We start from the raw sequence: 57,671 nt of genomic DNA, 5'->3' as shown, positions 1-57,671 counted from the left end.
GATGCCGGCTTCGACTGCCTGCTTTCGGCCGACCTCTACCTGGACGTGCTGCCGCCCGGCATCTCGAAGGGGCCGACGCTGCTGCGCCTGGCCGAGCACCTGCAGTGGCCGCGCGAATCGCTGCTGGTGGCCGGCGACACGCTCAACGACCTGTCGCTGTTCCAGACCGGCCTGACGGGCGTGGCCGTCGGCAACTCGGAGCCGGCCCTGCGTGCGCACCTGGACGAATGGCCCCTGGTCTGCCAGAGCCCGCTGCCCGGCGCCGCGGGCATTGCCGATGCGCTGCGCTTCCACGGCTTCGTGCCAGGCGACTGAGCAACACGACCCGCGCGCCCTCATCTTTTTCCCCGAACGAACCGCAGAACAACATCATGAAGAAATCGAACCTGGTGATCGTCTACCACCGCCAGCCCTATGAGGAGATCGAGGTCGACGGCAAGATCGTCTACCGCGAGCACAAGAGTCCCAACGGCATCGTGCCGACGCTCAAGAGCTTCTTCGGCGCCGTCGAGCGCGGCGCGTGGGTGGCCTGGAAGCAGGTCGACCCGAAGCACAAGGACAAGGACTTCGAGCAGGTCGTTCGCATGAACGACTCCTACGGCGAATACAACGTCTCGCGCCTGCCGCTGACCGCCGCGCAGGTGCGCAGCTTCTATCACGTGACCTCGAAAGAGGCGCTGTGGCCGATCCTGCATTCGTTCCCCGAACGCTACAACTACGACGCCGTCGACTGGCCGGTGTTCCGCGAGGTCAACCGCCTGTTCGCCGAAGCGGCCGTGGCCCAGGCCGAGCAGGGCGCCACCATCTGGGTGCACGACTACAACCTGTGGCTGGTGCCCGGCTACGTGCGAGAAATGCGGCCGGACGTGCGCATCGCCTTCTTCCACCACACGCCGTTCCCGTCGTCGAGCATCTTCAACATCCTGCCCTGGCGCGACGAGATCATCGAAAGCCTGCTGGCCTGCGACCACGTGGGATTTCACATCCCGCGCTACGCGTCGGGCTTCGTGGCGACGGCGCGCAACCTCAAGGGCGTGGAAATCGTCGAGGAGGTAGACGTGGAGCCCACGCTGTCGCCGGTGGGCCTGGCCTTGTCCGAAGCGTCGGTCGCCACGCGGATCCGGCACAACGGCCACGAGATCCGGGTCGATTCGATCCCGGTCGGCACGAACGTGCGCTACATCGGCGAAGTGGCCGCCAACGACGCGACGACCGAGCGCGAGGCCAGCATCCGCGAGGCGCTGGGCGGACGCAAGCTCATCATCTCGGTGGGGCGCAGCGACTACACCAAGGGCACGCGCGACATGCTGCTGGCCTTCGAGCGCCTGCTGGAAAGCCGCCCCGAGCTGGCCACCGAGGTGCAGCTGCTGGTGACGTCCGTCGCGGCCGCGAACGGCATGGCTGTTTACCGCAAGGTGCAGCACGAGATCGAGCAGATCGCCGGGCGCATCAACGGCCGCTTCGGCACGTTGGCGGCGCAGCCGCTGCTGCTGATGACCTCGGCCATCCCGTTCGAGGAACTGATCGCCTACTACCGCTGCGCCGATGTGTGCTGGATCACACCGCTGCGCGACGGCCTGAACCTGGTGGCCAAGGAGTACGTGGCCGCGCGCCGCGGCATGGACGGGGTGCTGGTGCTGTCGGAATTCACCGGCGCATCCGTCGAGCTGGCCGGCGCCCTGCTGGTCAACCCCTACTCGCGCCACCTGATGGACGAAGCCATCGAGCGCGCGCTGGACATGCCCAAGGAAGAGCAGCGCACACGCATGCAGCGCATGGGCGCCAGCGTGGAGAAGTACGACTCCACCCACTGGGCCACGCACACGCTGCAGAGCTTCCGGCAGATGTAGCAAAGGGCATCGGATCGGCCGCCGGGCCATGGAAAGCCACGAGTGCCGCAGGCTCGGGGCGACCCATATACTGATTCGATGTCCAGCCGTCCCCCAAGCATTTCGTCCGACGTCCGCATGCGCGGCTTTTCCCAGCGCGCGGAAGTCGGCGTCGGGTTGAACTGGATCGATGCGAACGCACAGGCGCTGCCCGGCGAAGATGTTTCGCTCGACGACGTCGTGTCCCGCGTGCTGTCGGTCGATGTGAGCGCCGCCATCGCCGTTCCTGAATTCAATCGCGCGGCCATGGACGGATTTGCGCTGCGCGGCGCGGAAACCACCGGCGCTGGCGAGTACAACCCGCTCGAATTCAAGGTGGTCGGCCAGTCGATGCCCGGCCGGCCTTTCGAAGGCGGCATCGCGCCGCAATCGGCGATCCGCATCATGACCGGCGCGCCGGTCCCCGAGGGCGTGGACTCGGTGGTGCCCGCCGAATACGCCACCGAGCAGAACGGCATGCTCGTCATCACCCGCGCAGTCGCGCCGGGTCAGCATGTCGGGCATGTGGGCGAAGACATCGCGCTCGGCTCGACCGTGCTGTCCGCCGGCCGCCGCCTGCGTCCGCAGGATGCCGGGGTCGCCGCCTCGCTGGGCCTTCCTCGGCTGGCGGTGGTGCGCCAACCCCGCGTACGCCTGCTCGTGACGGGCAACGAGGTGCGTGCGCCGGGCGAATCGAAGAAGCCCTTCGAGATCTTCGACGCCAACTCTTCCATGCTGCGCGGCCTGGTCCGCCGCGATGGCGGCATCGTCGAGTCGCATGTGCGCCTGGGCGACGACCCTTCGTCCATCCGCGAGGCCATGGCTAGGCCAGGCGCCGACGTGCTGCTCATCTCGGGCGGATCGAGCGTCGGCACGGAAGACCATGCGCCCAGGCTGCTGGCCGAACTGGGCGAGTTGGCCGTGCACGGCGTGGCCATGCGGCCATCGAGTCCGGCCGGCATGGGCCGCGTCGGCGAGACGCTGGTGTTTCTCCTTCCGGGCAACCCGGTGTCGTGCCTTTGCGCCTACGACTTCTTCGCCGGCCGTGCGATCCGCCGTCTCGGCGGCCTGCCGGCGCAATGGCCCTATCGCCAGACCCAAGCCGTGGTGGCGCGCAAGATCGTCTCGCAGATCGGGCGGGTCGACTATGTGCGCGTGCGGCTCGGTGCCGAAGGCGTGGAGCCGCTGGCGCTGTCCGGCGCGTCGATGCTCAGTTCGACCACGCGTGCCGACGGCTTCGTGGTCGTGCCCGCCGACAGCGAGGGGCACGGCCCCGGCAGCGACGTGACTGTTCATCTCTACGAGTACGTGTGAAAACCCAATCGCAATTCCTTCAGGTCCTGACCCGGGACGAGGCCGAGCGCCGCTTCCAGGAACACCTGCGCCTGGCGCCGCTGGGCGCCGAATCCGTGCCGCTGCATGCCGCGCTGGGCCGCGTGCTCGCGGCCGACGTGGCAGCGCCCATCGACGTGCCGGGCTTCGACCGCTCGAACGTCGACGGCTTCGCGCTGCAGGCGGCCGACACCTGGGGCGCGATGGAAGAAGAGGCGCGCACGCTGTCGCTCAACACCGAGACCCTGGCGCCCGGCATCGTGCCGGCTGAACAAGTGCGGCGCGGCGTGGCCACCACCATCGCCACCGGCGGCATGCTGCCGCGCGGCGCCGATGCGGTGGTGATGGTCGAGCACACCGACGTGGCGGGCGAGCAGCTGGAAGTGCGGCGCGCGATCACGGTGGGCGAGAACGTCAGCTATGCGGGCACCGACATCGCCCGCGGCGAAACGGTGCTTCGCGCCGGTGTGCCGCTGAGCTCGCGCGAGATCGGCGTGCTCGCTGCCCTGGGCCTGGCCGAGGTCAGCGTGCATCGCCGCCCGCGCGTGGCCATCTTCTCCACCGGCAACGAGATCGTGGCGCCCGGCAAGCCGCTGCCGACCGGCGCCGTGTACGACTCCAACGCGGCCATCATCAGCGCCGCCGTCGAGGAGCTGGGCGGCCAAGCCGTACGCCTGGGCGTCATCCCGGACGACGAGGTCGCGCTCTCGGAAGCGCTGGCCACCGGACTGCAATACGACGCGGTGGTGTTCTCGGGCGGAACGTCGAAGGGCGAAGGCGACCTGTCGTACCGCGTGGTGAATGCGCTGAACGACCCCGGCATCGTGGCGCACGGCGTGGCGCTCAAGCCGGGCAAGCCGATCTGCCTGGCAGTGACCGACGGCAAACCGGTGGTGATCCTGCCGGGCTTCCCGACATCGGCGGTCTTCACCTTCCATGAATTCCTGGCGCCGGTGATCCGCGCCTTCGCGGGCATGCCGCCCCAGCGGCGCGAACACGTGGCGGCCACGCTGCCGATGCGCATCAATTCCGAACGCGGTCGCACCGAATACCTGCTGGTGGGACTGGTGCCCACGGAGGATGGCCTGAGCGCCTATCCGATGGGCAAGGGCTCGGGATCGGTCACCACCTTCAGCGGCGCCGACGGCTTCATCACGATCGACCAGCACACCGAGATCCTCGATGCCGGCGACCCCGTGCAGGTGCAACTGCTGGGCAAGGGGCTCGATCCTGCGGACCTGATCTTCATCGGCAGCCATTGCGTCGGCCTCGACTGGCTGGCCGGCGAGCTGATCCGCGCGGGCATCCGCATCAAGTCGATGAGCGTGGGCAGCTCCGGTGGCCTCATGGCCGCCAAGCGGGGCGAATGCGACATCGCGGGCATCCATCTGATGGACCCGGCCACGGGCGTCTACAACACGCCGCTGCTGACGCCGGCGCTGACGCTGATCCCCGGCTATGGCCGCATGCAGGGCATCGTCCATCGCATCGGCGACCCGCGCTTCGAAGGCCGGGATGCGGCCGCTGCCATTGCCGCGGCGGCCGCCGATGCGGACTGCACCATGGTCAACCGCAACGCCGGCAGCGGCACGCGCATCCTGATCGACCGGTTGCTCGGCGGGGCCCAACCGCCGGGCTACGGCGTGCAGACCAAGTCGCACAACGCCGTGGCGGTCGCCGTGGCGCAAAAGCGCGCCGACTGGGGCATGGCGATCGACACCGTCGCGCAACAGTACGGGCTGGGGTTTATACCCGTCCAGGAAGAGCGCTACGACTTCGTGGTGCCCACCGCGCGGCTGACGCGCGAACCGGTGCAGGCTTTCATGCGCCTGCTCCAATCCGCTCCAGCAAAGGCTGCGCTGGGAAAACTGGGTTTTCGCATCGACGCCTGAGCGCGCGGCGAAGCGGGTGATCGCGCCGCGCGCGGCCATGCGCCGCCACAACCTATGCTGCGCCGGTCATATGGCGCATGGGAGGGGACGTCGACAGAATCGACGCGTCATACGAAACACCCCGCCCCAAGCCCATGATTTCCCGCAGAACACTCACTCTCCTCGCGCTGGCCGCCAGCCTGTCCGCACCGCTGACCTGGGCGCAGGACAAGTTCATCGTCCTGGCCTCGACCACCTCCACCGAGCAATCGGGCTTGTTCAAGCATCTTCTGCCGGCCTTCACCAAGACGTCGGGCATCGAGGTGCGCGTGGTCGCGGTGGGCACCGGCCAGGCGCTGGACATGGGACGGCGCGGCGATGCCGATGCGCTGTTCGTTCATGACCAGCCGGCCGAAGAGAAGTTCGTCGCCGAGGGCTTCGGCATCGAGCGCCGCCCGGTCATGTACAACGACTTCGTGCTCATCGGACCGAAGTCCGATCCGGCCAAGGTGCGCGGCAACGACATCGCGGCCGCGCTCAAGCACCTGAGCGGCACCAAGGCCGACTTCATCTCGCGCGGCGACAAGAGCGGCACGCACTCGGCCGAACTGCGGCAATGGAAGATCGCCGGCATCGACCTGGCCAGCGCCAAGCCCGCCGGCTACAAGGAGTGCGGCTGCGGCATGGGGCAGGCGCTGAACATCGCTTCGTCCACCAACGCCTACGTGCTGTCCGACCGTGGCACCTGGCTCAACTTCAAGAACCGGGGCGACCTGGCCATCCTGGTCGAAGGCGACAAGCGGCTGTTCAACCAGTACGGCGTGATCGTGGTGAACCCGGCCAAGTTTGCGCACGTGAAGAAGGACCTGGCCCAGAAGTTCGCCGACTGGGTCGTCTCGCGCGACGGCCAGGAGACCATCGCCTCCTACAAGATCGGCGGCGAGCAACTGTTCTTCCCGAACGCGAATCAGTGAGCGCCGGGCCCCTGGGGGCCTGGCAACGGCTGTCCCGCATCGCCGTGGGACACTCCGGGCATTTGCCGCCCCGCTGCCGTCCATGAGCTCACCCCGTCCCGGCATCCACCTGCGCTACACCTTCGAATCCGGCCAGCCCCACGGCCAACACGGCGCGCAGATCGAGAACCCGCTTTTCGACCTGCTGTCGCAGCTCCAGGCGCACGGCTCGATCAGCGCGGCGGCTCGCGCGCAAGGCATGTCGTATCGCCACGCCTGGGGCTCGCTCAAACATTGGGAAGAAGTGCTCGGCTCGCCGCTGGTGCTGTGGAGCCAGGGCAAGCACGCGCGGCTGACGCCCTTTGCGCAGCGCCTTCTGTGGGCCGAGCGCCAAGCCCGGGTCCGCATGACGCCGCACGTCGAAGCCTTGCGCGCCGAACTGGCCCGCGCCTTCGCGCTGGCCGCCGATGCCGCACTCGAGGTGCTGGAGATCTTCGCCAGCCACGACCTCGGCCTGCCCAAGCTGCAGACGCTGGCCGAGGAGCGCGACGGCCTGCACATCGGCCTGCGCTTTGCCGGTAGCCAGGAGGCGCTGCGCGCGCTCAACGCCGGCCGTTGCCGCGTCGCGGGCTTTCATGTGGCGCAGCAGGCCGACAGCGACAGCATGATGGCCCGGGTTCTGCGCCCGCTGCTGCAACCCGGCAAGCACAAGCTGATCGGCAGCCACTGGCGCCGGCAGGGCTGGATCTGGCGCAAGGGCGATGCCCGACCCGACAGCGTCGAGGCGCTGCGCACCGGCCGCTGGCGCTTCGTGTCGCGCCAACCCGAATCGGGCACTCGCCTGCTCACCGACCACCTGCTGGCGCAGGCCGGGCTGCGCGCCGACGAAGTGCCGGGCTACACCACCTGCATCGAAGACACGCACGTCGCCGTCGCCGCGGCCATCGCCGCCGGCACCGCGGACGTGGGCATCGGCATCGAGGCCGCCGCGGCCGAGGCCGGCCTGGCCTTCTCACCGTTGGTGGACGAGAACTACTACCTGCTTTGCCTGAAGGAAGATCTGGAGACGCCGTCCATTCGCACCTTGCGCGAGCGGCTTGCGTCGCCGGATTGGGCCGAAGCGCTGGCGCCCCTGCCCGGCTACGGCGTCAGGCAGCCGGGCGAGGTGCTGTCGCTGACCGAAGCGCTGCCCTGGTGGCACTATGCGCGGCCCAAGCGCGACCCGGCGAAGCCGGCGCGCAGCCGCGCCTGAACCTCAACGCTGCAGTTGCCGCAGCTCGTCGGTGGTGTTGGCGTTGGCGAAATCGGCGGGCTCATCGAACACCACTTCCACCATCCGGTGCCGCGCGGTCCAGCGATCGACCTTGCGCTCGCCAGCGTGCAGAAAGGCGACCAGGCTTTCGACCAGGCTCGTGCGAAGCAGGCAGAACACCGGCTGACGGCGCAACTGGCCTTCTTCGTTCAGGGCGGCCATGGCGATCTCGGCGTCCTGCTCGGCCGCGGCGGCAGCCAGTCGCGCGACCAGGTCGAGCGGAAAGTTGGGCGAGTCGCAGGGCACGGTCACGAGCCATTCGGTCTGCGCATGCTCCAGTCCGGCCAGCAGCCCGGCCAGCGGGCCGGCGTAGTCTTCGATCGGGTCGGGCCACACCGGCACGCCCATGGCCTCGTAAGCGGCCAGATTGCGGTTGGCGCTGATCATGACTTCGCCCACCTGGGGCGCAAGCCGGAGCAGCGCATGCAGCGCCAGCGGCATGCCCAGGTGGGACTGCAGGCCCTTGTCGACGCCGCCCATGCGGCTGCCGCGGCCGCCGGCGAGCACCAGGCCGGTGATGCTTTCGATGGGAATGGCCATGTCCGTCGCACTCATGCTTCGAGCAGGTCGAAAGCCTGCGTCTCGACCTGGACGAACGCCAGCGTCATCGCCGCGACAGCCCGCCAAAGGTCGGCGGCGGGCTGCGCATCGACGGCCTTGCAAAGCGCTTCGATCCAGGGCTGGATGTGCGCGCGGAAAAAGCGGCGCTGCTGCTCGAGGTTGCTCACGCCCGCGTCATCGCCGGCAATCAGGTAGCGCATCACCTCGAACAGGAAGGACACGTGGTCCTCGGTTTCGAGCAGCGCGGCATCCCGCGTCAGGCCGATCGCCGCGAGGTCGGTGCGCAGTTGCGCCAGCGGCTTCTCGTTGACGAAGCCGGCCAGAAAGAACGAGGCATACGGAAACACCTCCGGCTTGCCCACGCCCTGGAACAGCGCCGCGAATTCGGCCGCGGCAGATTCGACGGTGGCCGCACGCATGCGCGCCACCAGCGCCTGCCAGGGCGCTTCGAGCGCACTGCCGGTCTCGGGGGCCTGCGTCACGGCGACGCGGAACTGATCGAGCATGCCTGCATCGGGCGGGGCCAGCCACAGGCTGGCGAGCAGGCCGTAGAGCTCGGCACGCGCGACTTCCTCGCTGAACGGATCGGTGGAGAGTTCGGTGTTCACAGGTCGGTGATGCGGACTTCGCTCTTGCTGGAATGGAGGTCGATGACGCGGCAGTCCGCGCACATCTTCAGGCGTTCGGCGGCTGCACCCTGAAAGGCAGCATGTCCCGAAAGCTTGGTGATCATGGTCTCGATGGCGCGCAGGGTGCCAAAGGGCTTGGCACAACGCACGCAATGGAAGGGCTGCGCCTCGTGCAGCACGCGCGAGCGCATGCGCGCACGGCCTTCGTCGGCCAGCAGCAGGCGGGGCACCAGGGCGATCGCGTCCTCGGGGCAGGTGGTCTGGCAAAGGCCGCACTGCACGCAGTTCTTCTCGATGAATCCGAGTTGCGGCCGATCGGGGTTGTCGGCCAGCGCGCCCGCCGGGCATGCGCCCACGCAGGACAGGCACAGCGTGCACTTTGCGGCATCGACCGCGAGACTGCCGAACAACGCGCCCGCCTCCGGCAGCGCGATGGCCTGCGGCGCCTCGGCCACAGCGGGCATGTGCTCGATCAGGTGCGCCAGCGCCAGTTCGAGCGTCGCGCGCTTGTCCTGCTGGATGGCGAAGTCGGCCGCCTTGGGCACGCCCTTCGCAGGCGGAGCGCGAAGTGCCGTATCGAGGGCGGCGACGTCGGCAGCGTCGATCAGCCTGAAGTGTTCGCCCGCATAGCCCAGCCCATGCACGATGGCCTGCGCCTGGGCCATCTGGTCGGCCAAGGCCTGCCGGTATTGCGGCGCCTCGGTTTCGCCAACCATCACCCAAACCTGGTTCGCGCCCTGGGCGAAGGCCGACAGCCACACGTCCAGGCCCACGCTGGCGCTGTGCCACACCGCCATCGGCAGCACGCGCGCCGGCACGCCGTGCGCCTTCCCGATGCTGGCCAGGCGCCCGAGCGCATCGATGCGCGCCGTGCCTTCCTCCTGGCTGTGCAGCAGCAGCGCCGCGTCGCGTCCGCCGGCCGCCGAATAGGTGGCAAGCAGTGCGCGCACGCGGCGGCCAAGGTCTGCCGGGCTGGGGTATCCGAAGCCCAGCGCGCCGGTCGGGCAGACGGTGCTGCACGCGCCGCAGCCCACGCACAGATGCGGCTCGACCACGATGCCGCCCATCGCCTGGGCGGAGGCCGCACGCGCGATGCCGGCTGACTTGCCCTTGAGCGACGCGTCGGACCGGATCGCCTTCGCCGAGCACACGTCGATGCACGCCGAGCAGCCGATCTGCTGATTGCGGCTGTGCGCGCAGAGTTTTTGCTCGTAGCGGAAGAACTTGGGCTTCTCGAACTCGCCCACCATCTCGCGCAACGCGACGATGGCCGGCATGAGCTGCGACTCGCCCGCCGCATGGAAGTAGCCCTGCGGTGGCTGGTGCATGGTGAATGCCGGCGTTTCGCGCAGGTCCAGCACCAGGTCGAAGCGGCCTTCGTCGCTGCGTGCGGCGCGCTCGAAGTCGATGGCGCCCGCTGCCTCGCACACCGCCACGCAAGCGCGGTGCGACTTGCAGCGCGCCAGATCGATCTGGTAGCCGAAGTCGATGGCGCCCTCGGGGCAGGCCTCGATGCAGGCATTGCAGCGGGTGCACAGGTCGAGGCTGATGGGGTTGGCGGTTTCCCATCGCGCATCGAACGCGCCCAACCATCCCGTCAGGCCCGTGAGTCGGCCCTGCACGGCCACGCGATCGTGGGCCTGGGCCAGTTGTCCGCCCTCGACCAGCAAGGTGATGTCCAGCTTGTCGGCCATCAAAGCGGCGGCGGCCTGCGCGCGCTCCGCCCTGCCGATGACGAGGCAGCGCCCTGACGAGCGATAGCTCACCGTGGCCACCGGCTCCGGCGGTGGCAGTTGGGCAGCGGCGATCAGCGCAGCGAGCTTGGGCGTCGCCTTGTCGCCGTCGCGCGACCAGCCCCCGGTCTCGCGCAGGTTGAAGAACCGGATGGGGCGTTCGGCGAGCGCAGGGGCGCCTTCGGTCTGCTCGGCCAGTTCCAGGAAGAGTTGGCTTTCCTGGGTGCAGGCCACCAGCAGATCCTCGCCGGACTTGGCGGCTCGCTGGAATGCCGGCGCCTCGCGCCTGCACAGCACCGAGTGGACTTCTTCCAGGCCGTCAGCCTTGGCGCCCGGTACCTTCGCCAGTGCCCGGCTCAGGGCCGGACGGTCCAGGGTCATGGAGCGATTGCAATCGCAGATCAGGGTTTTCATCGTGGGGTTTCGTGGCGACCGTTTCGTCGACGGTGCCGTTTTCTGGTTGGCCTGGCTTTTCCGGCTCGACCAAGCCCAGGTATGCAGCCTGCGCCATCTGGCGCAGCATCGAAGCGGGCAAGGGGTCAGGCTTGCCGTAGTCGTCGATGTAGACGTCCAGCCCGTCCATCACATTGAAGTGCGGATCGCTGAACAACTTCTTCAAGGCGGCGTTGCGAACCTCGCCGCTCACCTCTGGCGCGACGAATCGCGAAAAGTCGGACTGGTGATCGAGCGTGGCCACGTCGTCGAGCGTCAGCGGCGGCGCATCGGGCTGGCCTTGCGCGGCATCGTGCCCCGCTGCATCGCGAGCTTTCTCGGACACGGCAGGCAAGGCCTGCTCACCTTGGCCCGCCACGCCGCCGGTCGCAGGCACCGGCACATCGGCCGGCGCGGGCTTGATCGGCAACTCTTCGCCGCGGCGGGCCCGGACCTTGCGCTGCGACCAGCGCGACAGGAAGCCCTTGTCTTCCTCGCTGGACATCAGCGGCGCTCCTCGGGTGCCAGGAACGAAGCTGGGCGCTTGCGCTGCTTGGGTTCGGGCCGATAGTGGGCGTCCACGTAGGCCTGCAAGGCTTCGCGCACCGAGGTGTCGAGCGGACAGTTGTCCACCCGCTCCTGCGCGTCGAGCAAGCGGCCGGCCTCGTTGTAGGACAGCGTGACGATCTCCGGGCGGGCCAGCGAAGGATCGGCATCGTCGATGCGCCACATCACGAACCACACGGGCGCACCGGATGTCAGGTTGAGGTAGTACCCCTCTGCCTCGTCGCGATGCAGGCTCACCGGCATGGCGGGGAACAGCCACTGCGTGGATTCGCCGTCATCGCGCAGCACGCGCGCAGCGTCGCCGAAACGCCCGTCGTCAATGACGACCTCCGAAATGGTGAAGCGCCAATCCTCCCAGCGGCTGGGTTGCCGTTGACGATCGACGCGTACTGCGACGCGCAAGGAAGGCGGGATATCGCTGGAGAACACCGTGGGCAATGAGGCGCGCTTGGCGCGTTGAAGTCGGCTCGACCGGATCAGTTTATGCCCGCGTGCAAAGGCTTCAACCTATGGGTGGAATCCCTGGGCGGACATACAAGTATTTACAGCATATGCTTGAATCGTCATATTTGACGCTGCGCCGGCCCATGCGCCGGAAAGAGGTTAGCCAGATGCAACAGCCAGACCCCTCGCGCGATTCGCGCCAGCACGCCCTTTCTCGCCGCAAACTCGTCGCCCGAGCCAGCGTGGCCGGTGCGGCCGCGGCTGCCGCCGCCGCACTGCCGGCGGTGACTCAAGGCGCAAAGGCCGCGCCGTCGGTCGGGGCAAAGCCCGACACCGGCAGCGGCTACCAGCTCACCGAACACGTGAAGCGCTACTACCGGACCGCCAAGGTCTAGCGAGGAATCCGCACATGCTGCTTACCCGCAAGACAAGCGCCGCGAACGGCGCATCGGCCCGTAGCTCGGGACTGGTCCATCACCTGGCGCGCGGGCTGTCGCATGCCGTGCCCACCATCGACCGCCGGGCCTTCCTGCGCCGCTCCGGTCTGGGGGTCGGCGCCGGCATCGCCGCCTCGCAACTCACGCTGGTCAGAAAGGCCGAAGCGGCAGAAAAGGCGCCGGCCACCGGCACCGGCAAGGTCGAGGTCAAGCGCACGGTGTGCGGCCATTGCTCGGTGGGCTGCGCGGTCGACGCCGTGGTCGAGAACGGCGTGTGGGTGCGTCAGGAACCCGTGTTCGACTCGCCCATCAATCTCGGTGCGCACTGTGCCAAGGGCGCGGCGCTGCGCGAGCACGGGCATGGCGAGTTCCGCCTCAAGTACCCGATGAAGCTCGTCAACGGCAAGTACCAGCGCATGAGCTGGGACCAGGCCTTGCAGGAAATCACGGCCAAGATGCTGGAGCTGAAGAAGGCCAGCGGCCCGGACTCCATCTTCGTGGTGGGCTCGTCCAAGCACAACAACGAGCAGGCGTACCTGCTGCGCAAGTGGCTCTCGCTCTGGGGCAGCAACAACACCGACCACCAGGCCCGCATCTGCCACAGCACCACCGTCGCCGGCGTCGCCAACACCTGGGGCTACGGGGCGATGACGAATTCGTACAACGACATGCAGAACGCCAAGGCGGCGCTGTATATCGGATCGAATGCCGCCGAGGCGCACCCGGTGTCGATGGTGCACATGCTGCATGCCAAGGAAACCGGCTGCAAGATGATCGTGGTCGATCCGCGCTTCACGCGCACGGCCGCCAAGGCAGACGAATACGTCCGCATCCGTTCGGGCAGCGACATCGCCTTCCTCTACGGCGTGCTCTACCACGTGTTCAAGAACGGGTGGGAAGACAAGCAGTACGTCAACGACCGCGTCTTCGGCATGGACAAGGTCCGCGAAGAGGTGATGGCCAAGTGGACCCCCGAGAAGGTGCAGGAAGTCTGCGGCGTGGACGAGGCCACCACGCTCAAGGTGGCCAGGATCATGGCCGAGAACCGCCCGAGCACGCTGGTGTGGTGCATGGGCCAGACCCAGCACACCATCGGCAATGCGATGGTGCGCGCCTCCTGCATCCTGCAGCTGGCGCTGGGCAACATCGGCAAGTCGGGCGGCGGCGCCAACATCTTCCGCGGCCACGACAACGTGCAGGGCGCGACCGATGTCGGCCCCAACCCCGATTCGCTGCCGGGCTACTACGGCCTGGCCGAAGGTTCGTTCAAGCACTTCGCCGCCACCTGGGGCGTGGACTTCGAGTGGATCAAGAAACAGTACGCGCCCGGCATGATGACCAAGCCGGGCATGACGGTCTCGCGCTGGATCGACGGTGTTCTTGAAAAGAACGAGCTGATCGACCAGGACAGCAACCTTCGCGGCCTGTTCTTCTGGGGCCACGCGCCGAACTCGCAGACCCGCGGGCTCGAGATGAAGACGGCGATGGACAAGCTCGACCTGCTGGTCGTCGTCGACCCCTACCCCAGCGCGACGGCCGCCATGGCCGCCATGCCTGGCAAGCCCAGCGAGCTCAATCCGAACCGGGCGGTGTATCTGCTGCCCGCCTGCACGCAGTTCGAGACCAGCGGCTCCTGTACCGCGTCGAACCGGTCCATCCAATGGCGTGAAAAGGTGATCGAGCCGCTGTGGGAAAGCCGCAGCGACCACATGATCATGTACCAGCTGGCCGAGAAGCTGGGCTTCGGCAAGGAGCTGGTCAAGAACTACAAGATGCAGAAGGTCAAGGGCATGGACGAGCCCGTGCCGGAAGACATCCTGCGCGAGATCAACAAGTGCGTCTGGACCATCGGCTACACCGGCCAGAGCCCCGAGCGGATCAAGGCGCACATGCGCAACATGCACGTGTTCGACGTGAAGAGCTTGCGCGCCAAGGGCGGCATCGACAAGGAAACCGGCTATTCGCTCGACGGCGACTACTTCGGCCTGCCCTGGCCGTGCTGGGGCACGCCCGAGATGAAGCACCCGGGCACCGCCAATCTGTACGACACCAGCCTGAACGTCATGGATGGCGGCGGCAACTTCCGCGCCAATTTCGGCGTGGAGCGCGACGGGCAGTCTTTGCTGGCGGCCGACGGCTCGCACAGCAAGGGCTCGGACCTGACCACCGGCTACCCGGAATTCGACCATGTCCTGCTCAAGAAGCTGGGCTGGTGGAGCGAGTTGAGCGAGGCCGAGCAGAAGGCCGCGGACGGCAAGAACTGGAAGACCGACCCCACCGGCGCGATCATCCGCGTGGTCATGAAGAACCATGGCTGCCACCCCTTCGGCAACGCCAAGGCGCGCGCCGTGGTCTGGAACTTCCCGGATCCGATCCCGCAGCACCGCGAGCCGCTCTACAGCACCCGGCCCGACCTGATCGCCAAGTACCCCACGCACGACGACAAGAGGGCCTTCTGGCGCCTGCCCACGCTCTACAAATCGGTGCAGGAAAAGAACAAGGACATCGGCAAGACCTTCCCGCTCGTCATGACCTCGGGCCGCCTGGTCGAGTACGAAGGCGGCGGCGAGGAAACGCGATCCAACCCCTGGCTGGCCGAGCTGCAGCAGGAGATGTTCGTCGAGATCAACCCCAAGGCCGCCAACGACCGCGGCATCCGCGACGGCGACCAGGTCTGGGTCAGGACGCCTCCCATGGCGGCGCTGCCCGACTTCAAGGGCATGAAGGTGCGTGCCATGGTGACCGAGCGGGTCGACGCGGCGACGGTGTTCCTGCCCTTCCACTTCTCGGGCCACTGGAACGGCGTCGATTTGTCCAAGTACTACCCCGAGGGTGCAGAACCGGTGATTCGCGGCGAAGCCGTCAACACCGGCACCACCTACGGATACGACAGCGTCACGATGATGCAAGAGACCAAGACCACCGTGTGCCAGATCGAGAAGGCCGCATAAAGGAGTCCGTTCAATGGCACGAATGAAGTTCATCTGTGATGCAGAGCGTTGCATCGAATGCAATGGATGCGTCACCGCCTGCAAGGCCGAGAACGACGTCCCCTGGGGCGTGAACCGCCGGCGCGTCGTCACCCTGGGTGACGGACAGCCGGGCGAGAAGAGCATCTCGGTCGCCTGCATGCATTGCAGCGACGCACCCTGCATGGCGGTTTGCCCGGTCGACTGCTTCTACCGCACCGAAGAAGGGGTGGTCCTGCACGACAAGGACGTTTGCATCGGCTGCGGGTACTGCAGCTATGCCTGTCCCTTCGGCGCACCGCAGTTCCCGAGCAACGGCACCTTCGGCATGCGCGGCAAGATGGACAAGTGCACGTTCTGCGCCGGCGGCCCCGAGGAAAACGGCAGCGCTGCCGAGATCGAGAAATACGGCCGCAACCGGCTGGCCGAAGGCAAGCTGCCGGCCTGCGCCGAAATGTGCTCCACCAAGGCCCTGCTGGGTGGCGACGGCGACGTGATCGCCGACATCCTGCGCACCCGTGTCGTGCAGCGCGGCAAGGGCAGCGAAGTCTGGGGTTGGGGAACCGCCTACGGAAAGCCGAAGTCATGAGCAAGCCCGATACCCGTCACGCGGTCGCTATCGTTGTGCTGGCCGCACTGCTGGGCGCCTGCACCGAGCAACCGCAGACCGCCGGCACGAAAGTGCAGCCGAGCAAGACCTGGAGCGGCACGCAGCCGAGCTTCAATGCGGCAGGCTGGAAGCCCGGCGACCAGGCCAGTTGGGCCGAGGAAATCAAGCGGCGCAACCTCAACCAGAACGAATACGTGCGCATTGCACACTGACCACGAATCGGAGGCCTGACGATGAAAGTGGTGTTCTCTCGCTGGCTGCTCGCAGGCCTGTTGCTGGTGGCCTCCGGTGCCTGGGCGCAGGCGCCGGCATCGACCGCCGCCGCGAATGCGCAGAACGGCCCGCCCGCCGGCTTCGTCGCGCCGGCCGAGCCCAAGCCCGATGAAAACAATGCCGCCCGCGAGCGCTCCCAGCCGGGCAACAACGCGCCCTTCTGGCGCGGCGTTCGCCAATCGGGCGAGCAGGCGGGCATCACCAACCTCCCGGGTGTCGAAAAAGGCGTGCTCATCCAGGAGTTCGTGCGCTACCCGGGCTCCGACCACACCAACGCCGGCGAGGCGTGGCGCCAGGTGCGCAACCACTGGATCATTCCCTACGGCGGCTCGTTGATGCTGATCGTGCTGTTGGCCCTCGCCCTGTTCTTCTTCGGTCGTGGTCGCATGGGGCACGAGCATCCCGAAGGTGGCCGCATCGAGCGCTTCACGCCTTTCGAACGGGCCGCGCATTGGCTCAACGCGATCGCTTTCGTTTTGCTGGCGGTCTCGGGCATCGTCATGGCGTTCGGCAAGTTCTTCCTCCTGCCGGTGCTCGGAAGCTCGATCTTCGGCACGCTGACCTATGGGCTCAAGACGTTGCACAACTTCGTCGGGCCGCTGTTCGCGGTGACGCTCGTGGTGATCATCCTGACTTTCATCAAGGACAACTTCCCGCAGCCGGGCGACTGGGCCTGGATCAAGAAGGCCGGCGGCATGTTCTCCAAGCAGGAAGTGCCTTCGCACCGCTTCAATGCAGGCGAAAAACTCATCTTCTGGGGCGGCGTGTTGGCGCTGGGCCTGACGGTGGTGGCCTCGGGGCTGGTGCTCGACCACCTGGTTCCCAGCCTGGTCTTCACGCGCGGCGCCATGCAGATCGCGCACATGTTCCATGCCATCGCCGCCGTGCTGATGATGTGCGCGTTCTTCGGCCATATCTACCTGGGCACCATCGGCATGCGCGGCGCCTACGGCGCGATGCGCCGCGGCTACGTCAGCGAAGGCTGGGCCAAGGAACATCACGAACTCTGGTACGAGGACATCCGGGCCGGGAAGATTCCCGCACAGCGATCGGGCCAGGGCAGCGCTGCCAAGCCGGCGCCCCGCACGCGCGAGGCCTGATCCCGCTTGCAACCCGCCTTGCACACGAAAGACGCCCCCATGAAAGCCACCCTCGCTCTGCTGGTCCTGTCGCTCGCCGCCGCCCATGCATCGGCCAAGCTTCCGCCCCCGTCCGACGAAGCCAAGGCCAAAGCTGCGGAAACAGCGGCCAAGACCGCTTGGGGCGACAAGGTCGCTGCTTACCAGTTGTGCGAAGCGCAGAACAAGGTGGCCGCCGCCTATCTCGAAAAGGCACGGGCGAACGGCAAGACCTTGCAGCCGACGTCCACGCCGGCTTGCACCGACCCGGGGCCTCTGGAGGCCAAGCCGCTCGAGGCAGCGGGCGCGCATTCTCCGCCGCAAACCGCGGCCTCGCCACCCAGCACGACCCAGCCTGCGGCACCCGCGGGCGCCAAGCCCTGAGCCTTTTGAGGCTGCGTCACGCAGCCTTGGTCAACCACGGTCGAGGCTGACACCTACGGGCAAGTTCACCGGCTGCGGTAAAAAGCAGCCCGCGCATGAACACAATGTCCGACAGCTGGGGATTGGCCTGGCAACTCATCCTGCACGCCGATGCCGAACTCCTTCGCATCGCCTCCTTGTCCCTCCAGGTCAGTGCCTCGGCTTGCGTGGTGGGCGCGCTGCTCGGGCTGCTGCTCGGCGCCTGGCTGGCCGTGGCGGAGTTCCCGGGGCATTCGATCGCCGTCTGGTTGGTCAACACCCTTCTGGCGCTCCCGGCCGTGGTGGTGGGCCTGCTGGTCTACTTGCTGCTCTCGCGCTCAGGCCCTCTAGGCGAACTGGGCATTCTCTTCACGCCATCGGCGATGGTGGTGGCGCAGAGCGTCCTGGTCACGCCACTGATCGCCGCGCTGTCGCGGCGCCTGGTGCTCGCCGCCCTGGCCGAAGGCGGTGACCAGTTCCGCTCGCTGGGGGCCCGGCCATTGACAGTGGCGCTCCTGATGCTCGTGCATGAACGCATGGGTGTCGCCACCGTGCTGCTCACCGCCTTCGCCCGCGCCATTGCAGAGGTCGGCGCCGTGATGATCGTGGGCGGCAACATCGCCGGCGTCACCCGTGTGATGACCACCACCATCGCCCTGGAGACCAGCAAGGGCGATCTGGCCCTGGCCCTTGCGCTGGGCTTCGTGCTGCTGGCCGTGGTCGGTGTGGTCAACGGCGCGATGGGTGTCCTGCATCGCCTCGGCAGCCGCGTGCAGCACCCGGTTCAGCCTGTGAGTGCGGCCGTGCCAACGCCCGCGACGACGCCCCCCGCAGCCGTGACGGTCGACACGGGGCCCCTTGCCATCCTCGACAAGGCCACGGTGCGCCTGGGCGCCGTCACGGCCCTGCGCGATGTGTCGCTCACCCTGCGGCGTGGCGACCGCCTCGTGCTGGTCGGGGCAAATGGCTCGGGCAAGACCACGCTGCTCAAGCTCCTTCACGGCCTGGTGCCGCATACGGGGCGGTGCGACTTCCTGCCCCTGCAACCGGAAGGCCGACCGCCGCGCCTGGCGATGGTTTTCCAGCAGACCTTTCTGCTGAACCTGTCCGTCGGGCGCAATCTCCGCATCGGCCTGTGGCTGGCGGGCGTGCCGGCGGCGCAGCGGGCCGAGCGATGCCGGCAGGCCCTGGCGCGCGTGGGCTTGCTGGGCCACATCGCCCGCCCGGCCCGGACGCTGTCCGGCGGCCAGCAGCAGCGCCTGGGGATTGCGCGGGCCTGGTCGCAGCAGCCCGACCTGCTGCTCCTGGACGAGCCGACGGCCAGCCTGGACCCGAGCGCCAAGCACGAGGTCGAGAACCTGATCGAGGAGATCGGCGCCAGCGGCATCACCATCGTCGCGAGCACGCACAACCTGGGGCAGGCCAAGCGCCTGGCCACGCGCGTGGCCTACCTGCAGAGCGGGGAATTGATCGCGGTGCGGCCGGTGGAACAGTTCTTCCAGGGCGAGCCGTTGCCCGAGAAGGCCGAGCAGTTTCTCAAGGGCGAACTGGGCTGGCGCTGAGCATCGGCGCCGCGGACTTCACTCGTCGGCCAACGCCCGGGCCGGCTCCTGCACCTGCGGCTGTGCATCGAAGCGCTCGGCGCCGCTGTAGCAGAGAAAGTGGCGGTTCGCCGCCCGACCGAACAGTGTCATGCCGAGCCTCACGGCCAGTTCATGCCCCATGGCCGTCACGCCGTTGCGCGACACGATGATCGGCACCCCCATGTGGGCCGACTTCATGACCATCTCGCTCGTCAGGCGCCCGGTGGTGTAGAAGACCTTGTCGCCGCCGCTCACGCCGTGCATCGCCATCCAGCCGGCGATGGTGTCGATGGCGTTGTGCCGTCCGACGTCCTCCACGAAGACCAGCATGTCGCTGCCGCTGAACAACGCGCAGCCATGCACGGAGCCCGCCTGCCGATGGACGTTGTCGCGAGCACGCATCGATTCGAGGATGCGCAGCAGCGTGCCCTGGTCGATGCGCGCCGCTTGCGCGCTCGGCAGCCGCACGGCGTCGATCTGGGCCATGGCGTCGCCGAACACCGTGCCCTGGCCGCAGCCGGTGGTCACGACGCGACGCGCCGTCTTCTCGGCAAGGCCGGTGACGCCCGCATGTGTCTTGATGGCCGCGGCCTCGACGCTCCAGTCGACGTCGATGCTCTCGACCTCGCCCACGCGCGCGATGAGGTTCTGGTTGAGCAGATAGCCCAGCACCAGCAGTTCGGGCGACGCGCCCAGGGTCATCAGCGTCACGAGCTCGCGCTTGTCGAGAAAGACGGTGAGCGGCCTCTCCGACGGAATGTCGATGTCGCGGCGCTCGCCATGCTGGTCGACGATCTCGATCCGGCGCAGCAACTCGCCGCGTGCATGGCTCAGGCGCGGCGCATCGGGGCGCCTGGGCAGCGGCAAGGCAGCAAAGGCGAGCGATGCTTCGTCTTCAAAAGAGGGCATGCACCATCCTACGCCAGCACGGGCCCTTCCTTCATGCCCTTGCGCTCGAAGCCCACCACCGGTGCGGGTGTGCCGCCGGGCCGCACATCGACCGCACAGTACTTGAACTCGGGAATCTTCCCGAACGGGTCCAGCGCGGCATTGGTCAGCAGGTTGGCCGCGGCCTCGTAATAGGCGAAGGGAATGAACACCGCGCCCGTCGGCGTGCCATCGTCACGCCGGACCGTGAGTGCCACTTCGCCGCGGCGCGACTTGACCGTGATGACATCGCCCGCATCGAGCCCAAGCTTGCGCAGGTCGCCGCCGTTCATCGATGCGGTGGCGATGGGCTCGATGGCATCGAGCACGCTCGCGCGCCGCGTCATGCTGCCGGTGTGCCAGTGCTCCAGCTGGCGGCCGGTGATCAGCACGAACGGGTACTCGGTATCGGGGCGCTCGTCGGCCGGGATGATGTCCGCCGGCACCAGCTTCACGCGGCCGTCGTTCGTCGCGAAGGCGTCGATGAACACGGTGGGCTGGCCCGGATCGTCTTCCGACAGGCAGGGGTAGGTCACGCTCTGCTCGCGCTCGATGCGCTCCCAGGTGACGCCCTCGATCACCGCACTCATCGCCTGGCGCATTTCCTCGTACACCTCGGCCACGCCGCACTCGGGCCCCTGGTAGTTCCACGGCAGGCCCATGCGGGCGGCGATCTGCTGGATGATCCACAGGTCGGGCTTGGCATCGCCCGGCGGATTGAGGGCGCGGCGGCCCATCTGGATCATGCGATCGGTGTTGGTGACCGTGCCTGTCTTTTCAGGCCAGGCGCTGGCGGGCAGCACCACGTCGGCGTACCAGGCCGTCTCGGTCATGAAGATGTCCTGCACGACCAGGTGATCGAGCGAGGCCAGCGCATGGCGTGCATGGTTGAGGTCCGGATCGCTCATCGCGGGGTTCTCGCCCATGATGTACATGCCGCGGATCTTGTGCGGATCGCTGTCCGGAGCCAGCGCCTTGTGCATGATCTCGACCACGGTGTAGCCGGGCTTGTCGTCCAGCGGCGTTTCCCAGAAGTTCTCGAACCAGGCATGCACGCCCGGATCGTCCACGCGCTGGTAGTTGGGCAGCATCATGGGAATCAGGCCGGCATCGCTGGCACCCTGCACGTTGTTCTGGCCGCGCAGCGGATGCAAGCCACTGCCCGGCTTGCCGATCTGCCCGGTGACGCTGACCAGGGCGATCAGGCAGCGCGCGTTGTCGGTGCCGTGCACGTGCTGGCTCACGCCCATGCCCCACAGGATCATCGATCCCTTGCTGGTCGCGAATTCACGCGCCACTTCGCGGATGGTCTCGGCCGGAATGCCGCAGATCGGCGCCATGGCCTCGGCCGAGTAGCCCTGCACGTTGGCCTTGAGCGCCTCGTAGTTGCTGGCCCTGCGCGTGAGGAAGTCGGCGTCCACCAGGCCTTCGTCGATGACGGTGTGGATCATCGCGTTGAGCAGCGCGACGTCGGTGTCGGGGCGGAACTGGAGCGTGCGCCAGGCGTATCGGCCGATGTCGGTGACACGCGGGTCGGCCAGCACGATCTTCGTGCCGCGCTTGGCCGCGTTCTTCATCCAGGTGGCGGCCACGGGGTGGTTGGCCGTGGGGTTCGAGCCGATCACCAGGATCAGGCCCGCGTTCTCGACGTCGCCCACCTGGTTGCTGACCGCGCCCGAGCCCACGCCTTCGAGCAGCGCCGCCACGCTGGAGGCATGGCACAGGCGGGTGCAGTGGTCGACGTTGTTGCTGCCGAAGCCCGTGCGCACCAGCTTCTGGAACAGATAAGCCTCTTCGTTGCTGCCCTTGGCGGAGCCGAAGCCCGCCAGCGTCTTGTGCCCGTGCGTGTCGCGCAACTGCCTGAGCTTGCCGCCGGCCAGCTCGAGCGCTTCTTCCCAGGTCGCTTCGCGGAACACGGAGCTCCAGTCGGCCGGATCGCCGATCGCATCGGCATCTTTGGGCACACCGGCTTTGCGGATCAGCGGCTTGGTCAGGCGCTGCGGATGGTGGGCGTAGTCGAAGCCGAAGCGACCCTTCACGCACAGGCGGTCGTGGTTGGCCGGGCCATCGCGCCCGTCCACGCTGACGATGACCTCGTCCTTCACGTTGTAGGTCAGCAGGCAGCCGACGCCGCAGAACGGGCAGACCGAATCGACCTTGCGATCGACCTCCTGCGAGCCGATGTGGCTCTTGGGCATCAGCGCCCCGGTCGGGCAGGCCTGCACGCACTCGCCGCAGGCCACGCAGGTGCTGTCGCCCATGCCGTCCTGCAGGTCGAACACGATCGCGCTGTCATGGCCGCGGAAGGCATAGCCGATCACGTCGTTGACCTGCTCCTCGCGGCAGGCGCGCACGCAGCGGTTGCACTGGATGCAGGCATCGAGGTTGACGGCCATCGCCGGGTGCGACAGGTCGGGCGCCGGTTGCTGGCGGCCGATGGCGGCCAACGCGGGCCGCACGGCCACGTCCATGCGCGTGGCCCATTCGCTTAGTTCGCCGTGCTGCTGGGTCTGGTCGTCACCCACCCACTTGTAGCCTTGCTCGGGCATGTCGGACAGCAGCATCTCGAGCACCATCTTCTGGCTCTTGACGGCACGGTCGCTGCTCGCCTGAACCTTCATGCCGGCGGTCGGTGCGCGGCAGCAGCTGGGCGCCAGCGTGCGTTCGCCGTCGATCTCGACCACGCAGGCGCGGCAGTTGCCGTCGGGCCGGTAGCCGGGCTTGTAGCAAAGGCGCGGAATCTCGACGCCGTAGCGCTCGGCCACCTGAAGGATCGTCTCGCCCTCGTAGCCATGCACCGGCTTGCCGTCGAGCTGGAACTCGACCGCGGTGGGCACCGGGGCGGATGGGTCTCGTGCATTCATCTCAAGCGACCTCGTGAGGGAAATATTTCTGGACGCAGCGAACAGGGTTCGGCGCCGCCTGCCCCAAGCCGCAGATCGACGCGTCGATCATCACCTGGTTCAGGTCTTCCAAGGTGGCGTGGTCCCAGTCCGGCTGGGCCATCAGCTGTGCGGCCTTGCCGGTGCCGACGCGGCACGGGGTGCATTGGCCGCAGCTTTCGTGTTCGAAGAACCGCATCATGTTCAAGGCGGCGTCGCGTGCGCGATCGTGCTGGCTGAGCACGATGACGGCGGCCGAACCGATGAAGCAGCCGTGCGGCTGCAGGGTATCGAAATCGAGCGGGATGTTGCTCATGCTGGCGGGAAGAATCCCGCCCGAGGCGCCGCCGGGCAGATAGGCATACAGCTCGTGTCCGGGCAGCATGCCGCCGCAGTATTCGTCCACCAGCTCACGCAGCGTGATGCCGGCCGGCGCCAGCTTGACGCCGGGCTCGCGAACCCGGCCGCTGACGCTGAACGAGCGCAGGCCGTGGCGTCCGTTGCGGCCATGGCTGCTGAACCACTCTGCACCGCGCTCAAAGATGTCGCGCACCCAGTAGAGCGTCTCGAAGTTGTGCTCCAGCGTGGGCCGGCCGAACAGGCCGATCTGCGCGATGTAGGGCGGACGCATGCGCGGTTCGCCGCGCTTGCCTTCGATGCTCTCGATCATCGCGGACTCCTCGCCGCAGATGTAGGCGCCGGCGCCACGGCGCAGCTCGATGAGCGGCAGGGCGAACGGCGGATCGGCCTGCAGCAGCGCAAGCTCGCGTTCGAGGATGGCGCGGCAGCCGTGGTATTCGTCGCGCAGGTAGACGTAGCAGGCATCGATGCCGACCACGGTGGCGGCGATCAGCAGGCCTTCGAGAAAGCGGTGCGGATCGCGCTCGAGGTAGGTGCGGTCTTTGAAGGTGCCGGGCTCGCCCTCGTCGATGTTCACCGCCATCAGGCGCGGCGCCAGTTGCTGGCGCACGATGGACCACTTGCGTCCCGCCGGAAAGCCCGCGCCGCCCAGGCCGCGCAAGCCGGAGTCGGTCATGGCCTTGAGCACATCGTCGGGCGGCGTCGCGCCGGAAGCCACGGCCGCGGCCAGGCGATAGCCGCCCCGCTCCTTGTACGCCTGGTAGCCAACATAGGCGGGCGACACTTCGGCGGGCGATGCGGTGACGGGCGCAGCGCCCGAGGACGCGGCATCGAACTGCCCCTCGTCCGACGCCGGCGCATGCTGCCGGGCATCCTGATCCACCGCGGCCTTGACGGCGTCCGCTGTCGCGCGGGCCACCGGTGCCTGGCCGACCACCGCCACCGGCGCCTGTTCGCAGCGGCCCACGCAGGGTGCCGGAATCACGCGAACATCAGAGCCGAGGATGGCCGGCAGGCGCTGCAGCAGATCGCGCGCACCAGCAAGTTCGCAAGAGAGACCGTCGCACACGCGCACGGTGAGCGCGGCGGGCTGCTCATCGCCGCGCAGTACTTCGAAGTGGTGGTAGAAGGTCGCGACTTCGAACACCTCGGCCATCGGGATGTTCATTTCGCGCGCGAGCGCGACCAGGTGCCGGTCATGCAGGCCTTGCCAGGCATCGTTGATGCGGTGGAGGTTCTCGATCAGCAGATCCCTCCTGTGCGGACCACGCCCGATGAGCGCCTGGACTTCTTCGAGCGAGACGTGGTCGGGCTGGCGGCCCTTGAGCTGGCCCTTGCGACGCAGCTTTCCGCGAAGCTCGTCCACGGTGGCGAGTCGCACGACACCGGGTTCGGGAGGGCGCGTAGTGGTTGTGGTCATGTCATCGGCGATGCGGTCAGGCTTCGCGGCAGTGGGGTATTGCTTGTCTCTCGGCCAAGGGGGATTCTCATGCGGCCTGCGATCGCGCGCACGTCACATGAGCTACGTGGTTATGCATGCCCGACCATAGGTCCGATGACGATCCTGATGGATGTGGCGCTGGCCGGTCATTGACCGTGGTCAACTTGTTGCGCCATGGTCATTCGGGGGCATCGGCACTCAGGGTCACGCCCGGCGCGGCTACGGGGCGTCGAGCGCAGCGCCATCGGCGCCGAAGAGGTGGCAGCGCGAGGCCAGCAGGTACATGCGCGTCGTCGTGCCTTCGCCGAGCGGCGGCTCAGTGCCCCAGCGGGCGCACAGCAAGGTGCCGTCGGGCGAGCGCAGGTAGACCAGCCGGTCCTCGCCCAGTTCTTCCACCACCTCGATGGGGCCTTCGATGGCGGCGTCGCCGAAATCGTGGGCAATGTGCTCGGGGCGGATGCCCAGGGTCAGGGTTTCTCCGGGCGTGATGCCCTCGCCTTGCGCAGGGATATGCATCACGCCGCCGCCCGGCAGTTGCACACCCACGCGGCCGGCGCCGCAGTCGAGCACGCGCACCGGCAGGAAGTTCATGCGTGCGCTGCCGATGAAGCCGGCCACAAACAGGTTTCGGGGACGCTGGTAGAGCTCCTTGGGTGCGCCGACCTGCTCGATGCGTCCAGCGTTGAGCACGACGATGCGGTCGGCCAGCGTCATCGCCTCTACCTGGTCGTGCGTCACGTAGACCATCGTGGTCTTCATGGCCTGGTGCAGCCGCGCGATCTCCAGGCGCGTCTGCACGCGCAGTTGCGCGTCCAGGTTGGACAAGGGCTCGTCGAACAGGAACACGCTGGGCTCGCGCACGATGGCCCGGCCGATCGCCACGCGCTGGCGCTGCCCGCCGGAAAGTTGGCGAGGCAGCCGCTTCAGCAAGGGCGTGAGTTCGAGACGATCGGCCGCTTCGCGCACCTTGGCATCGATCTGCGCGCGTCCGAGGCCGCGCCCGGTTTCAAGGCCGAAGGCGATGTTCTCGTGCACCGTCATGTGCGGGTACAAGGCGTAGCTTTGGAACACCATGGCCACGCCGCGCTCGCGTGGCGCGAGTTCGGTCACGTCGCGCTCGCCGATGAGCACCTCGCCGGCGCTGGGCGATTCGAGCCCGGCCACGAGGCGCAACAAGGTGGACTTGCCGCAGCCCGAGGGCCCGACGAAGACGCAGAACTCGCCCGGCTCGATGCGAAGGTCGACGCCCTGGATGACCGGATGACCCTCGAAGTCCTTGCGAACTCGGCGCAGCTCGATGGCCTGTGCGGAGGCGGTTGCGCTGGTCTCGACCGCCGTCATGCCACGTCCTCGGCCTTGTCGTCGCGCCGCGCGAACCACGCGTCGAAGCCTGGCACGACGAGCGTCGCGCCTTGCATCTGCGCGGCAAATCCGTGACCGTCCTGCGGCAAGAATGCGGGCGCATCGGCCATCGCCAGGGTCATGGGCTCCGGCCCCAGGTTGAAGACGGTGCGCAGCGTATGGCCCGGCACCTGGCGCTCCAGGCAAAGCAGCGGCGCAGGCACGTCGGCCATGAAGCGGATGCTGCCGCGCTGCAGCGCCGGCTGGCCCTTGCGCCATGCAATGAAGCGCTGCACGCGCGCCAACACCGAGGCGCTGTCGGCTTCTTGGACCGACACCGCACGCTGCGCATGCGCCAGCGGCACCGGCAGCCAGGGCGTGCCGAAGCTGAAACCGGCATGGACTGCATCCGCCGTCCAGGGCATGGGCGTGCGGCATCCATCGCGCCCGGGAAACTCCGGCCAGAACTGGCGGCCGAAAGGGTCCTGCAGCAATTCGAAAGGGATCTCGGCTTCGGCCAGGCCCAGCTCTTCTCCCTGATAGATGCACGGCGTGCCGCGCAGCGACATCAGCAGGGCCAACAGCATGGGTGCGGCGCGATCGGCGTGCTGTTCCAGCCGCCAACGGGAAATGACGCGCGTCACGTCGTGGTTGGACATGGCCCAGCTCGGCCAGCCGTCGCCGATGGCGGCCTCGAACCGTTCCACGACGTTGCGAACATGCGCGGCGGAGAAGGCATCGCCCAGCAGGCTGAAGGCGTAGGCCATGTGCAGGCGCTTGCCGCGCGAGGTGTACGCGGCCGTGGTGGCGGCCGGATCGCGGTCCGGGCCGATTTCGCCCACCATCGCCGTGCCGGGGCGCGTGTCGACGAGTCGGCGCAGGCGCTCCAGAAAGACAAGGTTCTCCGGCCTGGACTTGTCGTAGACGTGGTCCTGGTAGCTGTAGGGGTTGGTCACATGCACGCCCACGGTCTGGCCGCCCACCCCCAGCGGCGGGTTGTCGCGCAGTTGCTGGTCGTGGAAGTAGAAGTTGGCGGTGTCGAGCCGAAAGCCGTCCACGCCCCGATCGAGCCAGAACTGCACGATGCCGAGTACCGCATCCTGCACCTCGGGGTTGTGGAAGTTCAGGTCAGGCTGACTCGCGAGGAAGTTGTGCAGGTAGTACTGGCAGCGCCGCGTGTCCCAGGCCCAGGCGCTGCCGCCGAAGAGTGACAGCCAGTTGTTCGGCGGGCCGCCATCGGGCCTGGCATCGGCCCAGACATACCAGTCGGCCTTGTCGTTGTGCCGATCGGCGCGGCTTTGCGCAAACCAGGCGTGGCGCTCCGACGTGTGCGAGATGACCAGGTCGATCAGCACCCGCAGGCCGCGCTCGTGCGCTGCGGCGAGCAGTTCGTCGAAGTCGGCCATGGTGCCGAACATGGGCGCCACTTGGCAGTGGTCGGCGATGTCGTAGCCGAAATCGGCCATAGGCGAGACGAAGAAGGGCGAGATCCAGATGCCGTCGACGCCGAGGCTGGCGATGTGGTCAAGACGGGCGGTGATGCCCGCCAGATCGCCGATGCCATCGCCATTGGTGTCGAGGAAGGAGCGCGGGTAGACCTGATAGATCACGCCCGACTGCCACCAGTCGTTGGCCGATTCCTCGGCTACGGATGTCGTGTTCGATGTCGTCGAAGTCGTCATTGCATTCATCCTTTGACCGCCCCGGCCGTGAGGCCGGCGACGATGCGGCGCTGAAAGACGAGCACCAGCAGCACCAGCGGCACCGTCACCACCACCGATGCGGCCATGATCGGCCCCCACGGCAGCTCCTGGCTGCTGCCGCCCGAAAGCAGCGCGATGGCCACCGGCACCGTTCGGGCGTCGGGCGAGAGCGCGAAGGTCAGCGCAAAAAGAAACTCGTTCCAGGCCACGATGAAGGCCAGCAGTCCGGCGGGCACCATGGCGGGCCACAGCAGCGGCAGGAACACGCGGCGCAGCAGCAACGCGGGCGAGGCGCCATCGACGTAGGCGGCCTCTTCCAGTTCGCGCGGCAGCTCGCGCATGAAGGTGGTCAGCACCCACACGGTAAAGGGCAGCGTGAGCACCAGGTTGGCCAGGCCAAGGCCCGGCAGCGTGTCGTAAAGGCCCAGTGCGCTGATCAGTTCGAACATCCCCGACAGCACGGCCACCTGCGGGAACATCGAGACGCCGAGGATCGTCATGAGCAGCAGCGCGCGCCCCCTGAACTGCACGCGGCCCAGTGCCCATGCGGCGCCCAGGCCCAGCAGCAGGGAAAGCGCCACCACGCCCAGCGCTACCGCCAGCGAATTGAGAATGCTGCGCCCGAAGTTCTGCTGCAGGAAGATCTGCTCGTAGTTGCGCAAGTCGAAGTGCTCGGGCCACAGCGCGGGCACGAACAGTTCCGATCCGCTGCGCAGCGAAGACACCAGCGCGTAGTAGAACGGGAAGACGGACACCACGAAGATGACCGCCAGCAGCAGCGCGAAGCCGATGCGCCGCAGATGAACGGGCCACGCTGGGCGCTGCCGCTTGCGGATGGCGAGCGTCATCGCGTCTCCCCTTGCAGCCGGACTCGGCCGAGCACCAAAGCCGTCCAGGTCAGCAGCACGATCACGAGGAACAACAGCGTCGATGCGGCCGAGCCATAGCCCACCTCCTGGAAGTCGACCAGCCATTGCCGCGCATAGACCGACATCGACTGCGTGTCGCGCGAGTTGGCGGTCAGCACGTAGATCAGGTCGAACACGCGCAGCGCATCGAGGGCACGGAATATCACCGCCACCATCAGGGCCGGCCGGATCAGCGGCAAGGTGACGCGGAAGAACACGCGTACCGGGTGGATGCCGTCGACGCGCGCCGCCTCGTAGCAGTCACCCGGAAGCATCTGCAGCGCGGCCAGCGTCAACAGCGCCATGAAGGGCGTGGCCTTCCAGACGTCGACCATCACCACCGCCCACATCGCAAGATCCGGATCGGCCGTCCACGCCACGGGGTGGTCGATCAGCCCCAGCCCCATCAAGATGTGGTTGAGGATGCCGAACTGGTCGTTGAGCATCCAGCCCCACATGCGCGCCGAGACCACCGTCGGGATGGCCCAGGGAATGAGGATGGCCGCGCGCACCACGCCGCGAAGCGGAAAGCGCACGTTGAGCGCCAGCGCCACCACCAGGCCCAGCACGGTCTCGAGCGATACCGACACGGCGGCGAACCACACCGTGCGCCAGACGGCGTGCCACCACACGGAATCGGCCAGCACGCCGTACCACTCGCCGCCATCGCGTTCGAGGAAGTTGGCCAGGCCGATGAACCGGGCTGCGCCCAGGTCGTCCAATGCGGCGTCGGTGAAGCCGAACCACAGCGTGCGCGCCAGCGGCCATCCGGCCACCAGCGCCAGCACGATGAGCGTCGGCGCGAGAAACGTCCACGCCGCCCGCACGCGCTGTTGCGCAAGGCCGCCAGGCCCTTTGGCGCGATCACCAGCCATGTCGACTCATCCCGCGCAACTCATGCGCCAGGTCGGCAAGTGCCGGCTCTGCGGAATTGCGCCCCGACAGCACACCGTGCACCGCGTTCGCCACGGCGCTGGAGACGCGGTTGTACTTGCGGCCCGTCACACGCGAGGGGCGGGCGACCGCGGACTCGAAGCTGGGGTAGAGCGTCCCGAAGAACGGATTGGCAGCCAGCACCTGTTCGTCCTTGTAGAGCGCAGGCCGCGTCGGGTTGTAGGCGGCTGCGACCGCGCGGCGCTTCTGCTCGGCGGCGCTCGTGAGATAGAGCGCCAGGTCGACAGCTTCGGGGATGTGGCGCGAGTGGCGCGAGACGGCCAGGTTCCACCCGCCGAGCACGCCGCTGTGGCGCGCCGGGCCCTTCTTGGGATCACCGCTCGGCAGCGCTGCCACGCCGACCTTTCCGCGCACAGGACTGTCTGCGCCCTGCGCCAGCGCCCAGGCATAAGGCCAGTTGCGCATGAAGACGGCATGCCCGGACTGGAACAGGCCGCGCGCTTCTTCCTCGGCGTAGTTCAACACGCCAGGCGGCGCAATGGTGCCCACCCACTTCGATGCCAGCGAGAGCGCATCGCGCGCGGCGGGGCTGTCCACGCTCACGCTACCCTCCGGACCGACGATGGCGCCGCCCCGGCTGTCCATCCATTCCAGGGCATTGACGGTCAGGCCCTCGTACGCGCGGCCCTGGAAGACGTAGCCCCACATGCCGCTGTCGCCGGCCTTGCGTTCGGCCTGCTGGATGCGTTGCGCCGCATCGGTCATCTCGTCCCACGTCTGCGGGACGGGAAGGCCGTACTTTTTCAGAAGATCGGCGCGGTAGAAAAGGACGCCCGCATCGGTGTAGAACGGCAGCGCCACCAGGCGCCCATCGACCGTGTTGTTGCGGATGATGGCCGGGAAATGCTCGGCAGGTGCGTCACCCACGAAGGGCGACAGGTCCACGAGGTTCCGCGCCAGGATGCCTGGCCAGACGACGTCGATCTGGTAGACGTCGATGGCGGTGCTGCCGCCCGCCAGCAGTTGTTGGTAAAGCGCCAGGCGCTCGCTGGCGGAGTTGGGCGTAGAGACCACACGGACGGTGTGGCCGGTGCGCTTCGCCCAGGCCTGGGCGCCCTCGCGGCATTGCGCCAGTTCCTGTCCCACTGCGCCGCAGGAGATCGAGACCTCGACCGCCGCCGCTCGCCGTGGCCCCAGGACCAGGGACACCGTGACCATCAGCAGTGCTGTCAGCCAGGTGGCGCCCAGGCGCGGGAAAAGACGGCGAAGACGGGGGAGGCGGCGCTCAGTCAATACGGGAGAGGAATCGGACCGGCTTGCTAGCGCAGGCCGAGCACATCGAACATGTCGAACAGGCCGCTCTTGTGGCCAGCGAGGAAACGGGCCGCGCGCAAGCTGCCTTGCGCATAGCCGTTGCGGTTGGATGACTTGTGCGAGATCTCGATGCGCTCGCCAGTTCCCGCAAACAGCACGGTGTGGTCGCCCACGATGTCGCCGCCGCGGATGGTGGCGAAGCCGATGGACGACGGATCGCGCTCGCCGGTCACGCCCTCTCGGGCATACACGGCGCAATCCTTCAGGTCACGGCCCAGGGCCTGGGCAATCACCTCGCCCATCTTGAGCGCGGTGCCCGAGGGCGCGTCCACCTTGTGGCGATGGTGCGCCTCGACGATCTCGATGTCGTAGCCCGTCGACATCGCCTTGGCGGCCATCTCGAGCAGCTTGAGCGTGACGTTGACGCCCACGCTCATGTTCGGTGCAAGCACGATGGCGATGTCCCGGGCGATCTCGGCGATCTGCGCCTTCTGCTCGTCCGAGAAGCCCGTCGTCCCGATCACGGCCTGCACGCCCAGCTCACGACACACTTTCAGGTGGGCGAGCGTGCCCTCGGGCCGCGTGAAGTCGATCAGCACCTGCGAATTGGCCAGGCCTTCGCGCAGGTCGGAGACGATCGGGACGCCGGTGGTCGCACCCAGCGGGGCACCCGCATCCTGCCCCAGCGCGGGGCTGCCGGCGATGTCCAATGCGCCGGCCAGGCGGCAATCGTCGGCAGCCAGCACCGCCTCGATCAGCATGCGGCCCATGCGCCCAGAGGCACCTGCAACGGCAATGCGGCGTGCCGGATTGGATGAAGTGGAAGAAGCAGTCAAGGCAGAGGTTCCTTGGGCGAATCAAATGAATACAACGAAGGGCTTGGCAAATCACCCTTCGACTTGAACGTCAACTCGCCCGGCGCCAGCATCCGGGCCATTTCGCCAACGCGGCGATGAGCGAACGGCGGCCGTGAGCGATGCGCGGCGGGCCGCCGCGGCTCAGCGACCCGTGCCCAGCGGCGGATAGCTGGCCGGCAAGGGCGCCGCAGGCGTACTTGCAGCGTTGGCCGCCGCAGCGGCGTCCGCCGCCTCCTTGGGCTTGGGGTCGAACTTCTTGAGCTCTTCCTCGCTGGCTTCGAGCTTGGGCACCTTGGGCTCCTTGTTGCCGCGCGGATCGAGCGTGGCGACAAAGTCCTCCTCGCTGGGCATCGGGTCGCCTTCGTAGCGCGTCATGCGCTCACCGTCGAAGAAGACCGTCAGGTGACGCTGCTGCGAAGCGACGCCCTGGCGTCGGATCGTGAACACATAGTCCCAGCGGTTGGAATGGAACACGTCGCTCAGCAGCGGCGTGCCGAGAATCTCGCGCACCTGCTGGCGCGTCATGCCGGGGCGAAGCGCATCGACCTGCTGCTTGGACACGAAGTTGCCCTGCACCACTTCAGCCTTGTACGGCGTGATGGTGCGCATGGCGCCACGGGCGCTGTCACCGATGGTGCTGCATGCGCCAAGACCGACACTGCCGGCGATCGCCGCCAGGAGCGCCCAGGGTCGGCGGGGTTGATTGGCAGTCATGGAAAAAGAGGCAAGCGATATGATCGGAACATTGTAGCGGCAGGCATTTCTGCCCATATTTGCTGGTCAGGACCGCCGTCAACACCATGGACAAGATCGACGAACTCAAGAGCACCGGCTTGAAGGCCACTTTGCCCCGGCTGAAGATTCTCGAGATCTTCCACAGCGGCAACCAGCGCCACATGACCGCGGAAGACGTCTACCGCGTGCTGCTGAACGACCATTCCGACATCGGACTGGCGACGGTTTACCGCGTGCTGACGCAGTTCGAGCAGGCGGGCATTCTGGAGCGCAGCCACTTCGAAAGCGGCAAGGCGGTCTATGAGCTCAACGAAGGCCAGCACCACGACCATCTGGTGTGCACCTCATGCGGCAAGGTCGAGGAGTTCTATGACGCCGAGATCGAGCGTCGCCAGCAGATGGTGACCAAGGACAAGGGCTGGGTGCTGCAAGACCACGCCATGTCGCTTTACGGCATCTGCGCCGAGTGCGCTGCCAAGCGCTGACGCGCCAAACGCGCCAGGCCTAGTCGTCGTCCCTGGACGACTCCATGGCCTTGTGGTGCCGGGCGACGAAGTCGGCATAGGTGTCGATGCCCCGCAACTGAAGGATCGAGTTGCGAACTGCCGCCTCTACCAGCACGGCGATGTTGCGACCCGCCACGACCTGGATGATCACCTTGCGGATCGGCACGCCGAGCACGTCCTGCGTGAGCGGGGCCGCGGGCATTCGCTCGTAGTCTCGCTCGAAGCTGTCGCGCCGCACGAGGTGGACGATCAGCTTGAGCCGCATCTTTCGCCGCACAGCCGTCTCGCCGAAGATGGCGCGGATATCCAGCAGTCCTATGCCGCGTACTTCCAACAGGTTCTGCAGCAGGTCGGGGCAGCGCCCTTCGATGGTGGTCTGGTTGATGCGGTGCAGGTCGACCGCGTCGTCGGCCACCAGGCCGTTGCCGCGGGAAATCAGCTCCAGCCCCAGCTCACTCTTGCCCAGGCCAGACTCGCCGGTGATCATCACGCCCAGGCCCAGGATGTCCATGAACACGCCGTGCATCGAGGTGCGCTCGGCAAAGTGCTTGGACAGGTAGGCCCGCATCACGTCGATGACGAATGCCGAGGATTCACGCGTTGCAAATAGTGGCAATTGCGCGCGCTCGCAGATCTGCAGCAGCTCGTCCGGTGCTGCCTGGCCATCGGCCAGCACCAGCATCGGCGGCTCGAGCGTCACGATGCGTGCAATCCGGCGAGCGCAGTCTTCCGGCGATCCCATCGTGAGGTAAGCGACTTCGCGCGCCCCCATGATCTGGACGCGATAAGGATGGATGTAGTTGAGGTAGCCGACCAGATCCGCCGCGGACTGTGCGCGACTGATGACGTCTGGGTCGAACTGGCGCTCGGAGGCGCCCAGGCCGGCCAGCCACTCCCAGCGAAGGGAGCCGCGGAACTCCTCGAACACCGCGTCGGCGCTGATGGCGTTGGGTTTCATGCGTCAGCGGCCCGCCCTGCCGCAGGTCTTGCAAGAAAGGCGCGGATCACGCGACCTGGGCCGACTGCCAGCCCGCGATCAGGGCGTGCAGCTTGACGGCATCGCCGCTGGACTTGATCTGCTCGCGCAAGGCCGAGTCGCTGAGGAGCTCGGCAATCTCGGAAAGGATTTCCAGGTGCTTTTGCGTGGCTGCCTCGGGCACCAGCAGGAAGATCAACAAATTGACAGGCTGTTCGTCAGGGGCGTCGAAGCCGATCGGCTGAGCCAGCTGGAACACAGCCGCCATAGGGGCCTTCAAACCCTTGATGCGGCCATGGGGAATGGCAACGCCGTGACCCAGACCGGTTGAGCCGAGCCGCTCGCGGGCGAAAAGGCTGTCGGTGATCAGCGCGCGACCTAGGCCGTGCAGGTTTTCGAACAGCAGGCCCGCCTCTTCAAAGGCACGCTTCTTGCTGGTAGCGTCAACGCTCACGAGAACTTGAGCGGGCGGCAGGATGGACGCGAGTCGATTCATGATATGGGGCGGGGGCGATTATGCACCCACGAGCCAAAAAGCAAAGGGCCGCCTTTCGGCGGCCCGCAATAGGATTTGCCCGGAGTCCCGGGCGAGCCGGTTACGCCGTTAGTTCACGACGCGCTTGACCGACTCGTGATGGTGGTCTTGCAGGCGGTCCTTGTGGCGCACCACCTGGCGATCGAGCTTGTCGACCAATTCGTCGACGGCCGCATAGAGATCCTGGTGACTCGATTCGGCGAACATGTCGTTGCCCTTGACGTGAATGTTGCATTCAGCGCGTTGACGCTTTTCCTTCTCCTTTTGCTTTTCCACCGTCAGGATGACCTTTACGTCGACCACCTGGTCGAAATGTCGCGTGATGCGATCCAGCTTCGTCGTGACGTAGCTGCGCAGTGCGGGGGTGACGTCAAGGTGATGTCCGCTGATCGTCAGATTCATGTGTGACCTCCTGGAACTGACAGTTTGACAATGACCATGCCCTGAGGGGGGCTTGGCCGACGGGAAAATGGGTAACCTTTTGCGAGAAGAGATGCGTCGCTGGCAAAGACCGTTGAGCTGGGAAACGAAGCGGGAGAAGAAGGAGGAGAGAAGCGCGAAGAGATGAAGATCGAGTCGGATTCACTATGCCCGGCCGGATACCGAAAAGCAATGATGGCCCTGCAGGGCAATAACGGATACCTGTTACAAGAGTTTTGCGCCAAACTGGTGGGCTTGGAGAATTTCAGCCGACCTGCCCAGAACGCCATGCGGCGCGGAGGCGATTGCGCAGGTCGATGGTCGCCGCTGGAGGCGGCACGGCCGGCGGCTCCACCGGCGGCGCGGGCCAGACCATTTGCTGGTAGGCCTTCAAATCCGACCCCGGAATGAAACGCGTGCGGCCTGCGTAAAGATGGCGGTCGCCGCGCGCGCGCTGCTGGGTCACATAGAAGCGTTGCGGCACCAGCAGATGCAGATGGTCGCGCGCCCGCGTCATCGCCACATAGAGCAGCCGCCGCTCTTCTTCGATGTCATCGGCGCAACCCGTAGCCATGTCCGAAGGAATGCAGCCGTCGACCACGTTGAGCACATGGACGGAGGTCCATTCCTGTCCTTTGGCCGAATGGATCGTCGACAGAACGAGATAGTCTTCGTCCAACAGGGGCGGGCCTGAGCGGTCGCTCGTGGCCTCAGGCGGATCAAGCGTGAGCTCGGTCAGAAAGCGCTCGCGCGACGCGTAGCCAGCAGCCAGTTGCACGAGCTGCTCGACGTCGGCAATGCGAACGGCCGCGTCTTCATGCAAACGCTCGAGATGAGGCTGGTACCAACGCTGAGCGGCCTCGAGTTCGGTCGGCCAGGAGCCCGGGTCAGCTTTGCGCAGCTCGGCATAGGTGTCTGCGAACACGGCCCATGCCTCGCGCGCGGCAGCGGGAACAACGAAGTCGCGCACCGTGGCGATGGGGTCGGCGCAATCCTGCAGCGCATCCATGAGCCGTGTGGCCGTGGCCGCACCGATACCGGGGATGAGCTGCACCACCCGAAAACCCGCCAGACGCCCCTTGGGGTTCTGCGCGAATCGCAGAAGTGCCAGCACGTCCTTGACGTGCGAGGCCTCGAGGAACTTGAGACCACCGAACTTGACGAACGGGATGTTGCGTCGTGCCAGTTCGAGCTCCAGCGCCGCACTGTGGCTGCTGGTGCGAAAGAGCACGGCCTGCGACTTCAGGCGCAGGCCGCCTTCGCGATGCGCCAGAACCTGATCGGCCACCCAGCGCGCCTGATGCGCCTCGTCCGGCACGAGCACCAGTTGCGGGCGACCCGCACAGGCCCGTTCGCTCCACAGGCGCTTGGCAAACCGCTCCCCTGCGGCCGCGATGACGGCGTTGGACACATCGAGGATCGGCTGGGTGGATCGGTAGTTGCGCTCTAGCGTGACCACGTGGGCAGGCTGGCCGTCTCGGGCAAACTGATCGGGAAACTCCAGGATGTTGCGGACGGTGGCGCCGCGGAACGAGTAGATGGATTGCGCGTCGTCGCCGACCGCGGTCAGCCCGCGCCCGTCAGGCTTGAGGCGCCGAAGGATCGCCGCCTGCAAACGGTTGGTGTCCTGGTACTCATCGACCAGCACGTGGTCAAAGCGGCCGCCGACTTGGGCCGCCAGCGTGGGCTCGCCAAGCATCTCGTGCCAGGCCAGAAGCAGGTCGTCGTAGTCGAGCACGTTCTGCTCAGCCTTGGCATCGACGTAGGCGCCGAACAGGCGCTCCAGTTCCTCCTCCCATTCGGCGCACCATGGGTAGGCCTGGGCAAGCACATTGCGCAAGCTGTCCTGCGTGTTGGTCACTCGCGAATAGATCGACAGGCAGGTGGCTTTGCCCGGAAAGCGGCGGCCGCTCGCGGTCAGGTTCAACGCATTGCGCACCAGGCCCATCTGGTCTTCGGCGTCACCCCGGTCGTGGATGGTGAAGCCGGGGTCGAGGCCGAGCGAGGTGGCGTATTCCCGGAGCAGGCGGGCCCCCACCGAATGGAAGGTGCCGGCCCACGGCAGTTGGGGCACGCCTTCATGCTTGAGACCCAGGGCCCGGGCCAGCACGTGCCCGGCACGATGCGACATTTCCTGCGCGGCGCGGCGCGAGAAGGTCAAGAGGAGGATGCGCTGAGGATCGCCACCGTGGGCGATCAGGCTGGCCACTCGATGGGCCAGCGTGTTGGTCTTGCCTGACCCGGCGCCCGCGACCACCAGCAACGCGCCCGCTGCCGCATCGCCGACGCCGTGCAACACAGCCCGACGCTGTGCGTCATTCAGGCGCAATAGGGCCTCTTGCAGATGGCTTTGGGGAGATTCCAGCGTGGTCATGGGCTGAGAAGCGCAACTGTACATCCATCCAGCGTCGCGCCATGGGCACATTTGCCTCGGGTCAATGGCGAGCGCACCGCCCCACTTCGCGTCACGGTGTGATAATCGCGCCCGTCGCAACTTGCACGCTTTTAGGAGCATTGCCTTGGAAAACTGCCAGCCTCGGCAGCTTTCAACTCCCAGCTGACGGCCATCTACGGATGGAAGCGGGTCGGGGTTGAAAGCGCCCCGCCCTCTACCACGCAACTGTAGAACGTCATCTCCGGGAGTGAGCCCATGCTCAACATCTTCACGCTCGCCAACGGCCGTCTCGTCCAGGAAGAGATCGAGTCGCTCGAAGAACTGTCCAAGTTCCAGCCCATCTGGGTTGACCTCGAATCGCCCACGCTGGAAGAAAAGCGCTGGGTCAAGCAGTACTACGGCCTTTCCATCCCCGAAGACGCGATGGACGAGGACATCGAGGAGTCCGCGCGCTTCTACGAAGAAGACAACGGCGAGCTGCACATTCGCAGCGACTTCCTGATCGATGACGACAGAGACTCTCGATCGGTGCGCGTGGCTTTCATCCTCAATCGGCACAACTCGGGGCTGCGAAGCTGCGGGGTGCTGTTTTCGATCCACGAGGAAGACATCCCGGTGTTTCGCCTGCTGCGCCTGCGCGCGCGCCGTGCACCCGGGCTGATCGAGGATGCCAAGGAAGTACTGCTCAAGCTCTTCGATGCCGACGCCGAATATTCGGCCGACACGCTCGAAGACATCTACGACGAACTCGAAGTGGTCAGCAAGAAAGTGCTGGCGGGCAATGTGAGCGACGAGCTGGCCGGCGAGGCGCTTGGCGCCATCGCGCGCCAGGAAGACTTGAATGGCCGAATCCGCCGCAACGTGATGGACACGCGCCGCGCCGTGAGCTTCATGATGCGCAGCCGCATGCTCAATGCCGAACAGTTCGAGGAAGCGCGCCAGCTGCTGCGCGATATCGAATCGCTCGACAACCACACGGCCTTCCTGTTCGACAAGATCAACTTCCTGATGGATGCGACCGTCGGTTTCATCAACATCAACCAGAACAAGACCATCAAGATCTTCTCGGTGGCCAGCGTTGCGCTGCTGCCGCCGACGCTGATCGCCAGCATCTACGGCATGAACCTCGCTTTTCCCGACCTGCGGGCGCTGGGCGAGGCCGCATTCCCCTATGTGCTGGCCCTCATGGCAGCCAGCGCACTGGGGCCGATGTGGTATTTCCGGCGCCGGGGCTGGTTGAAGTAGCCCACCCCCAGGCTACCCTGCTTCGCAGGTCCCCCTACCCCCTCAAGGGGGCACACCCTACGGCCCGGCAAAGCCGGTACCGTGGGTGTCGCGAAGGGGCTTCGCTACGCTCGCCTGGGGCCAGCTCAAGACGCATGCAGCAGTGTCCAGAGCTTGGTGGGAGTGAGGGGCATCTGCAGGCGTGCGGTCTTGTCCTTGTGACCGGCGCGAGCGAGAGCGTCGGCCACGGCATTGACCACCGCGGGCGTTGCGCCGATGGTGCCGAGCTCGCCCACGCCTTTGACACCCAGCGGGTTGTTCTGGCAGGGAATCGATGTGTCCATCTCGGTGCGGAAGTGCGGCGAGCCGGACGAAGTGGGCAGGGCATAGTCCATCAGGCTGCCGCTCAGGAGTTGGCCGGTCTGCTTGTCGTAGACCACTTCTTCAAGCAACGCCTGCCCCATGCCTTGCACCGCGCCCCCGTCGAGTTGCCCGCGCACGATCATCGGGTTGACCACGCGGCCGACGTCGTTGACCGAGGCATAGGCATCGACTGTGACCTCGCCCGTTGCCGGGTCGAGTTCGACCTCGCAGATGTGGCAGCCATTGGGCCAACTCGGACCCGCAACGCTGCTGGTCGAGTCCATGAAAATGCGTGAGTCCGGTTGTCGACCCGCCAACTCGAACAATCCGATCGACAGATCGGTGCCCGCGACGCTGAACTGGCCACCTTCGTAACGCACATCGTTGGCATCCGCCTCGAACTCCTTGGCGGCCAAGCCTCTCGCCATCTCGATCGTGCGTTGCGACCCCACCTGCACGGCCGAACCACCGGTGAAGATCGAACGTGAGCCGGCGCTGCCGAATCCGTTGCCGCGATCGGTATCGCCCAGCACCACCCGCACCTGATCGATCGGCACACCGAAGGCGTCGACAACCAATTGGGCGAGCGAGGTCGCAATGCCCTGCCCCATGGCATTGACGGCGGAATAGACCTCGATCACGCCCTCCGCCTGCACGGCTACAGTGACGCGCTCCTCGAACACATTGCCGCCGGTCCACTCGAGAAAAGTGGCAATCCCCAGGCCGCGCACAACGCCACGCTTGGCCGACTCCGCGGCACGCTCCTCGAAGGTGTCCCAGTCGGCCAGCGCCAGCCCCTGGTCCAGGATGTGCTCGAATCGCCCGCTGTCGTACACCTGCTGCATTGGGTTCTTGTAGGGCATCTGCTCGGGCCGGATGAAGTTCCTGCGCCGTAGGGCAACGCGGTCGATGCCGATCTGGCGTGCGGCTTCGTCCATCAGCCGCTCGATGTTGAAGATGGCCTCCGGCCGACCGGCTCCGCGATACGGGCCGGTGGGCGCGGTGTTGGTCATCACCGCCTTGAAATGAAAGTCGATGGTCTGGATGTCATAGACGCTGGTCTGCACCCAGGGACCGATGAGCAGTTGGATCGCCACGCCGGCCGCACCTGCGTAAGCGCCAACGTTGGCCAGCGAATGAACCCGAAGCGCCAGTATCTTGCCGTCGGCTGCCAACGCCAGTTCGCAACGCGCCTCCACATCGCGCCCATGCGTCGAGGAGATGAACTCCTCGCTGCGGTCTGCGATCCACTTGACGGGGCGACGCAGGTTGCGTGCGGCAATCGCGACGACCGCGTCCTCCGGATACAGGCCGGTCTTCATGCCGAAGCCACCACCCACGTCTCCCACGATCACCCGCATTTCTTCGGGCGGGATGCCCAGCATGTCCGCGGCGATGGTGTTGCGCGCGCCCGTGGGCATCTGCGTGCTCATGCGTATGGTGGTGCGGCCGCTCGCCACGTCGAATTCGGCCAGCACCGAGCGGGGCTCCAGGGTCACGGCTGCCAGACGCTGATGACGTAGCTCGAGCCGCACGACATGGGCGGCCTGGGCGAAGGCGGCATCGGTCGCTGCAGCGTCGCCGTGGCGCATCTCGGCGGAGATGTTGTCGGGCGCGGCGTCGCAGATCACCGGAGCGCCGGGTGCCAAAGCCTGCGATGGATCGACCACCGCGGGCAACTCGTCGTACTCCACGAATACAGCTTCGGCGGCGTCGCGCGCCTGCTGGACACTGTCGGCCAGCACGGCTGCCACTGCCTCGCCGAGGTAGCGAACTCGCTCGTGGGCCAAGGCAAGGCGCGGAGCTGTCGCAGCAGGCTGGCCATCGGCGCGCACGAATCCGGCGACGCCTGGAATGGGCTTGACGCCAGCAGCGACGAGTTCCGCGCCGGTCAGCACCTTGGCCACGCCAGGCATGGCACTCGCCGCAGCAACGTCGATGGAAACGATGCGTGCATGCGGATAGGGCGAGCGCACGAAGGACAGGAACAACTGGCCCTGCGCGCCCACGTCGTCGGTGTACCGGCCGCGCCCGCTCAGCAAGGCGTCGTCTTCCAGACGGTGGACCTCCTTTCCGCTCCCGAAACGGGCAACGGCAACTGAAGATGGGCTGGTTTGTGCGTTCACGTGGGCCTCGCTCGACGATCGGGTGGGAAGATGACGAAGGATCGACGCAGGACGACGGCGACCGAGCCCGCGTGCGCGGATCATGCCGCAGGAAGCAAAACAGCGCAGCAGGCGATCGCACCGATCGCAGGGGCACGCGGCCCCGGGCCTCACGCGGGGGCGTGGCGGTCGAGGAGCGCGGAGATCAGCGCCCGCGCCTGAAGCGCGGCAACCTGGGCCAGGTAGGCGGGGAAATCGACATGCGCGGAATCGTCCGCTCGATCGGAAATATGCCGAACCGCAGCGAACGGTACGCCGTGGTCATGACAAACCTGGGCCACTGCGGCAGCTTCCATGTCGACGGCCAGCGCATCCGGCAGTGCCTCGCGCAGCGCCTGGGACTCCGAAGCTCGGGAGACGAACCGGTCTCCACTGACCAGCAGGCCCTGATGCACGCAAGGGGCCGCCCCCAGGCCGAAGCGCTGGCGAACGTCATCGTCGATCGCCCCGGCTTCGGTGACGGCCTGCGCGGCCAAGGTCAACTGCGCGACGCCGGCCATGTCGGCCGCAAAGCGCGATCGACCATAGAGCGGCACCTCGTGGCGCGGGAAGAGCGGAGAGGCGTCGATGTCATGCTGCAGCAACTCGGTCGCGACCACGGTGTCGCCGACCTTCACGCGCGGATGCAAGCCACCCGCGACACCCGTGAAGTAAAGGCGCGTCGCACCGAATCGCTCGATCACTGCGGCGGCGGTCGTCGCCGCAGCCACCTTGCCGATGCGCGAAAGCACAAACACCACCGGCTGGCCGTTCCAGCGCCCCACGTAGAACTCCCGCCCGGCATAGACGTGGACGCTGGGGTTCTCCAGGTTCGCTGCGAGGCCGGCCTGTTCCTCCGGCAGAGCGCTCAGGATGGCAGTGGTCACTCAGCGAGCATCGCGAAGTTCGCGCCGCAGCACCTTGCCCACCGGCGTCTTGGGCAGTTCGGCACGGAATTCGATGATGCGCGGCTGCTTGTAGCCCGTCAGGTTGGCGCGGCAGTAGTCGCGGATCTGCTGTTCGGTCAGCGACTCGCTCTTCTTCACGACGACCAGTTTGATGCCCTCGCCGGTCTTCTGGTCCGGAACGCCGACCGCAGCGCATTCGGCAACGCCTTCCATCTGCGAGACCACGTCCTCGATCTCGTTCGGATACACGTTGAACCCGCTGACGATGATCATGTCCTTCTTGCGGTCGACGATCTTGAAGTAGCCACGCTCGTCCACGACGCCGATGTCGCCGCTCTTGAAGTAGCCGTCGGCAGTCATCACGCGAGCCGTCTCGTCGGGCCGCTGCCAATAGCCGGCCATCACCTGCGGCCCCTTGATGGCGATTTCGCCCGCTTGCCCCAGTGGGACTTCGTTGCCCTGGTCATCCAGGAGCTTCATCCATGTTCCGGGAAGCGGGACACCGATCGTGCCGGTGTATTCCTTGCTGGTCACCGGGTTGCAGCTGGCCGACGGCGACGTTTCCGACAGGCCGTAGCCTTCGCAGATCGGGCAACCCGTCTTGGTCAGCCAAAGCTTGGCCACACCGCTTTGCACGGCAGTTCCGCCGCCGACCGACACCTTCAGGTTTTTCCAATTGACGGTGTCGAAGTCCGGGTGATTGGCCAGCCCCGCGAACAAGGTGTTGACCGCCGGAAAGCTATGGAATGTATGGCGCGAAAGCTCCTTGAGCGTGGCTGCCAGGTCGCGCGGATTGGGAATAAGGATGCTCTTTCCGCCCGTGCGCATGCACAGCATCATGTTCACCGTAAAGGCGAAGATGTGATACAGGGGCAGGGCGCACACACTCGTCGGCTGCTCACCGGCGGGGATCTTGTCCATCACCGGCGCATTCCAGGCTTCGGACTGCAGCACGTTGGCGACCACGTTGCGGTGCAGCAGAACCGCTCCCTTGGATACGCCGGTCGTTCCGCCGGTGTACTGCAGCACCGCGACGTCATCGGGTGAAATGGTCGGGGCGATGAATTTGCCTGGAGCGCCTTTGCTCAACGCGTCGTTGAAGCGCACCGCGCCCGGCAGCTGATAGTGCGGCACCAGCTTCTTGACGTCGCGGACCACGAAGTTCACCAGCAAGCCCTTGAGCCCGAGGCAATCCCCCATCGCCGCCAGCACCACATGCTTGACCGGGGTGGCTTCGATGCACTTTTGCAGCGTCGCCCCGAAGTTCTCGATGATGATGATGGCCTTGGCGCCCGAGTCCTTGAGTTGGTGCTCGAGCTCGCGCGGCGTGTAGAGCGGGTTGACGTTCACCACCACCAGTCCAGCGCGGAGAATTGCGGCGACCGCAATCGGGTACTGCGGGCAGTTGGGCATCATGATCGCCACGCGATCGCCCTTGGTCAGGCCCAGCCCCTGCAGATAGGCGGCCAGCTTGCGGCTGTCGCGGTCGACCTTGGCATAGGTCACGTCCTTGCCCATGAAGCTGTAAGCCACGCGATCGGCAAAACGGCCGAAGCTTTCTTCCATCAAGGCAACCAGCGAACCATAAGCGGTCGCGTCGATGTCTGCGGGCACACCAGCCGGATAGCTGGACAGCCAGGGGCGGTCGGTCATTAGAAGTGTCTCCAAAAGCAATACGGGCGCGGTCGCCACGCTGGCGCCGCGCCCCTCTATCGTAAATGCAAGGGAAAGTAAGCTACTCGATCGCCTTCCCCATGTCCTCGACCACCTTCTTCGCATCACCGAAGACCATCATGGTCTTGTCCATGTAGAACAATTCATTGTCCAGTCCGGCATAGCCGGCGGCCATGGAGCGCTTGTTGACGATGACCGTCTTGGCCTTGTAAGCCTCCAGGATCGGCATGCCGTAGATCGGGCTGCCCTTGGTATGCGCGGCCGGATTCACCACGTCGTTGGCGCCCAGGATGATGGCGACATCGGCTTGGCCGAACTCGCCGTTGATGTCCTCCATCTCGAACACTTGGTCGTAAGGCACTTCGGCCTCGGCCAGCAGGACGTTCATGTGGCCCGGCATGCGCCCGGCCACAGGATGGATCGCGTATTTGACTGTCACGCCCTTATCGGTCAGCTTCTGGGCAAGCTCCTTGACGGCGTGCTGGGCGCGTGCCACCGCCAGGCCATATCCGGGCACGATCACCACTGTCTCTGCGTTGCCGAGCACGAACGCGGCATCGTCGGCGCTGCCGCTCTTGACCGGGCGCTGCTCCTGGGCACCGCCGCCGCCAGTCGCTGCCTCGCCACCGAACCCGCCCAGGATCACGTTGAAGAACGAGCGGTTCATGGCCTTGCACATGATGTAGCTCAGGATCGCACCCGAGGAGCCCACCAGCGAGCCAGCCACGATCAGCATGGCATTGTTCAGCGAGAAGCCGATGCCCGCCGCCGCCCAGCCCGAGTAGCTGTTGAGCATCGAGACCACCACGGGCATGTCGGCGCCGCCAATCGGGATGATGATGAGCACGCCCATCACGAAAGCCAGCGCCAGCATCAGGAAGAAGGCGGTCCAGCTTTCGGTCGCCATGTAGACCAGGCCCAGACCAATGGTCAGCAGGCCCAGCACAAGGTTGAGCATGTGCTGGCCCTTGAACTGCACCGGCGCGCCCTGGAACAGGCGGAACTTGTACTTGCCCGAGAGCTTGCCGAAGGCGATCACCGAGCCGCTGAAAGTGATGGCGCCGATGGCCGCGCCCAGGAAGAGCTCCAACCGGTTGCCCGTCGGGATCCCATGACGCAGCACGCCGTCGACGACATAAGCGCCCACCGGCGTGTTGATGCCGACGGCCGCAGCGACCGGCGGCGGCGTGATGCCGAAAGCCCAGGGCTCGATGACTGCCGCGATGGCAATGAACACCGCGGCAAGGCCGATCATGCTGTGGAAGAACGCCACCAATTCGGGCATCTGGGTCATCTCGACCGTCTTGGCCCGCCAGGCGCCGTAGCCGCCGCCGACAACCAGGCCGAGCAGGACCCAGCCAAGCCCTCGGGCGCTGCCGGCCAACTGGACGATCATCGCCGCAGTGGTCAGCACTGCGATGGTCATGCCGACCATCCCGAATATGTTGCCGCGAATGGATGTGGTGGGATGCGACAAGCCCTTGAGCGCCTGGATGAAGCACACGCTGGCCACCAGGTAAAGCAGCGTGACGACGTTCATGCTCATTGGGACACTCCCTCGCCAGAGCCCTTGGTTGCGGCCGCGGGTTTCTTGTCCTTTTTCTTGAACATCTCAAGCATGCGACGCGTCACCATGAAGCCGCCAAACACGTTGACTGCAGCCAGCGCCACCGCCAACACACCCATGCTCTTGCCGACCCAGGTATCGGTCAGCGCCGCGGCCAGCATGGCACCGACGATCACGATGGCCGAGACGGCGTTGGTCACCGCCATGAGCGGCGTATGCAGCGCGGGCGTGACGGTCCAAACGACGTGGTAACCCACGTAGATGGCCAGCACGAAGATGATCAGATTGATGACGGTATGGCTGACGGGATCCATGTTGTTCTCCGGCGGTCTCTGGCTTTGTTTTAAGTTGACTTCCTGGTGACCTGGCCGTCGCGTGCCACCAGGCAGGCGGCGACGATGTCGTCTTCGAGATCGATCTTGATACCGCCTTCCTTGGGCAGCACCAGCTTGAGAAAGTCCAAAACATTGCGCGCATAGAGCGACGAAGCGTCCGCCGCCACCAGCGCTGGCAGGTTGGTTTCGCCCACGATGGTCACGTCGTGCTTCCTCACTGTCTTGCCCGCTTCCGAAAGCGTGCAATTGCCGCCCACGCCGTCGGCACCGCGGCCAGCGGCGATGTCCACGATGACCGAGCCGGCCTTCATGGACTGAACCATCTCGGCGGTGATGAGCGTGGGCGCCGCGCGACCCGGAATCAAGGCCGTGCTGATCACCACGTCGGCCATCGCTACACGCTTAGCCACCTCCACCTGCTGGCGTGCCAGCCAGCTGGGCGGCATCGGACGGGCATAGCCGCCAACGCCTTCGGCCGCATCCTTCTCTTCGGCGGTTTCATAGGGCACATCGATGAACTTGGCACCCAACGACTCGACCTGCTCCTTCACGCTAGGACGCACGTCCGACGCCTCGATGACCGCGCCGAGTCTCTTGGCCGTGGCAATGGCCTGCAGGCCCGCCACGCCCACCCCCAGAACCACCACGCGCGCCGCCTTCACCGTTCCGGCGGCAGTCATCAGCATGGGGAAAAAGCGCTGGTACTTGTCCGCCGCGATCATCACGGCCTTATAGCCAGCGATGTTGGCTTGGGAAGACAGCACGTCCATGCTCTGCGCCCGTGTCGTGCGCGGCGCAGCCTCGAGCGCAAAGGCCGTGAGATTGGCACTGGCCATGCGCTGCAACCCATCGGCGTCGAATGGATTGAGCATGCCTACGACCACCGTGCCGGGCTTCATCAGGCCGAGTTCGTCGTCAAAGGGCGCACGCACCTTGAGCACAATCTCGCAGCCCAACGCGCCTGCAGCATCCACGATCTCGGCGCCGACCGCCGCGTACGCCGAATCGGTGGCGGAGGCGGCAAGACCCGCTCCGGATTGCACACGAACGACGTGCCCGGACGCCATCAGCTTCTTGACCGTCTCGGGCGTTGCAGCCACGCGTGTTTCGCCAACCGTTGTCTCGGTAGGCACGCCTATCAACATATGAGCCTCCTCGAGGGCCTGGGGCCGGCCCGTACGCCGCGGAGCTTACTCGAAGATGACGCGATGACTTCTTGACCTTAGACAACTCTTCAAATGCGTCCAAAGCAGGCCCTTTCCGAAAGGGCCCTGCGAAGCTTCTTGCACATTGGCAACAGTGGTCTGTTGCATCGTGACATTTGACGCGACAGTTGACAGTCGCAACCGTTTCGCGCGGACTTGACTTTTCTATTACGTAATAGACTGTGGCTACAACTAGCAAAAGGGACGGACAACATGCGAATTGCGGCTTTGGACGACGAGCTGTCTCAGCTCGAACTCATTCGCCACACTATGAATGGCATCGAGCACGAATGCCATCTCTACACGGAAGGCAAGGCACTCATGCGCGATCTGCGCGTGCAGTCTTTCGACCTATTGATTCTCGATTGGACACTGCCCGACATTCAAGGCCCATCTATCGTGAAGTGGGTCCGTGAAGATCTGGCTAGTCGCCTGCCGATCCTCTTCGTCACCAATCGTCGCGACGAGGCAGACCTTGTCACAGGGCTCGCCGCCGGCGCAGACGACTTCATGGTCAAGCCGTTCCGCGTCACGGAGCTGCAAGCGCGCGTGCGTGCACTGCTGCGACGTGCCTATCCCAGCCAGCACGAAGTCGAGTTGGAGTTCGGTCCTTACCACTTCTTCCCGCAATCGCGCACGTTGCATGTCGACGGCATTCCTGTCGACCTGAAGCATCGCGAATACGAACTGGCGCTGTTCCTCTTCCAGAACATGGGCCGCCTTCTCTCGCGGGAGCACCTGCGAGAAGCAGTGTGGGGCCATGGTCCCGACGAGCCATCTCGCTCCCTGGATACGCACGTCTCTCGCTTGCGATCCAAGCTCAACCTGCGGCCTGACAACGGATTCCTGCTTTCGGCGATCTACGGTCTGGGCTATCGCCTCGAACCGGTCGAACCGGCCAGCCTGGCCCCGTTCGCCGCCAAAGCGGACGCAGGAGATGCCTGACAAGACGCGCATCGCCGCGGTCCTTCTATTCGGAGTTCTGTGGTCCGGCATCCAGGTCTGCGCTGCGGAACCCTCAGTCCAAGGGCCTCGCGCCAACGTCGATGCGGCGCTCAGCGCCGCCCATGAAAGCGTCTTGCAGATTCAATTGGTCGACGGCAGCGTGCTTGCGGTCGAGGCCGATGACAGCATCAGTTCGGCGGTCGATGGAGACGTGCGTACCCGCTCCGCCCTTCGCGCCGGCACTGCGCCCGGGCCCCAGGTGCCGCAGGCTCTGATGCGCCGACGCGGGCAGATCTTCGACCCTGCGACGCCCGGCGTGGTCGCCAGCATCCGCGGCTGATATTTCCTCCAGCTTCTCGCGACCGCTCTTCAAGCGGTGGCGTAAGCCATTGCCACGAAATGCCACTTTCTGCATCCACCCACAAAGCCCCGCCAGCGTCCAGCGCTCAGCGTCTGTTGGCGTCGCTCAAGCGTCGCCTTGGCTGGCTGCTGCTCGCCATGGCGCTGCTGGGCCTCGTCGCCGCACTGACGGCGTGGGCGAGCATGCCGCGATTCGACAGGCTGGTTCAGGAAAGCGCACTCGACGTCGTTCGTCCCAAGGCAAGCGAGGACATCGTGATCGTGACCATCGATCAGCGAAGCCTGGAAGCGATCGGCCCTTGGCCTTGGCGGCGAGCCATTCACGCAGAAGCCATCCGGCGCATCGCCAAGAGCAATCCACGCTGCACCGGTCTGGACGTCCTGCTCGACGGCGCCGACGCCAAGCATCCTTGGGACGACCTGCTGCTGGCGGACAGAATTCGACATGCAGGTTGCGTCGTGTTGCCCATGGCACTGCATCTGGCGAAGGGGCAGGCTCAAACCGAACTGCTACCGCCCTCCCTGATCGCATCGGCGGCAACGGGGCTGGGTCACGCGCACCTCGCACTTGACCGTGATGGCGTAGTCCAGGGTGTATACCAACGCGAGGGCTTTCCCGATCGCCAATGGCCCAGCTTCTCTCTTGCTCTCGCTCAGGCGGGCCAGGGGTTGGGCGTATCACCTCAGCCGTCACTTGCTCTCTCCAATCGTGCCCCGTTGGTCGATTCCTGGACTCGGAAGGACTATGGCGCAGTCGTGTTGCCTAGTGCCAGTTCGGCGTATCGAAGCGTCTCGTACATCGATGTGCTGCGCGGCAATGTTCCCGAGGAAGTCTTTCGAGATCGCTATGTCCTGATCGGCGCCACCGACAGCAGCTTGTCCGACCTCTACGCCAGTCCTGCGCCGATGCAGTATGGGCTTGTGCCTGGCGTCGAGATATTCGCGGCGGAACTGCAAGGAGAACTGGCGGGCCAACGCATTCGACAGGCTTCACTGGGCCAGAATCTTCTGTTCAATCTGATCCCGATCGCCATCGTGCTGCTCGGCCTGCTGTGGTTGAGGCCTGTCGGCGTGTTTGCGCTGCTGACGGGGGTCGTGGTGACGTGGGCGGGGATCCAGGCGGCGCAGCCCTGGATCGGGTTGCGATTCTCGTCGGCTGCGGGGTTGATCGGACTCGTGCTCGTTCTTCCACTTTGGAGCTTGATGCGGTTGTCGGCGGCCCATCGCTTCCTGCGACGCGGGACGCAGGAACTCAACACGGTCCTGGTTGGGCTGAACATGCCCAACGACGACCATGCGGATGGCGACTTTCTCGACCGCGAGATCGATGCGAGCGCACTGGCGGTGCAGCGGGTTCGGGACCTGCACCGCTTCGTGCGTGACGGCGTCGACCAACTGCCCGATGCAACCCTCGTACTCAACCGTCGTGGGAAGGTCTTCATGGCCAATCGCGCGGCCGCGCATCATTGGCGCAAGGAAGCCTGGTCACTGGAAGGCGAGGATGCCAGTGCGCTGCTGAGCGACATTCGTTCGCGCAACAACGGCTCGCCCATGTTGCCGCCTGGCGCACTTTGCGCAGATGTGCCAGCTTCGATCACCGGCGAGGGGGAGGACAGCGAAGGCAGAATCGTGCTGCTTCGTTGCGTACCGACGTTCAATGCCGACAACGTCCATGCGGGCTGGATGATCGCGCTGGTGGACATCACCAGGATGCGTCGCGCGCAAAGCCAGCGCGACGAAGCCCTGCGCTTCATTTCGCACGATATACGCGAGCCCAGCGCCTCGATCTTGACGGTGATCGAATTGGCGAGAGCGCGTCCTGCGATGCTGCCACGCGATCTTCTGCTTCAGCGCATCGAGCGCCACGCTCAGACGGGTCTTGAACTGGCCGACGGCTTCGTCAACCTGGCGCGTGCAGAGGGCCAGGCATTCCAGGCCGAACTGCTCGACTTGCGGGAACTGCTCACGCAATCGATCGACAATGCCTGGGCAGACTCCCGCGCCAGAGATGTACGGGTACTTCTGTCTGATGCTCCAGACGACGCCACTTGTGTCGGGGACCGCGGGCTCCTTTCACGCGCGCTTACCAATGTGCTGAGCAATGCGCTCAAGTATTCGCCCGCGGGTACAGAAGTGGATTGCTCCATTGACGACCGGCGTACGCATTGGGCGCTTACCGTGCGCGATCAAGGCCCCGGCATTCCGCTGGAGCAACAGTCCCAGCTGTTCCAGCCGTTCCACCGCCTGCATCGGGAGTCGCACCCAGGCGTGCATGGGGTCGGTCTGGGGCTGTTGCTTGTCCGGACGGTGGCGCAGCGCCATGGTGGTACGGTAGAAATCGAGAGCGCCGCCGGTGCCGGTTGCAGCGTCATACTGATGGTGCCCAAGCCGACGAGCAGCCCGATCAAGAAGCTTGGTACCAATCAGACCGACTCTGCATGAACCGCTGGAAGCCCAATGTCACGGTGGCGGCCGTCATAGAAAAGGACGGCCGCTTTCTATTGGTCGAAGAGAGAACCGCGCGCGGCTTGATGCTCAACAATCCGGCTGGCCATCTCGAACGAAGTGAGTCGCCTGCCCAGGCTTGCGTACGAGAAGTTCTGGAAGAAACAGCGCACGAGTTCCGGCCTACCCATGTCGTTGGCCTCTACATGTCTCGCGCCGGCGCGCGGGGTACCGAAGACGTCACTTACCTGCGAGTAGCGTTCTGCGGCGAACTGGCGAGATTCGATCCGGACCGCTCGCTCGACGACGGCATCGTGCGCACGGTGTGGATGTCCGCCGAGGAAATCCGCGGATGTACAGACCGCCACCGCAGCCCCCTGCTGATGCGCTGCATCGATGACTACCTCGCCGGCATGCGCTATCCGCTGTCCCTCATCCACGTCGACAACTCTGTCTCCGGGCGAGGCTGAGGGCGAACCGGGCTGAGATGCCCACAGCCGTGCACACCATGGCGAGCGCAGGGACAATACGCGCCCATGAGCATGTCCGAAAAGAAGCGTGTGGTCGTCGGCCTGTCTGGCGGCGTGGACTCGGCCGTCACAGCGCATCTGCTCAAGCAGCAGGGCCACGAGGTCGTCGCCATCTTCATGAAAAACTGGGAAGACGACGACGACAGCGAGTATTGCTCCTCGAACATCGACTTCGTCGACGCTGCCAGCGTGGCGGATGTTCTCGGCATCGAGATCGAGCATGTCAATTTTGCCGCCGACTACAAGGACCGGGTGTTCGCCGAGTTCCTGCGGGAGTACCAGGCCGGCCGAACCCCCAACCCGGATGTTCTTTGCAACGCGGAAATCAAGTTCAAGGCGTTTCTCGACCACGCCATGCGCTTGGGCGCGGAGCAGATCGCCACGGGTCACTATGCGCGTGTACGCCTCAATGAATCGACCGGGCGGCACGAGTTGCTCAAGGGGTTGGATGTCACGAAGGACCAGAGCTATTTTCTGCACCGACTCAACCAGCAGCAGCTGTCGCGCACGCTTTTCCCGGTGGGCGAGTTGCGAAAGACGGAGGTGCGCCGTATCGCCGATGAGATCGGTCTTCCCAATGCCCGCAAGAAGGACTCGACCGGCATCTGCTTCATCGGCGAACGGCCGTTCCGCGAATTTCTCAACCGCTACATCAGCAAGGCGCCCGGGCCCATCCGTGACGACCGGGGCCGGGTCGTGGGCGAACACCAGGGACTGTCCTTCTACACACTCGGCCAGCGCCAGGGCCTAGGGATCGGAGGCATCAAGGAAAAGGGTGCGGCGCGCGGGGGCGGCGAGCATGCGCCATGGTTCGTCGCGCGCAAGGACATGGCCAGCAATACGCTTTGGGTGGTGCAGGGGCACGAGCATCCTTGGCTGCTGTCGGGGTCTCTGCTGGCGGACGACCTCAGCTGGGTCTCCGGGAATGCACCGGCTCCTGGCCAGTACGGCGCCAAGGCACGCTATCGACAGGCGGATGCAAGTTGCTCATTGCCTGAGACCGCGGCCGGAGCGCAAACCGAACTGCGCTTGGATTTCGAGCAGGCTCAGTGGGCCGTCACGCCCGGCCAATCGGCGGTGCTGTATGACGGGGACGTGTGCCTCGGTGGCGGTGTGATCGCTTCGGCGTCGCCCTGGGCAGGCACCGCCTGATTGCGAGTCCGGTCATGAGCGAGCGCGCGGCAACTGCTGCCGAACGCGCCTACTCCATGCACTCGCGTGCCAGCAACTCGTAGGAGCGCAGACGAGCGGCAGGCTCGAAGATCTGCGAGGTGACCATCAACTCATCAGCGCCTGTTCGCGCAGCAAAATCCTCTACGGCTTTGCGCACGGTGCTCGGAGAACCCACTGCGGCGCAGGACAGCACCGTTTCGATCAGCGCGGTTTCCCCGGGACCGAGGCGTTCTCGATAACCGGGCACCGGGGGCGGCAGCCGTCCCGGCCGTCCGCTGCGCAAATTGACGAAGGCCTGCTGCCAGGAACTGGCGAGCAGCTGCGCCTCGTCGTCGGTGTCGGCCGCGAAAACATTGAAGCCCAGCATGACGTAGGGCTTCGCCAACTGGGACGACGGTCGGAATGTCGACTTGTAGATCTCGATCGCCTGCATCATCTGCTGCGGCGCGAAATGTGACGCAAATGCGTAGGGCAGCCCCAAATGCGCGGCCAACTGCGCGCCGAAGGTGCTCGAACCCAGGATCCAGATCGGGACTTCGAGCCCACGCCCCGGCACGGCGAGCACCGACTGCCGCGGCTCCTTGGACATGAAATCCATCAATTCGAGAACATCCTGCGGGAACTGGTCGGCATTGGTGTCGAGATCTCGCCGTAGCGCCCGAGCGGTGCGCTGGTCCGATCCTGGTGCACGCCCCAACCCCAGGTCGACCCGGCCGGGGTACAGCGATTCAAGTGTGCCGAACTGCTCGGCAATCACCAGTGGGGAGTGGTTCGGCAGCATCACCCCGCCGGCGCCGATCCGAATGGTGGAGGTACCGGCACCTACGTGGGCCAACAGCACGGCGGTGGCCGCGCTGGCAATGCCCGGCATGCCATGGTGCTCGGCCATCCAATAGCGATTGAAGCCCAGCCGCTCGCCATGCTGCGCGAGCGCCAGCGAATTTCGGAACGATTGGGCTGCGTCTCCGCCCTCGCAGATCGGGGACAAGTCGAGGATGGAAAGCTTGGGCAACAGTTTGGACATGGGCGAGATCATGGCCCGAAGTGCCCAACCTTGCCCGCGTGATGATTTGACTCAAGTCACCTATTTACCCCGCATAAATACAGATAAACACCAAATTGGAAGTACGAATTGTTATCATTCTCTGTTCGATACATGAAATAACGACGGAGAAGACTGATGAACGGTTTCCGGGTAGGTGCACACCGGGTGACTTTGCTGGCCAGCCTCATTGCCGCTGGCGCGCCGGCCTGGGCTCAAGCCCAGAATCCGGCAGGCACGTTGCCCGAAGTGCGTGTCGACGCGAACGCCACGCCCGAGACCGCTGCTTCTCCTGTGCTCGGCTATCGCGCACGCAACGCGATCACGGCCACGAAGACCGACACGCCACTGTCTGAAACCCCGCAATCCATCACGATCGTTCCGCGTGACCAACTCGTGGACCAGGGCGCCACCAACATGCAGGACGCCCTGAACTACGCCGCCGGCGTCCGCTCGGACGCCTATGGCCTGGACAGCAGGACCGATTCGGTGCGCGTCAGGGGCGCATACCCCGACGTCTACCTCGACGGCCTGCGCCAAGCCTACGGCTACTACACCAGCACGACGCGCACAGAGCCCTATACGCTGGAGCGCGTCGAGGTCCTGCGCGGCCCATCGGGCATGTTGTATGGATCGGGCACAGCCGCCGGCATCGTCAACATGGTCAGCAAGCGCCCCTTGCTTGAAACCCAGCGCGAAGTGAGCATTCAACTGGGCAACTACGGGCGCAAGCAGATCCAGGCCGACCTCACCGGAGCGCTGAGCCAGGATGGCGACTGGTCTTATCGACTGGTCGCCCTGACCCGCAAGTCCGACACGCAAGTCGACTATGTGCCCGACGATCGCACGGTGCTGATGCCGGCATTGACATGGCGGCCAAGCGCCGCCACCTCGCTTACGCTGCAGGGCCTCTACCAGAAGGATGGATCCGGTACCACGTCGCAGTTCTTCCCCTGGGAAGGAACGTTGCTGGCCAATCCCAACGGCCAGCTCCCGCGCAGCCGCTTCATCGGTGAGCCGGGCGACTACTACGACAGCGAACGCAAGACCTTCGGCTGGCAGTTCGAGCAGAAGTTCGGCGATGGCTGGGCCTTCCGCAACAACTTCCGGTACGCCAAGAACGAAAACGACGGCTACTACCACTACGCCGACTTCGGCTTTACCGGCGATCCGGGCACATGGACGGCGGACCCGATCAACAAGCGGATTCTCGGTCGCGTGCTGTACAGCTCGCTGACGAAGACCGAGATCAGCGCGATGGACAACAACCTGGTCGGCAATTTCCGCACCGGCGATGTCACGCACACCTTGCTGCTAGGGGCCGACTTCTCCTACCAGAAGGAAGACATCTGGAGCGGCAGCAACTACGGCTTCATCGACGCCTACGCGCCGGTCTACGGTACGGTGATGGAGGCTGAACGCTCGCCGTCACCTCAGACCAAGCAGCGCAACCAGGGCTACTACATCCAGGACCAGATGAAGTGGAACAACTGGGTGCTGCTGGGCGGCTTGCGCTACGACAAGACCACTTCGGCTGTCGAAGGCTCGGTCGATGCCGACGCCAGCGCCACCACCAAGCGTTTCGCGCTTCTGTATGCCCACCCGAGCGGATGGTCGCCATACGTCAGCTATGCCGAGTCATTCACGCCGCAAGCACCACAGTACGGCATGATGCTCGACCCCCTGATCGGCGAGCAGTGGGAGGCGGGCGTGAAGTACGAGCCGCAAGGCCGCGCACTGGCCTTCAACGCAGCGGTTTACGACCTGCGCGAGACGAACCGCACCTTCTCGCCCATGCCCAACACGGTCGCGGAACTCGACGACACGCGCGCCAAGGGCGTGGAACTGGAAGCACGCGGCCGCATCGGCTCATCTCTCGACCTGATCGCCAATTACACGTACACCAAGGTCGACGACGTCCTGGAAGGCTTGCCGGAAAATCAAGCCAGCGTCTGGGCGAAGTACCGCTTCGCGCTCGGCGACGTCGGCGGCTTCTCGGTGGGCGGCGGTGTGCGCTACCTGAGCTCGTTCCGCGACCTGTCTTACGGTATCGGCCCCAGGATTCCGTCGGTCACTCTGCTCGATGCCATGGTCTCCTGGGAAAATTCCAAGTGGCGCCTCGCTCTGAACCTGAACAACCTGACGGACGAGAACTACTTCAGCACCTGCCTGTCGCGTGGCGACTGCTGGTGGGGAGCAGGCCGCACCGTGGTGGCAAGCGCCACCTACCGCTTCTGATGACAGCGGGCCGATTGCCCGTGCCGCCCCTAGGGGGACATGACGAATGAAAGCCAAATCGATCAAGACCTGGACCTGGGTCCACAAGTGGAGCAGCCTCATCTGCACGGCTTTCATGCTGTTGCTGTGCATCACGGGCCTGCCACTTATCTTCCACCACGAGATCGGCCACCTGCTGGGCACCGAGGTGGAGGCGCCTCCGATGGCCGGTCCGGCGGACAAGCAGCGCGTCAGCCTCGACGAGGTGATCCGCAATGCCCACGCCCTGCATCCGGACCGGGTCGTGCAGTTCGTCTCGCAGGACGAAGAGGATGATCGCGTCTGGTTCGTCACCCTCACGCCCACGCCTGCCCCCACCGACGACTTCAAGTCGGTGGCCGTCGATGCGCGCAACGGCCAGGTGCTGGCCACGCCCAAGTTCGACGAAGGCTTCATGTGGATCATGTTCAAGCTTCACGTCGACCTTTTCGCGGGTCTTGCGGGCAAGCTGTTCCTGGGCTTCATGGGCCTCCTGCTGCTGGTGGCCATCGTCAGTGGCGTGGTGCTGTATTCGCCCTTCATGCGCAAGCTGGAATTCGGCACCGTCCGGCGCGAACGTCGCCCTCGCCTGAAGTGGCTTGACCTTCACAACCTGCTGGGCATCGTCACGCTGGTGTGGGCGTTCGTCGTGGGCGCCACCGGCATGATCAACACCTGGGCCGACTTGCTGATCAAGTACTGGCAATACGACCAGCTCACCCACATCCTGCAGCCCTACCAAGGCCAGCCTCTGGTGGCCGCCGCCGAGCGCGGCTCGGTGCAGAAGTCGCTCGACGTGGCGATGGCGCACGCACCGAACAACAAGCTATCGTTCATCGCCTTCCCCGGCACGGCGTTCTCCAGCCCGCATCACAACACGATCTTCCTGCGCGGCAACGAGCCGCTGACATCGAAGCTGCTGCATCCGGTGTTGGTCGATGCCAAGAGCAACGTCGTCACCGCCAGTCCGGCGCTGCCGTGGTACCTGACGGCGCTGCTGGTGTCCCAACCGCTGCACTTCGGCGACTACGGCGGCATGCCGATGCAGATCCTGTGGGCGATCCTGGACATCGCCACCATCATCGTGCTGGGCAGCGGGCTCTACTTGTGGCTCAAGCGCGGCGACCCGACGCACGTGCATGCGGCAAAGGACGCTCGACCTTCCCGGCCCGATGGCGGCGCCCCCCTGCCGCCGTTTGCCGACCCAGGTCTCGCGGCGAGCGCCCTGGCCAAGCCGGAGACGGCGCGAACGTCCTCACTGGGAACGAGCGCGTCATGAGCCAGCATCGCGAAAAGACATCGATGTCCTTCGGCGCCATGTGGGGCTGGCCGATCGTGCTGGGCGTGCTCACGGCCATTGGCCTGATCTCGGCGCTGTTCAGCGACGGAGGCTTCGGCGATGTGCTGGCCTGGATCACGCTCGGCATCCCCGTCCTGGTCGGCGGTTGGTACGGCTGGGGCCCGCGTGGCCCTGGCCGAGCCCGCAAGGATGCGTCCGGCGGTCAACCCTGAACGAAGCGCGGATCGCCTCGCAATTGCTCCTGCAGGAAATCGAGCACCGCCCGTACGCGCGCAGGCAGGCGCCCCGGACGCCCCAGGTACACGGCGTGAATCGGCTCCAGTTCGCATGGATTGAATTCCTGCAGCACGCGAACGAGGTGCCCTGACGCGCGGTCGGCGTGGGTCTGGTAGTCCGACAGGCGCGCCAGGCCGGCACCTTCGAGCGCGAGCATGCGCAGCGTCTCGCCATCGCCGGCCCTCAGGCTCGATTGCGTCGACACGGCGACGGACTCGGCCCCCACGATGAAGGGCCAATCGGGCACCCGACGACGGTACGTGAAATCCAGGCGCAGGTGCCGGGTCAAGTCCTCGGGCCGGCGTGGCGTTCCGTGGCGCTCCAGATATTGCGGCGAGGCGACGATCGATTGGGTGGTCGCACCCAGGCGCCGTGCGACCAGATCCGAGGCGGGCAGCGGCCCCCAGCGCACGGCGATGTCCGCACGCGCTTCCAGCAGGTCGACCACGCGGTCCGTCACCGCCAGGTCGATCGCCAGTTCGGGGTAGAGCGCCATCAGCCGCGGCAGCAGCGGCGCCACGACCAAGTGTCCGAACGCGGTGCTGGTGTTGATCGTGACGCGACCGCGCGGCGCCGCGGCCGCACTCAGGCTCCGCTCGGCCTCGTCGATGTCGGCCAGGACACGCACGCATCGCT

The 57,671-nt window shown here is 66.0% G+C and carries 50 protein-coding genes (2 of these 50 only partly in view); 23 read left to right on the top strand and 27 right to left on the bottom strand.

Annotated elements, in window-relative coordinates; translation table 11 throughout:
- From QTH91_RS10145 to QTH91_RS10120, 6 genes are all read left to right on the top strand, one after another.
- Window positions 1-315 carry the 3' portion of an HAD-IIB family hydrolase gene (locus tag QTH91_RS10145; protein ID WP_286659957.1) on the top strand. Its footprint begins 453 nt before the window's first position, so only the last 315 of its 768 coding nucleotides appear in the window; its start codon lies off the left edge, out of view; it ends in the stop codon at window positions 313-315.
- Between the two features lie 56 nt (window positions 316-371).
- Window positions 372-1,850 carry a glucosylglycerol-phosphate synthase gene (ggpS, locus tag QTH91_RS10140; RefSeq protein WP_286659956.1) on the top strand — a complete coding sequence of 493 codons (1,479 nt, stop codon included), beginning with the start codon at window positions 372-374 and terminating at the stop codon, window positions 1,848-1,850.
- Window positions 1,851-1,928: 78 nt separating this feature from the next.
- The gene (locus QTH91_RS10135; protein ID WP_286659955.1) at window positions 1,929-3,182 is read left to right on the top strand and encodes a molybdopterin molybdotransferase MoeA; all 1,254 of its coding nucleotides are present in this window, start codon (window positions 1,929-1,931) and stop codon (window positions 3,180-3,182) included.
- Window positions 3,179-5,092, top strand: a complete 1,914-nt coding sequence (locus QTH91_RS10130; RefSeq protein WP_286659954.1) for a molybdopterin biosynthesis protein — start codon at window positions 3,179-3,181, stop codon at window positions 5,090-5,092. Before QTH91_RS10135 ends, QTH91_RS10130 begins: the two co-directional genes overlap by 4 nt.
- Before the next feature lie 134 nt (window positions 5,093-5,226).
- Window positions 5,227-6,045: an ABC transporter substrate-binding protein gene (locus QTH91_RS10125; RefSeq protein WP_286659953.1), complete on the top strand. Its 819-nt coding sequence runs from the start codon at window positions 5,227-5,229 to the stop codon at window positions 6,043-6,045.
- Window positions 6,046-6,127: 82 nt separating this feature from the next.
- Window positions 6,128-7,276, top strand: coding sequence for a substrate-binding domain-containing protein (locus QTH91_RS10120; protein ID WP_286659952.1), 1,149 nt, complete (start codon window positions 6,128-6,130; stop codon window positions 7,274-7,276).
- Window positions 7,277-7,279: 3 nt separating this feature from the next.
- Here QTH91_RS10120 and mobA read toward each other — a convergent pair whose 3' ends face one another.
- The 5 genes from mobA to QTH91_RS10095 are packed head-to-tail and all read right to left on the bottom strand — an operon-like array spanning window position 7,280 to window position 11,687.
- Window positions 7,280-7,891, bottom strand: coding sequence for a molybdenum cofactor guanylyltransferase MobA (mobA, locus tag QTH91_RS10115; protein WP_286659951.1), 612 nt, complete (start codon window positions 7,889-7,891; stop codon window positions 7,280-7,282).
- A complete protein-coding gene (locus QTH91_RS10110) occupies window positions 7,888-8,505 on the bottom strand; it encodes a TorD/DmsD family molecular chaperone (protein WP_286659950.1) in 618 nt (205 codons plus the stop codon). Before QTH91_RS10110 ends, mobA begins: the two co-directional genes overlap by 4 nt.
- Window positions 8,502-10,673 (bottom strand): 4Fe-4S binding protein, encoded by a 2,172-nt coding sequence (locus tag QTH91_RS10105; RefSeq protein WP_286659949.1) that lies wholly within the window; start codon window positions 10,671-10,673, stop codon window positions 8,502-8,504. The genes QTH91_RS10110 and QTH91_RS10105 overlap by 4 nt, the downstream gene beginning before the upstream one ends.
- Window positions 10,579-11,196, bottom strand: a complete 618-nt coding sequence (locus QTH91_RS10100) for a DUF3306 domain-containing protein (protein ID WP_286659948.1) — start codon at window positions 11,194-11,196, stop codon at window positions 10,579-10,581. The genes QTH91_RS10105 and QTH91_RS10100 overlap by 95 nt, the downstream gene beginning before the upstream one ends.
- On the bottom strand, window positions 11,196-11,687 hold the full coding sequence (locus tag QTH91_RS10095; protein ID WP_286659947.1) for a DUF3305 domain-containing protein: 492 nt from the start codon (window positions 11,685-11,687) through the stop codon (window positions 11,196-11,198). The genes QTH91_RS10100 and QTH91_RS10095 overlap by 1 nt, the downstream gene beginning before the upstream one ends.
- Before the next feature lie 182 nt (window positions 11,688-11,869).
- On the opposite strand from QTH91_RS10095, the gene QTH91_RS10090 reads away from it, so the two are divergent.
- The 7 genes from QTH91_RS10090 (at window position 11,870) to QTH91_RS10060 (ending at window position 19,073) form a co-directional block, all read left to right on the top strand.
- Entirely contained in the window at window positions 11,870-12,097 is a 228-nt protein-coding gene (locus QTH91_RS10090; RefSeq protein ID WP_286659946.1) for a formate dehydrogenase, read from the top strand.
- Between the two features lie 14 nt (window positions 12,098-12,111).
- Entirely contained in the window at window positions 12,112-15,090 is a 2,979-nt protein-coding gene (locus tag QTH91_RS10085; RefSeq protein WP_286659945.1) for a formate dehydrogenase subunit alpha, read from the top strand.
- Between the two features lie 13 nt (window positions 15,091-15,103).
- Complete coding sequence (gene fdh3B, locus QTH91_RS10080) at window positions 15,104-15,697, top strand: formate dehydrogenase FDH3 subunit beta (RefSeq protein ID WP_286659944.1); 594 nt, start codon at window positions 15,104-15,106, stop codon at window positions 15,695-15,697.
- Window positions 15,694-15,930, top strand: coding sequence for a hypothetical protein (locus QTH91_RS10075; RefSeq protein ID WP_286659943.1), 237 nt, complete (start codon window positions 15,694-15,696; stop codon window positions 15,928-15,930). The genes fdh3B and QTH91_RS10075 overlap by 4 nt, the downstream gene beginning before the upstream one ends.
- Before the next feature lie 21 nt (window positions 15,931-15,951).
- Window positions 15,952-17,091, top strand: coding sequence for a formate dehydrogenase subunit gamma (locus QTH91_RS10070; protein WP_286659942.1), 1,140 nt, complete (start codon window positions 15,952-15,954; stop codon window positions 17,089-17,091).
- 39 nt (window positions 17,092-17,130) lie between these two features.
- The gene (locus QTH91_RS10065) at window positions 17,131-17,493 is read left to right on the top strand and encodes a hypothetical protein (protein WP_286659941.1); all 363 of its coding nucleotides are present in this window, start codon (window positions 17,131-17,133) and stop codon (window positions 17,491-17,493) included.
- Between the two features lie 95 nt (window positions 17,494-17,588).
- Window positions 17,589-19,073 carry an ABC transporter permease gene (locus QTH91_RS10060; RefSeq protein WP_286659940.1) on the top strand — a complete coding sequence of 495 codons (1,485 nt, stop codon included), beginning with the start codon at window positions 17,589-17,591 and terminating at the stop codon, window positions 19,071-19,073.
- Between the two features lie 18 nt (window positions 19,074-19,091).
- Here QTH91_RS10060 and QTH91_RS10055 read toward each other — a convergent pair whose 3' ends face one another.
- From QTH91_RS10055 to QTH91_RS10010, 10 genes are all read right to left on the bottom strand, one after another.
- Complete coding sequence (locus tag QTH91_RS10055; protein ID WP_286659939.1) at window positions 19,092-20,003, bottom strand: formate dehydrogenase accessory sulfurtransferase FdhD; 912 nt, start codon at window positions 20,001-20,003, stop codon at window positions 19,092-19,094.
- A gap of 8 nt (window positions 20,004-20,011) precedes the next feature.
- On the bottom strand, window positions 20,012-22,885 hold the full coding sequence (gene fdhF / locus QTH91_RS10050; protein ID WP_286659938.1) for a formate dehydrogenase subunit alpha: 2,874 nt from the start codon (window positions 22,883-22,885) through the stop codon (window positions 20,012-20,014).
- Window position 22,886: 1 nt separating this feature from the next.
- On the bottom strand, window positions 22,887-24,683 hold the full coding sequence (locus QTH91_RS10045) for an NADH-ubiquinone oxidoreductase-F iron-sulfur binding region domain-containing protein (protein ID WP_286659937.1): 1,797 nt from the start codon (window positions 24,681-24,683) through the stop codon (window positions 22,887-22,889).
- A gap of 240 nt (window positions 24,684-24,923) precedes the next feature.
- Complete coding sequence (locus QTH91_RS10040; RefSeq protein WP_286659936.1) at window positions 24,924-26,045, bottom strand: ABC transporter ATP-binding protein; 1,122 nt, start codon at window positions 26,043-26,045, stop codon at window positions 24,924-24,926.
- The gene (locus tag QTH91_RS10035; protein WP_286659935.1) at window positions 26,042-27,727 is read right to left on the bottom strand and encodes an alpha-amylase family glycosyl hydrolase; all 1,686 of its coding nucleotides are present in this window, start codon (window positions 27,725-27,727) and stop codon (window positions 26,042-26,044) included. Before QTH91_RS10035 ends, QTH91_RS10040 begins: the two co-directional genes overlap by 4 nt.
- 5 nt (window positions 27,728-27,732) lie before the next feature.
- Window positions 27,733-28,596, bottom strand: a complete 864-nt coding sequence (locus QTH91_RS10030) for a carbohydrate ABC transporter permease (protein WP_286659934.1) — start codon at window positions 28,594-28,596, stop codon at window positions 27,733-27,735.
- The gene (locus tag QTH91_RS10025) at window positions 28,593-29,531 is read right to left on the bottom strand and encodes a carbohydrate ABC transporter permease (RefSeq protein ID WP_286659933.1); all 939 of its coding nucleotides are present in this window, start codon (window positions 29,529-29,531) and stop codon (window positions 28,593-28,595) included. The genes QTH91_RS10030 and QTH91_RS10025 overlap by 4 nt, the downstream gene beginning before the upstream one ends.
- A complete protein-coding gene (locus QTH91_RS10020; RefSeq protein WP_286659932.1) occupies window positions 29,521-30,843 on the bottom strand; it encodes an ABC transporter substrate-binding protein in 1,323 nt (440 codons plus the stop codon). The genes QTH91_RS10025 and QTH91_RS10020 overlap by 11 nt, the downstream gene beginning before the upstream one ends.
- Before the next feature lie 26 nt (window positions 30,844-30,869).
- Window positions 30,870-31,700: a 4-hydroxy-tetrahydrodipicolinate reductase gene (dapB, locus tag QTH91_RS10015; RefSeq protein ID WP_286659931.1), complete on the bottom strand. Its 831-nt coding sequence runs from the start codon at window positions 31,698-31,700 to the stop codon at window positions 30,870-30,872.
- Window positions 31,701-31,862: 162 nt separating this feature from the next.
- Entirely contained in the window at window positions 31,863-32,435 is a 573-nt protein-coding gene (locus QTH91_RS10010; RefSeq protein WP_286659930.1) for an outer membrane protein assembly factor BamE, read from the bottom strand.
- A gap of 86 nt (window positions 32,436-32,521) precedes the next feature.
- On the opposite strand from QTH91_RS10010, the gene fur reads away from it, so the two are divergent.
- Window positions 32,522-32,941 carry a ferric iron uptake transcriptional regulator gene (gene fur, locus QTH91_RS10005; protein WP_286659929.1) on the top strand — a complete coding sequence of 140 codons (420 nt, stop codon included), beginning with the start codon at window positions 32,522-32,524 and terminating at the stop codon, window positions 32,939-32,941.
- Between the two features lie 19 nt (window positions 32,942-32,960).
- On the opposite strand, the gene hprK is transcribed toward fur, so the two are convergent.
- The 4 genes from hprK to QTH91_RS09985 form a co-directional block, all read right to left on the bottom strand.
- Window positions 32,961-33,920: an HPr(Ser) kinase/phosphatase gene (hprK, locus tag QTH91_RS10000; protein ID WP_286659928.1), complete on the bottom strand. Its 960-nt coding sequence runs from the start codon at window positions 33,918-33,920 to the stop codon at window positions 32,961-32,963.
- A gap of 46 nt (window positions 33,921-33,966) precedes the next feature.
- Window positions 33,967-34,434: a PTS sugar transporter subunit IIA gene (locus QTH91_RS09995; protein ID WP_286659927.1), complete on the bottom strand. Its 468-nt coding sequence runs from the start codon at window positions 34,432-34,434 to the stop codon at window positions 33,967-33,969.
- 108 nt (window positions 34,435-34,542) lie between these two features.
- Window positions 34,543-34,875 carry a ribosome hibernation-promoting factor, HPF/YfiA family gene (gene hpf, locus QTH91_RS09990; protein ID WP_286659926.1) on the bottom strand — a complete coding sequence of 111 codons (333 nt, stop codon included), beginning with the start codon at window positions 34,873-34,875 and terminating at the stop codon, window positions 34,543-34,545.
- 283 nt (window positions 34,876-35,158) lie between these two features.
- Window positions 35,159-37,267 (bottom strand): ATP-dependent helicase, encoded by a 2,109-nt coding sequence (locus QTH91_RS09985; RefSeq protein WP_286659925.1) that lies wholly within the window; start codon window positions 37,265-37,267, stop codon window positions 35,159-35,161.
- Window positions 37,268-37,543: 276 nt separating this feature from the next.
- Between QTH91_RS09985 and QTH91_RS09980 the strand changes: the two genes are divergently transcribed.
- The gene (locus QTH91_RS09980) at window positions 37,544-38,533 is read left to right on the top strand and encodes a magnesium and cobalt transport protein CorA (RefSeq protein WP_286659924.1); all 990 of its coding nucleotides are present in this window, start codon (window positions 37,544-37,546) and stop codon (window positions 38,531-38,533) included.
- A 125-nt stretch (window positions 38,534-38,658) separates the two neighbouring features.
- Here QTH91_RS09980 and QTH91_RS09975 read toward each other — a convergent pair whose 3' ends face one another.
- The 6 genes from QTH91_RS09975 to QTH91_RS09950 form a co-directional block, all read right to left on the bottom strand.
- On the bottom strand, window positions 38,659-41,001 hold the full coding sequence (locus tag QTH91_RS09975; protein ID WP_286659923.1) for a xanthine dehydrogenase family protein molybdopterin-binding subunit: 2,343 nt from the start codon (window positions 40,999-41,001) through the stop codon (window positions 38,659-38,661).
- 149 nt (window positions 41,002-41,150) lie between these two features.
- Window positions 41,151-41,906, bottom strand: a complete 756-nt coding sequence (locus QTH91_RS09970) for a 5'-methylthioadenosine/adenosylhomocysteine nucleosidase (protein ID WP_286659922.1) — start codon at window positions 41,904-41,906, stop codon at window positions 41,151-41,153.
- Complete coding sequence (locus QTH91_RS09965) at window positions 41,907-43,580, bottom strand: long-chain-fatty-acid--CoA ligase (protein ID WP_286659921.1); 1,674 nt, start codon at window positions 43,578-43,580, stop codon at window positions 41,907-41,909. It abuts the gene before it with no gap.
- 82 nt (window positions 43,581-43,662) lie between these two features.
- Window positions 43,663-45,147: an NAD(P)(+) transhydrogenase (Re/Si-specific) subunit beta gene (locus tag QTH91_RS09960; protein WP_286659920.1), complete on the bottom strand. Its 1,485-nt coding sequence runs from the start codon at window positions 45,145-45,147 to the stop codon at window positions 43,663-43,665.
- Entirely contained in the window at window positions 45,144-45,482 is a 339-nt protein-coding gene (locus tag QTH91_RS09955) for an NAD(P) transhydrogenase subunit alpha part 2 (protein ID WP_286659919.1), read from the bottom strand. Before QTH91_RS09955 ends, QTH91_RS09960 begins: the two co-directional genes overlap by 4 nt.
- A gap of 29 nt (window positions 45,483-45,511) precedes the next feature.
- Window positions 45,512-46,648 carry a Re/Si-specific NAD(P)(+) transhydrogenase subunit alpha gene (locus QTH91_RS09950; protein WP_286659918.1) on the bottom strand — a complete coding sequence of 379 codons (1,137 nt, stop codon included), beginning with the start codon at window positions 46,646-46,648 and terminating at the stop codon, window positions 45,512-45,514.
- Between the two features lie 273 nt (window positions 46,649-46,921).
- Here QTH91_RS09950 and QTH91_RS09945 point away from each other — a divergent pair, with 273 nt between their 5' ends.
- The 5 genes from QTH91_RS09945 (at window position 46,922) to mnmA (ending at window position 52,140) form a co-directional block, all read left to right on the top strand.
- Complete coding sequence (locus tag QTH91_RS09945) at window positions 46,922-47,653, top strand: response regulator transcription factor (protein WP_286659917.1); 732 nt, start codon at window positions 46,922-46,924, stop codon at window positions 47,651-47,653.
- Entirely contained in the window at window positions 47,646-47,993 is a 348-nt protein-coding gene (locus tag QTH91_RS09940) for a hypothetical protein (RefSeq protein WP_286659916.1), read from the top strand. Before QTH91_RS09945 ends, QTH91_RS09940 begins: the two co-directional genes overlap by 8 nt.
- Window positions 47,994-48,109: 116 nt before the next feature.
- The gene (locus QTH91_RS09935; protein WP_286659915.1) at window positions 48,110-50,455 is read left to right on the top strand and encodes a CHASE2 domain-containing protein; all 2,346 of its coding nucleotides are present in this window, start codon (window positions 48,110-48,112) and stop codon (window positions 50,453-50,455) included.
- Window positions 50,452-50,928, top strand: a complete 477-nt coding sequence (locus QTH91_RS09930; RefSeq protein WP_286659914.1) for an NUDIX hydrolase — start codon at window positions 50,452-50,454, stop codon at window positions 50,926-50,928. The genes QTH91_RS09935 and QTH91_RS09930 overlap by 4 nt, the downstream gene beginning before the upstream one ends.
- Before the next feature lie 66 nt (window positions 50,929-50,994).
- Window positions 50,995-52,140, top strand: a complete 1,146-nt coding sequence (gene mnmA / locus QTH91_RS09925; protein WP_286659913.1) for a tRNA 2-thiouridine(34) synthase MnmA — start codon at window positions 50,995-50,997, stop codon at window positions 52,138-52,140.
- Between the two features lie 49 nt (window positions 52,141-52,189).
- On the opposite strand, the gene QTH91_RS09920 is transcribed toward mnmA, so the two are convergent.
- A complete protein-coding gene (locus QTH91_RS09920) occupies window positions 52,190-53,173 on the bottom strand; it encodes an LLM class flavin-dependent oxidoreductase (RefSeq protein WP_390367953.1) in 984 nt (327 codons plus the stop codon).
- Between the two features lie 168 nt (window positions 53,174-53,341).
- Between QTH91_RS09920 and QTH91_RS09915 the strand changes: the two genes are divergently transcribed.
- The 3 genes from QTH91_RS09915 to QTH91_RS09905 are packed head-to-tail and all read left to right on the top strand — an operon-like array spanning window position 53,342 to window position 56,971.
- On the top strand, window positions 53,342-55,441 hold the full coding sequence (locus QTH91_RS09915) for a TonB-dependent siderophore receptor (protein WP_286659912.1): 2,100 nt from the start codon (window positions 53,342-53,344) through the stop codon (window positions 55,439-55,441).
- A gap of 46 nt (window positions 55,442-55,487) precedes the next feature.
- Window positions 55,488-56,738 (top strand): PepSY-associated TM helix domain-containing protein, encoded by a 1,251-nt coding sequence (locus tag QTH91_RS09910; RefSeq protein ID WP_286659911.1) that lies wholly within the window; start codon window positions 55,488-55,490, stop codon window positions 56,736-56,738.
- Entirely contained in the window at window positions 56,735-56,971 is a 237-nt protein-coding gene (locus tag QTH91_RS09905; RefSeq protein WP_286659910.1) for a hypothetical protein, read from the top strand. The genes QTH91_RS09910 and QTH91_RS09905 overlap by 4 nt, the downstream gene beginning before the upstream one ends.
- Here QTH91_RS09905 and QTH91_RS09900 read toward each other — a convergent pair.
- Window positions 56,962-57,671: the 3' portion of a LysR family transcriptional regulator gene (locus tag QTH91_RS09900; protein WP_286659909.1), read on the bottom strand. It continues 214 nt past the right edge of the window; only the last 710 of its 924 coding nucleotides appear in the window; its start codon lies beyond the right edge, outside the window; the stop codon is at window positions 56,962-56,964. The two genes, QTH91_RS09905 and QTH91_RS09900, sit on opposite strands and share 10 nt — an antisense overlap.

The organism is Variovorax dokdonensis, assembly GCF_030316895.1.
GTDB lineage: Bacteria > Pseudomonadota > Gammaproteobacteria > Burkholderiales > Burkholderiaceae_C > Variovorax > Variovorax dokdonensis.
The sequence above is the reverse complement of the archived record's forward strand: the minus strand, read 5'-3'. Positions and strand labels throughout refer to the sequence as shown.

Bases quoted from the DNA above. Each gene is read 5' to 3' on its own strand.
- ggpS (WP_286659956.1), top strand. From the start codon at position 372: ATGAAGAAATCGAACCTGGTGATCGTCTACCACCGCCAGCCCTATGAG.
- QTH91_RS10135 (WP_286659955.1), top strand. From the start codon at position 1,929: ATGTCCAGCCGTCCCCCAAGCATTTCGTCCGACGTCCGCATGCGCGGC.
- QTH91_RS10125 (WP_286659953.1), top strand. From the start codon at position 5,227: ATGATTTCCCGCAGAACACTCACTCTCCTCGCGCTGGCCGCCAGCCTG.
- QTH91_RS10120 (WP_286659952.1), top strand. From the start codon at position 6,128: ATGAGCTCACCCCGTCCCGGCATCCACCTGCGCTACACCTTCGAATCC.
- mobA (WP_286659951.1), bottom strand. From the start codon at position 7,891: ATGAGTGCGACGGACATGGCCATTCCCATCGAAAGCATCACCGGCCTG.
- QTH91_RS10105 (WP_286659949.1), bottom strand. From the start codon at position 10,673: ATGAAAACCCTGATCTGCGATTGCAATCGCTCCATGACCCTGGACCGT.
- QTH91_RS10100 (WP_286659948.1), bottom strand. From the start codon at position 11,196: ATGTCCAGCGAGGAAGACAAGGGCTTCCTGTCGCGCTGGTCGCAGCGC.
- QTH91_RS10090 (WP_286659946.1), top strand. From the start codon at position 11,870: ATGCAACAGCCAGACCCCTCGCGCGATTCGCGCCAGCACGCCCTTTCT.
- QTH91_RS10085 (WP_286659945.1), top strand. From the start codon at position 12,112: ATGCTGCTTACCCGCAAGACAAGCGCCGCGAACGGCGCATCGGCCCGT.
- fdh3B (WP_286659944.1), top strand. From the start codon at position 15,104: ATGGCACGAATGAAGTTCATCTGTGATGCAGAGCGTTGCATCGAATGC.
- QTH91_RS10075 (WP_286659943.1), top strand. From the start codon at position 15,694: ATGAGCAAGCCCGATACCCGTCACGCGGTCGCTATCGTTGTGCTGGCC.
- QTH91_RS10070 (WP_286659942.1), top strand. From the start codon at position 15,952: ATGAAAGTGGTGTTCTCTCGCTGGCTGCTCGCAGGCCTGTTGCTGGTG.
- QTH91_RS10065 (WP_286659941.1), top strand. From the start codon at position 17,131: ATGAAAGCCACCCTCGCTCTGCTGGTCCTGTCGCTCGCCGCCGCCCAT.
- QTH91_RS10060 (WP_286659940.1), top strand. From the start codon at position 17,589: ATGAACACAATGTCCGACAGCTGGGGATTGGCCTGGCAACTCATCCTG.
- QTH91_RS10055 (WP_286659939.1), bottom strand. From the start codon at position 20,003: ATGCCCTCTTTTGAAGACGAAGCATCGCTCGCCTTTGCTGCCTTGCCG.
- fdhF (WP_286659938.1), bottom strand. From the start codon at position 22,885: ATGAATGCACGAGACCCATCCGCCCCGGTGCCCACCGCGGTCGAGTTC.
- QTH91_RS10045 (WP_286659937.1), bottom strand. From the start codon at position 24,683: ATGACCACAACCACTACGCGCCCTCCCGAACCCGGTGTCGTGCGACTC.
- QTH91_RS10040 (WP_286659936.1), bottom strand. From the start codon at position 26,045: ATGACGGCGGTCGAGACCAGCGCAACCGCCTCCGCACAGGCCATCGAG.
- QTH91_RS10035 (WP_286659935.1), bottom strand. From the start codon at position 27,727: ATGACGACTTCGACGACATCGAACACGACATCCGTAGCCGAGGAATCG.
- QTH91_RS10030 (WP_286659934.1), bottom strand. From the start codon at position 28,596: ATGACGCTCGCCATCCGCAAGCGGCAGCGCCCAGCGTGGCCCGTTCAT.
- QTH91_RS10025 (WP_286659933.1), bottom strand. From the start codon at position 29,531: ATGGCTGGTGATCGCGCCAAAGGGCCTGGCGGCCTTGCGCAACAGCGC.
- QTH91_RS10010 (WP_286659930.1), bottom strand. From the start codon at position 32,435: ATGACTGCCAATCAACCCCGCCGACCCTGGGCGCTCCTGGCGGCGATC.
- fur (WP_286659929.1), top strand. From the start codon at position 32,522: ATGGACAAGATCGACGAACTCAAGAGCACCGGCTTGAAGGCCACTTTG.
- hprK (WP_286659928.1), bottom strand. From the start codon at position 33,920: ATGAAACCCAACGCCATCAGCGCCGACGCGGTGTTCGAGGAGTTCCGC.
- QTH91_RS09995 (WP_286659927.1), bottom strand. From the start codon at position 34,434: ATGAATCGACTCGCGTCCATCCTGCCGCCCGCTCAAGTTCTCGTGAGC.
- hpf (WP_286659926.1), bottom strand. From the start codon at position 34,875: ATGAATCTGACGATCAGCGGACATCACCTTGACGTCACCCCCGCACTG.
- QTH91_RS09985 (WP_286659925.1), bottom strand. From the start codon at position 37,267: ATGACCACGCTGGAATCTCCCCAAAGCCATCTGCAAGAGGCCCTATTG.
- QTH91_RS09980 (WP_286659924.1), top strand. From the start codon at position 37,544: ATGCTCAACATCTTCACGCTCGCCAACGGCCGTCTCGTCCAGGAAGAG.
- QTH91_RS09965 (WP_286659921.1), bottom strand. From the start codon at position 43,580: ATGACCGACCGCCCCTGGCTGTCCAGCTATCCGGCTGGTGTGCCCGCA.
- QTH91_RS09960 (WP_286659920.1), bottom strand. From the start codon at position 45,147: ATGAGCATGAACGTCGTCACGCTGCTTTACCTGGTGGCCAGCGTGTGC.
- QTH91_RS09955 (WP_286659919.1), bottom strand. From the start codon at position 45,482: ATGGATCCCGTCAGCCATACCGTCATCAATCTGATCATCTTCGTGCTG.
- QTH91_RS09950 (WP_286659918.1), bottom strand. From the start codon at position 46,648: ATGTTGATAGGCGTGCCTACCGAGACAACGGTTGGCGAAACACGCGTG.
- QTH91_RS09945 (WP_286659917.1), top strand. From the start codon at position 46,922: ATGCGAATTGCGGCTTTGGACGACGAGCTGTCTCAGCTCGAACTCATT.
- QTH91_RS09940 (WP_286659916.1), top strand. From the start codon at position 47,646: ATGCCTGACAAGACGCGCATCGCCGCGGTCCTTCTATTCGGAGTTCTG.
- QTH91_RS09930 (WP_286659914.1), top strand. From the start codon at position 50,452: ATGAACCGCTGGAAGCCCAATGTCACGGTGGCGGCCGTCATAGAAAAG.
- mnmA (WP_286659913.1), top strand. From the start codon at position 50,995: ATGAGCATGTCCGAAAAGAAGCGTGTGGTCGTCGGCCTGTCTGGCGGC.
- QTH91_RS09915 (WP_286659912.1), top strand. From the start codon at position 53,342: ATGAACGGTTTCCGGGTAGGTGCACACCGGGTGACTTTGCTGGCCAGC.
- QTH91_RS09910 (WP_286659911.1), top strand. From the start codon at position 55,488: ATGAAAGCCAAATCGATCAAGACCTGGACCTGGGTCCACAAGTGGAGC.
- QTH91_RS09905 (WP_286659910.1), top strand. From the start codon at position 56,735: ATGAGCCAGCATCGCGAAAAGACATCGATGTCCTTCGGCGCCATGTGG.